Origin of the sequence: Nocardia gamkensis NBRC 108242 (assembly GCF_001612985.1) — a bacterium.
Classification (GTDB): domain Bacteria; phylum Actinomycetota; class Actinomycetes; order Mycobacteriales; family Mycobacteriaceae; genus Nocardia; species Nocardia gamkensis.
On the sequence record NZ_BDBM01000052.1, the window covers coordinates 1 to 56,800 of the forward strand.

The 56,800-nt window shown below is 69.2% G+C and carries 49 protein-coding genes, 4 tRNA genes and 1 pseudogene; 35 read left to right on the plus strand and 19 right to left on the minus strand.

The window, feature by feature from the left end; all coding sequences use genetic code 11:
• Positions 1 to 332, plus strand: a pseudogene (locus tag NG1_RS28885) (class I SAM-dependent RNA methyltransferase); the annotation flags it as partial.
• Between the two features lie 4 nt (positions 333 to 336).
• On the opposite strand, the gene NG1_RS28890 reads toward NG1_RS28885, so the two are convergent.
• Complete coding sequence (locus NG1_RS28890; RefSeq protein ID WP_062976040.1) at positions 337 to 1,140, minus strand: enoyl-CoA hydratase; 804 nt, start codon at positions 1,138 to 1,140, stop codon at positions 337 to 339.
• Between the two features lie 122 nt (positions 1,141 to 1,262).
• Between NG1_RS28890 and NG1_RS28895 the strand changes: the two genes are divergently transcribed.
• On the plus strand, positions 1,263 to 1,562 hold the full coding sequence (locus NG1_RS28895) for a DUF1330 domain-containing protein (protein ID WP_062976042.1): 300 nt from the start codon (positions 1,263 to 1,265) through the stop codon (positions 1,560 to 1,562).
• 24 nt (positions 1,563 to 1,586) lie between these two features.
• Here the strand turns inward: NG1_RS28895 and NG1_RS28900 are convergent, their stop codons facing one another.
• On the minus strand, positions 1,587 to 2,261 hold the full coding sequence (locus tag NG1_RS28900) for an SIMPL domain-containing protein (protein ID WP_062976044.1): 675 nt from the start codon (positions 2,259 to 2,261) through the stop codon (positions 1,587 to 1,589).
• Positions 2,262 to 2,588: 327 nt separating this feature from the next.
• On the opposite strand from NG1_RS28900, the gene dxs reads away from it, so the two are divergent.
• Positions 2,589 to 4,487 carry a 1-deoxy-D-xylulose-5-phosphate synthase gene (dxs, locus tag NG1_RS28905; protein ID WP_062976046.1) on the plus strand — a complete coding sequence of 633 codons (1,899 nt, stop codon included), beginning with the start codon at positions 2,589 to 2,591 and terminating at the stop codon, positions 4,485 to 4,487.
• Positions 4,488 to 4,506: 19 nt separating this feature from the next.
• On the opposite strand, the gene NG1_RS28910 is transcribed toward dxs, so the two are convergent.
• Positions 4,507 to 5,745, minus strand: coding sequence for an HRDC domain-containing protein (locus NG1_RS28910; RefSeq protein WP_062976048.1), 1,239 nt, complete (start codon positions 5,743 to 5,745; stop codon positions 4,507 to 4,509).
• Positions 5,746 to 5,884: 139 nt separating this feature from the next.
• Positions 5,885 to 6,523 (minus strand): DUF3000 domain-containing protein, encoded by a 639-nt coding sequence (locus NG1_RS28915; RefSeq protein ID WP_084499271.1) that lies wholly within the window; start codon positions 6,521 to 6,523, stop codon positions 5,885 to 5,887.
• 131 nt (positions 6,524 to 6,654) lie between these two features.
• On the opposite strand from NG1_RS28915, the gene hemE reads away from it, so the two are divergent.
• The 5 genes from hemE (at position 6,655) to hemQ (ending at position 11,850) form a co-directional block, all read left to right on the plus strand.
• Entirely contained in the window at positions 6,655 to 7,710 is a 1,056-nt protein-coding gene (hemE, locus tag NG1_RS28920; protein ID WP_062976050.1) for a uroporphyrinogen decarboxylase, read from the plus strand.
• 186 nt (positions 7,711 to 7,896) lie between these two features.
• The gene (locus NG1_RS28925; RefSeq protein WP_062976051.1) at positions 7,897 to 9,258 is read left to right on the plus strand and encodes a protoporphyrinogen oxidase; all 1,362 of its coding nucleotides are present in this window, start codon (positions 7,897 to 7,899) and stop codon (positions 9,256 to 9,258) included.
• Positions 9,259 to 9,435: 177 nt separating this feature from the next.
• A complete protein-coding gene (locus tag NG1_RS28930) occupies positions 9,436 to 9,909 on the plus strand; it encodes an RrF2 family transcriptional regulator (protein ID WP_062976130.1) in 474 nt (157 codons plus the stop codon).
• Complete coding sequence (locus NG1_RS28935) at positions 9,906 to 11,150, plus strand: globin domain-containing protein (RefSeq protein WP_062976053.1); 1,245 nt, start codon at positions 9,906 to 9,908, stop codon at positions 11,148 to 11,150. The genes NG1_RS28930 and NG1_RS28935 overlap by 4 nt, the downstream gene beginning before the upstream one ends.
• A 4-nt stretch (positions 11,151 to 11,154) precedes the next feature.
• Positions 11,155 to 11,850, plus strand: a complete 696-nt coding sequence (gene hemQ / locus NG1_RS28940; protein ID WP_062976055.1) for a hydrogen peroxide-dependent heme synthase — start codon at positions 11,155 to 11,157, stop codon at positions 11,848 to 11,850.
• An 85-nt stretch (positions 11,851 to 11,935) separates the two neighbouring features.
• On the opposite strand, the gene msrB is transcribed toward hemQ, so the two are convergent.
• The 4 genes from msrB to NG1_RS28960 all read right to left on the minus strand — a co-directional run bounded on the left by msrB (position 11,936) and on the right by NG1_RS28960 (position 16,141).
• On the minus strand, positions 11,936 to 12,379 hold the full coding sequence (msrB, locus tag NG1_RS28945; protein WP_062976057.1) for a peptide-methionine (R)-S-oxide reductase MsrB: 444 nt from the start codon (positions 12,377 to 12,379) through the stop codon (positions 11,936 to 11,938).
• Entirely contained in the window at positions 12,376 to 13,719 is a 1,344-nt protein-coding gene (locus NG1_RS28950) for a glycosyltransferase family 87 protein (protein ID WP_245660109.1), read from the minus strand. Before NG1_RS28950 ends, msrB begins: the two co-directional genes overlap by 4 nt.
• An 81-nt stretch (positions 13,720 to 13,800) precedes the next feature.
• On the minus strand, positions 13,801 to 15,348 hold the full coding sequence (locus tag NG1_RS28955) for an alpha/beta hydrolase (RefSeq protein ID WP_062976068.1): 1,548 nt from the start codon (positions 15,346 to 15,348) through the stop codon (positions 13,801 to 13,803).
• A gap of 31 nt (positions 15,349 to 15,379) precedes the next feature.
• A complete protein-coding gene (locus NG1_RS28960) occupies positions 15,380 to 16,141 on the minus strand; it encodes a pyrimidine reductase family protein (protein WP_062976070.1) in 762 nt (253 codons plus the stop codon).
• A 35-nt stretch (positions 16,142 to 16,176) separates the two neighbouring features.
• Between NG1_RS28960 and zapE the strand changes: the two genes are divergently transcribed.
• The 3 genes from zapE (at position 16,177) to NG1_RS28975 (ending at position 18,850) form a co-directional block, all read left to right on the plus strand.
• Positions 16,177 to 17,193 carry a cell division protein ZapE gene (gene zapE, locus NG1_RS28965; protein ID WP_062976072.1) on the plus strand — a complete coding sequence of 339 codons (1,017 nt, stop codon included), beginning with the start codon at positions 16,177 to 16,179 and terminating at the stop codon, positions 17,191 to 17,193.
• Between the two features lie 66 nt (positions 17,194 to 17,259).
• Positions 17,260 to 18,042, plus strand: a complete 783-nt coding sequence (locus tag NG1_RS28970) for a tyrosine-protein phosphatase (RefSeq protein ID WP_062976074.1) — start codon at positions 17,260 to 17,262, stop codon at positions 18,040 to 18,042.
• Between the two features lie 64 nt (positions 18,043 to 18,106).
• A complete protein-coding gene (locus NG1_RS28975; RefSeq protein WP_062976132.1) occupies positions 18,107 to 18,850 on the plus strand; it encodes an alpha/beta fold hydrolase in 744 nt (247 codons plus the stop codon).
• A gap of 7 nt (positions 18,851 to 18,857) precedes the next feature.
• Here the strand turns inward: NG1_RS28975 and NG1_RS28980 are convergent, their stop codons facing one another.
• Positions 18,858 to 19,397: a GNAT family N-acetyltransferase gene (locus tag NG1_RS28980; RefSeq protein WP_062976076.1), complete on the minus strand. Its 540-nt coding sequence runs from the start codon at positions 19,395 to 19,397 to the stop codon at positions 18,858 to 18,860.
• A 212-nt stretch (positions 19,398 to 19,609) separates the two neighbouring features.
• On the opposite strand from NG1_RS28980, the gene NG1_RS28985 reads away from it, so the two are divergent.
• Positions 19,610 to 20,707: a CE1 family esterase gene (locus tag NG1_RS28985; protein ID WP_157114289.1), complete on the plus strand. Its 1,098-nt coding sequence runs from the start codon at positions 19,610 to 19,612 to the stop codon at positions 20,705 to 20,707.
• Positions 20,708 to 20,752: 45 nt separating this feature from the next.
• Here NG1_RS28985 and NG1_RS28990 read toward each other — a convergent pair whose 3' ends face one another.
• Positions 20,753 to 21,982, minus strand: a complete 1,230-nt coding sequence (locus NG1_RS28990; protein WP_062976080.1) for an MFS transporter — start codon at positions 21,980 to 21,982, stop codon at positions 20,753 to 20,755.
• A gap of 168 nt (positions 21,983 to 22,150) precedes the next feature.
• Between NG1_RS28990 and NG1_RS28995 the strand changes: the two genes are divergently transcribed.
• The 3 genes from NG1_RS28995 (at position 22,151) to NG1_RS29005 (ending at position 26,453) form a co-directional block, all read left to right on the plus strand.
• Positions 22,151 to 23,383 (plus strand): cytochrome P450 family protein, encoded by a 1,233-nt coding sequence (locus NG1_RS28995; RefSeq protein WP_062976082.1) that lies wholly within the window; start codon positions 22,151 to 22,153, stop codon positions 23,381 to 23,383.
• Positions 23,384 to 23,441: 58 nt separating this feature from the next.
• Positions 23,442 to 25,001: a flavin-containing monooxygenase gene (locus tag NG1_RS29000; protein WP_084499272.1), complete on the plus strand. Its 1,560-nt coding sequence runs from the start codon at positions 23,442 to 23,444 to the stop codon at positions 24,999 to 25,001.
• Between the two features lie 480 nt (positions 25,002 to 25,481).
• Positions 25,482 to 26,453: a LysR family transcriptional regulator gene (locus NG1_RS29005; protein WP_174315513.1), complete on the plus strand. Its 972-nt coding sequence runs from the start codon at positions 25,482 to 25,484 to the stop codon at positions 26,451 to 26,453.
• On the opposite strand, the gene NG1_RS29010 is transcribed toward NG1_RS29005, so the two are convergent.
• Positions 26,420 to 27,448 (minus strand): hypothetical protein, encoded by a 1,029-nt coding sequence (locus NG1_RS29010; protein ID WP_062976084.1) that lies wholly within the window; start codon positions 27,446 to 27,448, stop codon positions 26,420 to 26,422. The two genes, NG1_RS29005 and NG1_RS29010, sit on opposite strands and share 34 nt — an antisense overlap.
• A gap of 547 nt (positions 27,449 to 27,995) precedes the next feature.
• Here NG1_RS29010 and NG1_RS29015 point away from each other — a divergent pair.
• On the plus strand, positions 27,996 to 28,940 hold the full coding sequence (locus NG1_RS29015) for a hypothetical protein (protein ID WP_245660110.1): 945 nt from the start codon (positions 27,996 to 27,998) through the stop codon (positions 28,938 to 28,940).
• Here NG1_RS29015 and NG1_RS29020 read toward each other — a convergent pair.
• Positions 28,906 to 30,135, minus strand: coding sequence for a sigma factor-like helix-turn-helix DNA-binding protein (locus NG1_RS29020; RefSeq protein WP_084499273.1), 1,230 nt, complete (start codon positions 30,133 to 30,135; stop codon positions 28,906 to 28,908). The two genes, NG1_RS29015 and NG1_RS29020, sit on opposite strands and share 35 nt — an antisense overlap.
• Positions 30,136 to 30,323: 188 nt before the next feature.
• On the minus strand, positions 30,324 to 31,301 hold the full coding sequence (locus NG1_RS29025) for a hypothetical protein (protein WP_062976089.1): 978 nt from the start codon (positions 31,299 to 31,301) through the stop codon (positions 30,324 to 30,326).
• Between the two features lie 998 nt (positions 31,302 to 32,299).
• Between NG1_RS29025 and NG1_RS29030 the strand changes: the two genes are divergently transcribed.
• Positions 32,300 to 33,460, plus strand: coding sequence for a helix-turn-helix domain-containing protein (locus NG1_RS29030; RefSeq protein ID WP_062976091.1), 1,161 nt, complete (start codon positions 32,300 to 32,302; stop codon positions 33,458 to 33,460).
• A 1,022-nt stretch (positions 33,461 to 34,482) separates the two neighbouring features.
• On the opposite strand, the gene NG1_RS29035 is transcribed toward NG1_RS29030, so the two are convergent.
• The 4 genes from NG1_RS29035 to NG1_RS29050 form a co-directional block, all read right to left on the minus strand.
• Positions 34,483 to 35,418 (minus strand): aminoglycoside phosphotransferase family protein, encoded by a 936-nt coding sequence (locus NG1_RS29035; protein ID WP_245660111.1) that lies wholly within the window; start codon positions 35,416 to 35,418, stop codon positions 34,483 to 34,485.
• Between the two features lie 292 nt (positions 35,419 to 35,710).
• A tRNA-Val gene (locus tag NG1_RS29040) sits at positions 35,711 to 35,785 on the minus strand.
• A gap of 1 nt (position 35,786) precedes the next feature.
• Positions 35,787 to 35,857: transfer RNA gene (locus NG1_RS29045), tRNA-Cys, on the minus strand.
• Between the two features lie 43 nt (positions 35,858 to 35,900).
• A tRNA-Gly gene (locus tag NG1_RS29050) sits at positions 35,901 to 35,973 on the minus strand.
• 371 nt (positions 35,974 to 36,344) lie between these two features.
• Between NG1_RS29050 and NG1_RS29055 the strand changes: the two genes are divergently transcribed.
• From NG1_RS29055 to NG1_RS29125, 15 genes are all read left to right on the plus strand, one after another.
• Positions 36,345 to 36,416: transfer RNA gene (locus NG1_RS29055), tRNA-Val, on the plus strand.
• A gap of 344 nt (positions 36,417 to 36,760) precedes the next feature.
• On the plus strand, positions 36,761 to 38,989 hold the full coding sequence (locus NG1_RS29060; RefSeq protein ID WP_062976093.1) for a SulP family inorganic anion transporter: 2,229 nt from the start codon (positions 36,761 to 36,763) through the stop codon (positions 38,987 to 38,989).
• A gap of 243 nt (positions 38,990 to 39,232) precedes the next feature.
• Positions 39,233 to 41,482: a solute carrier family 23 protein gene (locus NG1_RS29065; RefSeq protein ID WP_062976095.1), complete on the plus strand. Its 2,250-nt coding sequence runs from the start codon at positions 39,233 to 39,235 to the stop codon at positions 41,480 to 41,482.
• A gap of 108 nt (positions 41,483 to 41,590) precedes the next feature.
• Complete coding sequence (locus NG1_RS29070) at positions 41,591 to 42,013, plus strand: TIGR02611 family protein (RefSeq protein ID WP_062976097.1); 423 nt, start codon at positions 41,591 to 41,593, stop codon at positions 42,011 to 42,013.
• A 2-nt stretch (positions 42,014 to 42,015) separates the two neighbouring features.
• Positions 42,016 to 42,630, plus strand: coding sequence for a (2Fe-2S)-binding protein (locus tag NG1_RS29075; protein ID WP_245660112.1), 615 nt, complete (start codon positions 42,016 to 42,018; stop codon positions 42,628 to 42,630).
• Positions 42,631 to 42,807: 177 nt separating this feature from the next.
• Positions 42,808 to 44,859, plus strand: a complete 2,052-nt coding sequence (thrS, locus tag NG1_RS29080) for a threonine--tRNA ligase (RefSeq protein ID WP_062976101.1) — start codon at positions 42,808 to 42,810, stop codon at positions 44,857 to 44,859.
• Positions 44,856 to 45,455: an ATP adenylyltransferase gene (locus tag NG1_RS29085; protein WP_062976104.1), complete on the plus strand. Its 600-nt coding sequence runs from the start codon at positions 44,856 to 44,858 to the stop codon at positions 45,453 to 45,455. Before thrS ends, NG1_RS29085 begins: the two co-directional genes overlap by 4 nt.
• Positions 45,456 to 45,480: 25 nt before the next feature.
• A complete protein-coding gene (pgsA, locus tag NG1_RS29090) occupies positions 45,481 to 46,176 on the plus strand; it encodes a phosphatidylinositol phosphate synthase (RefSeq protein ID WP_062976106.1) in 696 nt (231 codons plus the stop codon).
• Positions 46,177 to 46,267: 91 nt separating this feature from the next.
• Complete coding sequence (locus NG1_RS29095; RefSeq protein WP_062976108.1) at positions 46,268 to 47,236, plus strand: phosphatidylinositol mannoside acyltransferase; 969 nt, start codon at positions 46,268 to 46,270, stop codon at positions 47,234 to 47,236.
• Positions 47,233 to 48,357, plus strand: a complete 1,125-nt coding sequence (locus NG1_RS29100; RefSeq protein ID WP_062976110.1) for a glycosyltransferase family 4 protein — start codon at positions 47,233 to 47,235, stop codon at positions 48,355 to 48,357. The genes NG1_RS29095 and NG1_RS29100 overlap by 4 nt, the downstream gene beginning before the upstream one ends.
• Positions 48,357 to 49,400, plus strand: coding sequence for an NUDIX hydrolase (locus NG1_RS29105; RefSeq protein ID WP_062976138.1), 1,044 nt, complete (start codon positions 48,357 to 48,359; stop codon positions 49,398 to 49,400). Before NG1_RS29100 ends, NG1_RS29105 begins: the two co-directional genes overlap by 1 nt.
• A gap of 422 nt (positions 49,401 to 49,822) precedes the next feature.
• Complete coding sequence (gene pdxS / locus NG1_RS29110) at positions 49,823 to 50,743, plus strand: pyridoxal 5'-phosphate synthase lyase subunit PdxS (protein WP_062976112.1); 921 nt, start codon at positions 49,823 to 49,825, stop codon at positions 50,741 to 50,743.
• 24 nt (positions 50,744 to 50,767) lie between these two features.
• A complete protein-coding gene (locus NG1_RS29115) occupies positions 50,768 to 51,652 on the plus strand; it encodes a LysR family transcriptional regulator (RefSeq protein ID WP_062976114.1) in 885 nt (294 codons plus the stop codon).
• A 160-nt stretch (positions 51,653 to 51,812) separates the two neighbouring features.
• The gene (locus tag NG1_RS29120; RefSeq protein ID WP_062976116.1) at positions 51,813 to 52,307 is read left to right on the plus strand and encodes a WKL family lipoprotein; all 495 of its coding nucleotides are present in this window, start codon (positions 51,813 to 51,815) and stop codon (positions 52,305 to 52,307) included.
• A 144-nt stretch (positions 52,308 to 52,451) separates the two neighbouring features.
• Complete coding sequence (locus tag NG1_RS29125; protein WP_062976118.1) at positions 52,452 to 53,186, plus strand: SDR family oxidoreductase; 735 nt, start codon at positions 52,452 to 52,454, stop codon at positions 53,184 to 53,186.
• Positions 53,187 to 53,399: 213 nt separating this feature from the next.
• On the opposite strand, the gene NG1_RS29130 is transcribed toward NG1_RS29125, so the two are convergent.
• Positions 53,400 to 54,026, minus strand: a complete 627-nt coding sequence (locus NG1_RS29130) for a nucleoside/nucleotide kinase family protein (RefSeq protein WP_062976120.1) — start codon at positions 54,024 to 54,026, stop codon at positions 53,400 to 53,402.
• A gap of 106 nt (positions 54,027 to 54,132) precedes the next feature.
• Here NG1_RS29130 and NG1_RS29135 point away from each other — a divergent pair, with 106 nt between their 5' ends.
• From NG1_RS29135 to NG1_RS29145, 3 genes are all read left to right on the plus strand, one after another.
• Positions 54,133 to 54,954, plus strand: a complete 822-nt coding sequence (locus tag NG1_RS29135; protein WP_062976122.1) for an acyl-CoA thioesterase — start codon at positions 54,133 to 54,135, stop codon at positions 54,952 to 54,954.
• A 79-nt stretch (positions 54,955 to 55,033) separates the two neighbouring features.
• The gene (gene pdxT, locus NG1_RS29140; RefSeq protein ID WP_062976124.1) at positions 55,034 to 55,684 is read left to right on the plus strand and encodes a pyridoxal 5'-phosphate synthase glutaminase subunit PdxT; all 651 of its coding nucleotides are present in this window, start codon (positions 55,034 to 55,036) and stop codon (positions 55,682 to 55,684) included.
• Positions 55,685 to 55,846: 162 nt separating this feature from the next.
• Positions 55,847 to 56,599: a YebC/PmpR family DNA-binding transcriptional regulator gene (locus tag NG1_RS29145; RefSeq protein ID WP_062976126.1), complete on the plus strand. Its 753-nt coding sequence runs from the start codon at positions 55,847 to 55,849 to the stop codon at positions 56,597 to 56,599.
• A gap of 6 nt (positions 56,600 to 56,605) precedes the next feature.
• On the opposite strand, the gene NG1_RS37920 is transcribed toward NG1_RS29145, so the two are convergent.
• On the minus strand, positions 56,606 to 56,800 hold a 195-nt coding region (locus NG1_RS37920), incomplete at its 5' end, for a hypothetical protein (RefSeq protein ID WP_218019012.1).

The window sequence follows — 56,800 nt, forward strand, 5'->3', positions numbered from 1 at the left end:
CGGTGGCCGACGGCGCCGCCGCCTTGCGCGACCTGCCCTGGGTGGAGCTGCGGGCCCAGCGGGTGGAGCGCTGGGTGTTCGAGCACATCGGCGGGGCCGCCCCGGATGTCGTCGTGCTCGACCCGCCGCGCGCCGGCGCGGGCAAAGAGGTGATCGGCGCCGTCACCGCCAGTGGGCCCGCGCGGATCGTCCACGTCGGCTGCGATCCCGCCGCGTTCGCGCGCGACCTCGGCTTGTATCAGGCCGCGGGCTACCGGCTGACCGATCTGCGTGCCTTCGACGCCTTCCCCGCGACGCACCACGTGGAATGCCTGGCGCTGCTGCGGCGCTGAGCGGTCAGTCCTCGTAGACCGGTGGCCTGCGGTCCCGGCGGGCGCGCATCGCCTCGTCGAAATTGCCGGTGGTGAGGCGCACGTAGAGCTGAGCCGTGCCTTCGTGCTGCATGTGTGACTCGAAGCCGGCCGCCTCCATACCGCTCCACAGCATGCGCTTGGTGAGCTCGGTGCCGACCCGGCTGTAGCCGATGATGCGTTCGGCCAGGTCGTAGCACGTGCCCAGCAGTTCAGGACCCGGAACCGCGCGCGAGACCAGACCGATGCGCTCGGCTTCGGTCGCGTCGACGTCGCGGCCGGACAGCATGATCTCGAACGCGCGCGACGCGCCCACGGCGCGGGGCAGTAGATAGCTGAGCCCCAGTTCGGCCGAGGTCAGGCCGTTGTTGATGCCCGCGGCGCGGAAATACGCGTCCTCGGCGGCGAGCCGGATGTCGGCGCCGACGGCCAGGCACAGCCCGCCGCCGATGGCCGCGCCGTTGACCGCGGCGATCACCGGCTGGTGCATCCGCCGCAGCGTGATCAACACGTCGTTGAGCAGATCCATCGAACGCCGCGCTACGCTGGTGACGGTCAGCCCGGCGACGTTCGGCACCTTTCCCGCGCCGGTCAGGTCGGCTCCCGAGCAGAAACCGTGTCCCGCGCCGGTCAGCACGACGACCCGCACGTCGTTGTCGGCGCGCACCTGCTCCAGCGCCTCGCGCAGCGGAATCATCACGTCGAACGCCATCGCGTTCATCCGTTCGGGCCGATTGAGCGTCACCAGGGCGATGTGCGGCCGCGGTGTGTCGATGAGCACGAATGACATGCGACCTCCCGATCGGTGACGACCTCAATATAGGCACGGTGGGACCCGCGCGACGACGAAATCGAGCGCGCCGCCGCGGGATCCGAGCCGGGGCGCCGGATCGGCCAATTAGAGTCACCGCCATGACCGTGTACGCAATTGCCCAACTGAAGTTCACCGATCGCGCCGCCTACGATCGCTACCAGGCGCGCTTCCTGGACGTCTTCCTCCGCTACTCCGGCACGCTGCTGGCCGCCGACGAGTCCCCGCAGACCATCGAGGGCGTCACCGACCGCGAGAAGGTGGTCCTGATGTCCTTCCCCGACGAACCGTCCTTCCGCGCCTGGGCCGAATCGCCGGAATATCAAGAGATCTCGAAGGATCGGCACGCCGGAGCGGATACGGTCAGCCTGCTGGTGCGCGGTCTCGGTCACGGTTCGTGAACGCGGACCCCGCGGGACCCGCCGTCAGTCCAACTGCCAGGTGATGCGGATGCCCGCGGAAATCTCGCTCTCGCCGAGCTCGACCGGGATCGCGGCGGCGCGGTAGGCCTCCATCGGAGCCGACATGGACTGCGCGCGCGGCACCGGCGGCGCGGAGGCGGTGTTCTCGGTGATCTCCACGACCTTGCCGAGCGTTCGCTGCGCGCGCCGCGCGTACTGCTCGGCCTTGGCGAGGGCGTTCTCCCATGCGGCGTCGCGGGCGCGGGTGAGCAGGGCCTCCTGGTCGGCGAAGGTGAGGACGAGTCCACCGAGGCGGACGTCGTCACCGCCCGCCTCGACGCAGTTGGCGACGACGGTGCCGGGCGCGGGATCGGCGTCCTCGCCGACCTCGCGCAACGCGATCGTCAGCGATGTGCTCGCGAGGTATCCCGTGATGCGGTTGCCCTGCCCCTCGGTCCACACGGTCTCGGTCTGCACCGACAGTCCGCTGGTGGCGATGTCCGAGCCGTCCACGCCGTCGGAGCGCAGCGACCGCGCGACCGCGGCGACACGCTCACCGGCCCGGCTGTAGGCGAGCGCGACCTTGCTCGCCCGCGATTCGACCGAGATGGTCACCCGCATCAGGTCGGGGGTGGCGCGGGCGGTGCCGTGCCCGTAGGTCGTGACGGTGCCCGCGCGCGAATCGGTCTTCTTGCCCACAACGTCTCCTCGTCGCTCGCTGTCGATGCGTACCGCACCATCGTGCCTGCTTCGAGGGGTGGCGCGGCGGTCCTCGCTCGGCGTCAGGCTCCGGGGCGAGTCGCTCCGGGTGGACGCCGCCGCCGATCCGCGCCACCACCCGGATTCGCTTCCCGGCGAGGCCACTTGCTCGGCCCGGTCCACCTTGTCACTCCGTCCGGGTACCGTATGTCGAGGCTCACATTTCGACGCCAGGTCGGTTGGTGTGATCGTTCTCGTGCGGGAGCATCAGCCGCCGCTCCGTAGACTGATCGGATCAGATGCGCTATCCGGAGGGAGCTAGTTCAGGTGGGAGTGCTTTCCCGGGTCGACACGCCCGATGATCTGCGCCGGCTGACCGTGCCGCAAGTGCGCGAGCTGGCGGAGGAGATCCGCGAGTTCCTGGTGCGCAAAGTCGCCGCGACCGGCGGGCACCTCGGTCCGAACCTCGGTGTGGTCGAACTCACCATCGCGCTGCATCGGATCTTCGACTCACCGGCCGACCCGTTGATCTTCGACACCGGGCACCAGGCCTACGTGCACAAGATCCTGACCGGGCGCAAGGATCAGTTCGACTCGCTGCGCAAGCAGGGCGGCCTGTCCGGCTACCCCAGCAGAGCGGAGAGCGCCCACGACTGGGTGGAGTCCTCGCACGCCTCCGCTGCGTTGTCCTACGCCGACGGTCTGGCGAAGGCGTTCGCGCTGAGCGGGCAGGACCGGCACGTGGTGGCGGTCGTCGGCGACGGCGCGCTCACCGGCGGCATGTGCTGGGAGGCGCTCAACAACATCGCCGCCGCCCCGGACCGCCCGGTGGTCGTCGTGGTCAACGACAACGGCCGCTCCTACGCGCCCACCATCGGCGGCCTGGCCGAACGGCTGACGGCGCTGCGCACCCAGCCCGCCTACGAGCACGCCCTCGACGCGGGCAAGCGCATCCTGAAGAGCATTCCGCGGGTGGGGGAATCGGCGTACTCGATGGTGCACGCGGTGAAGGCGGGCATCAAGGACGCGGTGAGCCCGCAGGAACTGTTCAGCGACCTCGGCCTCAAGTACGTAGGGCCGGTGGACGGCCACGACGTCGTCGCCCTGGAGTCCGCGCTGCGCCGGGCCAAGGACTTCGGCGGACCCGTCGTGGTGCACGCGGTGACGCAGAAGGGCCGCGGCTACGCGCCCGCCGAGAACCATGTCGCCGACCAGATGCACGCCTGCGACCCCATTGATCCGCTGACCGGCGTCCCCGTCGGCGGTCCGAAGGCGCGCGGCTGGACCTCGGTGTTCTCCGAGGAGCTGATCGAGCAGGCCGAGCGCCGCGCCGACATCGTCGCCATCACCGCGGCGATGCCGGGCCCGACCGGACTGGCCCCGTTCGGCGAGCGCTTCCCCGACCGGATGTTCGACGTCGGCATCGCCGAACAGCACGCCATGGCCTCCGCCGCGGGGCTCGCGCTCGGCGGCATGCATCCGGTGGTGGCGATCTACTCGACGTTCCTCAACCGCGCCTTCGACCAGTTGCTGATGGACGTGGCACTGCTGAAGCAGCCGGTCACCGTGGTGCTGGACCGCGCGGGCATCACCGGTTCCGACGGCGCCAGCCACAACGGCATGTGGGACCTTTCGGTCCTCGGGATCATCCCCGGCATCCGGGTCGCCGCTCCGCGCGACGCCGCGACACTGCGGGAGGAACTGGCCGAGGCGCTGGCCGTCAACGACGGGCCGACCGCGCTGCGTTTCCCGAAAGGGAGCGTGGCCGAGGACATCTCGGCGGTCGAGCGACTCGACGGCATCGACGTGCTGCGGATGGCGGAGCCGGAGGGCGGCTCGGTGCAGGCGGTGCGCGGCGATGTCCTGCTCGTCGCGGTGGGGTCCTTCGCCGGTGCGGCCCTGGAAGCGGCGAACCTGCTCGATTCCGAAGGGATCTCGGTCACCGTGCTCGACCCGCGCTGGGTACTGCCGGTCTCCGACACCCTGCTGAAGCTCGCGGAGAACTACCGGATGGTGGTCACGCTGGAGGACGGTGGTCTGCACGGCGGCATCGGCTCCACGGTGTCGGCTCGCCTGCGCAATTCGGGGCTGGACATCCCGGCCCGCGACCTCGGTGTTCCGCAGCAGTTCCTCGACCATGCCGCACGCGGCGAAGTGCACGCCGAACTCGGCCTCACCGGTCCGGATATCGCCCGGCGGATCAGCGGGTGGCTCGCCGCTCGCTGACGCCGGAGGCGAGCGGGGGCTAGTCCGACGGCGGCAGCGCCGCGGCCAGCCGCGCGACGGCCAGCTCTCGTTGCCATGGCCGGGCGCCGCCGGACTTCAGGAATCCGTCGACGGCGGAGGGTTCGACCGCGGCGTAGTCGGGCAGCCCGTCCCAGCACAGGCGGCGCACCAGGTCCGGCGCGAGCAAGTTCTCCACCGGGATCGAGTGCTCGGTCGACAGGTCACCCATGGCGGCTCGTGCCCGGGTCAGGCGCGCCGCCGCGGCAGGATCACGGCGCTCCCAGCGGTTGACCGGCGGCGGGCCGTCGAACGGCTGGGTGAGCGGGGGCAGGTCGCTGTCCGGCAAGGTGCGGCCGCGTTCGATCGCGGCGAGCCATTCGCGGGAGTACCGGCGCTGACGTGGCCCGCCGAATACCGGCAGGGTGCGCAACTGCGCGATGTTTCTGGGCTCCGCGGTGGCCGCGGCGATGATCGCGGCATCCGGCAGGATGCGAGCGGGCGCCACATCGCGGGCGCGGGCCAGCGCGTCCCGGGCGGTCCACAACTCGCGCACCACCGCGAGCTGCCTGGTGCGGCGCAGCGTGTGGATGCCCGAGGTGCGCCGCCAGCGCTCTGCCTTCGGCGCGGGCGGGTCCAAGGTGCGAATGTGCTCGAATTCCTGTGCCGCCCAATCCATTTTGCCCTGCTCGTCGAGAGCTTCGGCCACGGCGTCGCGCAGTTCCAGCAACAGTTCGACATCCAGGGCGGCGTAGTTCAGCCATTCGGCGGGCAGCGGGCGGGTGGACCAGTCGGCCGCCCCGTGCCCCTTGCGCAGCGCCCTGCCCAGCAGCCGTTCCACCATCGCGGCGAGCCCGACGCGCTCGAAACCCGCGAGGCGTCCGCCCAACTCGGTGTCGAAGAGCCGGGCCGGGCGCAAGCCGAGTTCGGCCAGCCCCGGCAGATCCTGGTCGGCGGAGTGCAGTACCCACTCCAGGCCGTTGATCGCGTCGGCCAGCGGGCCGAGTGCGTCGGTGACCGGGATGGGGTCGATGAGGAACGTGCCCGCGCCCGCGCGGCGCAATTGGATCAGATACGCGCGCGCCGAATAGCGGAATCCGGAGGCGCGCTCTGCGTCCACGGCGAGCGGGCCGGTGCCCGCCACCAGCCGGGCGGCGGCTGCGCTGATCTCGGCGGCGGTGTCCAGTACCGGTGGCACGCCCTCCACCGGCGCGAGCAGCGGCGTCGCGGCCGAGGGTTCGGATTGGTCTGGTACGGACATGGTGTTGAACTCTACGTGCCGACTCTACGGCGCCGCCGTCCTATCGGGGCATAAGTGTGTCGACGGATCGGGCGCGATGTGCCGGGTGGAGCGCGTGACGGTGATTCCGGCGCAGGTCACGCCACACCGGCGGGCGTGCTCAGGGACGATCGCCGGACAAGCCGGGTGGTACCCGCAGCTGGGTCACCCCGGCCGGGGGTAGTCCCGCCGCGTAGGCCAGCACCTCGCAGAACGCCTCCAGGTGCGGGCGCAGATCGGTGGTGACGGGCGTCCACGAGGCGCGTAGTTCCAGCTGATGGGCGCGCGGCGGCCCGGCGATGTCTCCATAGCGCACCGAACTGGTCGAGGTCACCGTGCCGCCCAGCGCGGTGAACGGCTCGGTGCGTGACTCCAGCGCGTCCACCAGCCAGCTCCACGCCACCTCTGGCAGGAGGGGGTCGGTGGCGAGCGCGGCGTCGATGTCGGCCTGGATGTAGGCGACCAAGCGGAGGGTGCCGTGCCAGGTGTCGTCGCCGTCCGGATCGTGCAGCAGGATCAATCTGCCGAACGCGTCGCCTTCGGAATCGATCGGCACGACAGGGGTTTCCGGATGGGCGACCTCGGCGCCGATGGCGTAGGAGTACGGTGCGAGCCGTTGCGGCGGCCGGATGGGCGCGAGCTCGATCCGAGGGTGCACGGTTGCGGTGCCCATCGCCTCGACCGCGGCGCGAAATTGAGCTGGCTCGCCATGAGGTCCCTCGGTCGGTGCGGCGCCGTCGCGGAAGTCGAGCGGTGTCACGACTGCTGACGGTAGACCTTGTGCCCCCCGCGCAGTCGGAGGCGCGCCGCTACGGGCCGGGCGGCGTCTGCGCTGTCATCGCTGCCGCCTCCGCGTCCGCCCTCCTGCCGGGCCCGCATACGATAGCCGTGATGAGCACTCATACCCGCCGCCGGTTGACCGATGCCCCGTTCCTGGCCGCCGCTACCGGCACGACGCCGAGCAGGCGTCCGGTGTGGTTCATGCGCCAGGCCGGACGCTCGCTGCCCGAGTACCGCGAGGTGCGCGCGGGCGTCGGGATGCTCGAGTCCTGCTTCGACCCGGAGCTGGTGTGCGAGATCACCCTCCAGCCGATTCGCAGGCACCAGGTCGACGCGGCGATCTTGTTCTCCGACATCGTCGTTCCGCTCAAAGCGGCGGGGATCGATCTGGACATCGTGCCCGGCGTCGGCCCGGTGGTCGCCGCGCCCGTGCGGACGGTCGACGACGTGCGCGCACTGCCCCGGTTGCGGCCCGAGGAGGTCGGGGCGGTCACCGACGGCGTGCGACTGCTGGTCGACGCGCTGGGGGAGACGCCGCTGATCGGGTTCGCGGGCGCGCCGTTCACCCTGGCCTCCTACCTGGTCGAGGGCGGTCCGAGCAAGAACCACGAGCGCACCAAGGCGATGATGTACGCCGACCCGCAGACCTGGCACGCGCTGCTCGGCGCGCTCACCGACATCACCATCGCGTTCCTGCAAGCCCAGTTGGCGGCCGGTGTGGACGCGGTGCAATTGTTCGATTCCTGGGCGGGTGCGCTCTCGCTGGCCGACTACCGCGATTTCGTGCTCCCGCATTCGGAGCGGGTGTTCGCCGAGATCGCCGAGGCAGGGGTGCCGCGCATCCACTTCGGGGTAGGAACCGGCGAGCTGCTCGGCGCCATGGGCGAGGCGGGCGCCGACGTGGTCGGTGTCGATTGGCGGGTGCCGCTGACCGAGGCCGTCCGCCGCGTCGGGCCCGGAAAGGCGTTGCAGGGCAACCTCGATCCCGCCGTGCTGTTCGCGGGCCCCGCCGCCGTCGAGGCGCATGCCCGGCGGATCGCGCGCGAAGCGGACGAGGCGATCACGCTCGGCGCCACCGGGCACATCTTCAACCTGGGCCACGGGGTGCTCCCGGAGACCGATCCGGGCGTGCTGACCGCCTTGGTGGAACTCGTGCACGAGCTGTAGGGCAACGCGCGGCGGGGAGGCGCGTCCGATCGAGCAGGGTTCCGGGTTCGCAGTGGCCGGTTGCGTCCGGCCCAGGTGGTAGCCGCGTGCGGCGCGGCTGCTGTCGCCGTGGACGCGATGTGTGCCGGGTCATCGGGCGGCCGGCCGTCGGACGGTCGCCGTGGCGGGACACGATACGGTCGAGGCATGCGTATCGCGGTGGTCGGCGGTGGGATCAGCGGACTGGTGGCCGCGTATCGGTTGCGGACGTTGCTCGGCCCGGATGCCGACGTGGTCGTACTCGATCGCGCCGAACGGGTCGGTGGCATCCTCTACACCGGTGAACTGGCCGGAGAGCCATTGGATCTCGGCGCGGAAGCGTTCGTCGGCCGACGGCCGGAGGTACCCGCGGTGCTGCGGGAACTCGGGCTCGAATCGCAGTTGGTGACGCCTGCCGGTCTGCGGCCGCTGCTGTGGTCCTCCGGAGCCGCCCATCCGCTTCCGGAGGGCACGTTGATGGGTATTCCGTCGAACGCCGAGTCGATGCGCGATCTGGTCGACGCCGAGACGCTGCGGCGGATCGCCGCCGAACCCGACCGGCCGCTGAGCTGGGAGCCGGGCTCCGATATCGACGTCTACCAGCTGGTCGCCGACCGCTTCGGCACGCAAGTCGCCGAGCGCAGCGTGGACCCCCTGCTCGGTGGCGTGTACGCGGGAAGCTCCCGATCCATCGGTGTCCGTGCCGCGCTGCCCACCCTCGCCGCCGCGCTGGACAATGGCGCGAGCAGCCTCACCGCCGCCGTCGGCGCCGCGCTGCCACCGCCTTCGAGCGCACCGGTCTTCGGGGCCCTCCGCGACGGGTACCGGGTGCTGCTCGAGGCACTCGCCGAACGCTCCGAGGCGAGGTTTGTCACCGCTACCCCGGTGACGCGTCTGGCCAGGGGACTGCGCGGTTGGGTGGTCGACCCGGTCGGCGCCGTCGACGCGGTGGTGCTCGCTACCCCTGCCCCGGTGACCGCGCGACTGCTGAAGACCGTCGCTCCCGCCGCCGCGGCGGAACTGGCGGGTGTCGAACTCTCCTCGTCGGCGGTGGTCGCGCTGGCGCTGCCCCGCCAGACCGCGCTGCCGCGGAACTCCGGCATCCTGGTCGCCACCGGAGAGCCGCTGCGCGCGAAGGCGTTCACGCTGTCCAGCCGCAAATGGACGCATCTCGCGCGACGCGAAACGGCCCTCGTCCGCGTCTCGTTCGGCAAGTTCGGGGACGACTCGCCGCTGTCGTGGCCCGATGCGGAACTCGTCGCGGCCGCCACCGAAGACCTGGCTGCCGTCACCGGGGCAGCCATCGAGCCGATCGAGGCTGTCGTGCGGCGCTGGCCGGGCGGTCTCGCCCAGTACGCGCCCGGCCATCCGGCCCGCATCGCGGCCGTCGAAGCCGAGGTCGCGGCGCTCGACGGGCTGGCGGTCGCGGGCGCGTACCTGCACGGCGTCGGGGTGCCCGCGTGCGTCGCCTCCGGCACGGCCGCCGCGCAGCGGATCGCGGCGACGGTCGGTGCGGGCAGCGCACGCTGAGTGGACACCGGGTCGCGCCCGCTCGTGCACGCCGGGGCGGTGCGATACCGCCGGTGTGATTTTCCGCTTTTCCCGGGCCTGCTCGGCAATTCCGCTGAAAATGCGCACGAATCGGCGTAATTAAGAACACTTCGCTGGTATGCGGAATCGGGGGAATTCGCCGGTAGCGTGATCGGCATGCAGCTCTCGCACTTCACCGATATCGGTTTGCGCACCATCATGCGGCTGGCGGTCGAGGACGAGAAGAATTCCAGGGTGACCACCAAGCTCATCGCGCGGCAGGTGGGCGCGTCGGAAAAGCATGTGGCCAAAGCGGTTTCCCGGCTGGTCGAGCTGGGCCTGGTGCAGGCACACCGCGGACGATCCGGCGGGCTCTTCATCACCGCGGCCGGGCGCGGCGCGTCGGTCGGTGAGCTGATCCGGGAATTGGAAGGCGACCGCGACGTAGTGCAGTGCGGCGAACCGAATCCGTATCCGTTACTCGGCGCGTGCCGGTTGCGTCGAATTCTCGGTGACGCGAAGAAAGCTTTCTATGCCGAACTGGACCGCTATTCGATAGAGGAATTGGTCACCTCGTCGACCACCGGGTTGCTGCATTTACTCGTCCGACCGACGGCGGATGTTTCCCCTGAGATGAAGGAAGTGTCATGAACCTCGACAGCGTTGTCCGTGCCGAACCGGAACTCGAACCGCGGCACGCCGAGGTCGTCCGCGCGACCCTGCCGCTCGTGGCGGCGAACATCGACCGCATCACGGCGGTGTTCTACCGCACCATGTTCGACGCCCACCCGCAGCTGCTGCGCGACACGTTCAACCGGGGCAATCAGGCACAGGGCAGTCAGCAGCGGGCATTGGCCGCCTCCATCGCCACCTTCGCCACATACCTGGTGGACCCCGCGCTGCCGCACCCGGCCACCATGCTGTCGCGGATCGCGCACAAGCACGCGTCACTCGGGGTGACTGCGGAGCAGTACCGGATCGTGCACGACAACCTGTTCGCCGCCATTGTGGAAGTGCTCGGCGCCGACGTGGTCGACGAGACCGTCGCGGCGGCCTGGGATCGGGTCTACTGGCTGATGGCCGACACCCTGATCGACCAGGAGAAGGGGCTCTACGCCGAGGCGGGCGTGGATTCCGGCGACGTCTTCCGGGATGTGCGCGTCCTGGCGCGTGACGAGGACCCCTCCGGTGTCGCCGTCTTCACCGTCGAGTCGGCGGACCCGGCCACCGAGCTGCCGGGCTTCGTTCCGGGACAGTACGTTTCGGTCGGCGTGCGCCTTCCCGACGGCGCGCGCCAGCTGCGTCAGTACAGCCTGGTCGGGCGGCCGCGCGATGGCGCGCTGTCGTTCGCCGTCAAACGGGTCGAGGCGGCCGATGGCTGCCCGGCGGGCGAGGTGTCCTCGTGGCTGCACCAGCATCTGCGCCCCGGCGACCCGTTGCAGATCACTCTCCCGTTCGGCGATGTCGTCATCGATACCGCCGCGACGACCCCCCTGGTGCTGATCTCCGGCGGAATCGGCGTGACCCCGACGGTCGGCATCCTGGAATACCTCGCCGCTCACGCCCCGTGGCGGCGCACCCTGATCGTGCACGCGGATCGTGGACCGGGGACCCATCCGCTGCGCCATCGGCTCCGGCAACTCGCTACCCGGCTCGAACAGGCCGACGTCGAAATCTGGTACGAGGAACCGGCTCCCGGCGCGCGGCACGGCAGGGTCGATCTCTCGGCACTGAGCCTGCCCGGCGACGCCGACGTCTATGTCTGCGGTCCGCCCATGTTCCTGCGCGATATCCGGCGTCAGCTGCGCGCCGCCGGGATCCCGGACGCCCGGGTGCACATCGAGCAGTTCACGCCCGGCGACGCGGGCGCTCCGGAGCGAGTGGCACGATAGTGCTATGGCGCGACTCGACTATCAAGCTCTCAACTCCACCATCCGCTACCTGATGTTCTCGGTCTTCCAGGTGCAGCCCGGAGTGCTGGGCGAGGACCGGGACGCCGCGACCAAGGAGGCCAAGGCGTTCTTCGACGGTCTCGCGGACCGCGATGTGGTGGTCCGCGGCATCTACGACGTGGCAGGGATGCGCGCCGACGCCGACTTCATGATCTGGACGCACGCCGAGCGGATCGAGGACCTGCAGGCCGTTTACGCCGACTTCCGCCGCACCACCGAGCTGGGCCGGGCCAGCGCGCCGGTCTGGAGCAACGCGGCGCTGCACCGGCCCGCCGAGTTCAACAAGAGCCACATCCCGGCGTTCCTGGCCGGCGAGGAGCCGGGCGCCTACATCTGCGTGTACCCGTTCGTCCGGTCCTACGAGTGGTATCTACTGCCCGACGAGGAACGCCGCCGGATGCTGGCCGAACACGGCAAGGCCGCGCGTGACTACCCGGACGTGCGGGCCAACACCGTCAGCTCGTTCGCGCTCGGCGACTACGAGTGGATCCTGGCGTTCGAGGCGCCCGAACTGCACCGCATCGTCGATTTGATGCGCGATCTGCGGGCCACCGACGCCCGGCGGCACGTGCGCGAGGAGATCCCGTTCTTCACCGGCCCCCGCGTCGAGGTCGAGGAACTGATCGCCGCTCTGCCCTGATGCCGCACCGGACCGCTTGCCCAGAGTTTTCGGGGCATGCGCCGAGCGGCGGGAAGTCCGTACGCTGCCGGTGAGCGTCGGGCTGTTACTCCGCTGCGCTGTCCGAGGGGTGCAGTCGCAGGGCGATGGAGTTGATGCAGTAGCGCTTGTCGGTGGGCGTGCTGTATCCCTCGCCCTCGAACACGTGGCCGAGGTGGCTGTGGCAGTTCGCGCACAGCACTTCGACCCGGTGCATGCCGAGCGAGTCGTCCGACCGGAGAATCACCGCGTCGGACGCCGCCGGATCGAAGAAGGACGGCCAGCCGCAGTGCGAGTCGAACTTCTCGGTGCTGCGGAACAACTCGGCGCCGCAGGCCCGGCACACGTAGACGCCCTCGGTCTTGGTGTCGGTGTACTCGCCGACGAACGGCCGCTCGGTGGCGGCCTCGCGTAGCACCGCGTATTCCTCGGGGTCCAGTTTCACTCGCCATTCCTGCGGCGTGAGCTGAATGCGCGGCGCGGGCAGGGACGTCTCGGCTTCGGAACTCATGGTTCCACGCTAATACGATTCTGCTCCACCGGCGCCGAGCCGTTGTGTGGCCTGGGGGTTTCCGCGGCCGGGGTCGAGTCGGCCGCCGGGACGGGACGCTGCGGCGCCTCGCCGCGCGGGTCCGGCGCGGACCTCATCCACGCGGGATCGATGCCGAACGGCAGCCTGCCTTCCCGCCGCGCGGCCAGATAGCGGTCGCCGAGCACACAGAACACCACGATGAGCAGCAGACCCCAGCCGAAGGTGATGCGCAGGTACTCCAGGTTGCGGCCGATGTGCTGCCAGCGGTCCGACAGCCACTTGTCGTAGCTCATGAACCCGAAGATCGCCAGCCAGGCCGGCCAGTTGCGCAGCACCGAGTTGCGCAGCACCACCGTCATCAGGAACGGGAACAGCATCATCGAGTAGTACATCTGCCCCAGCGAGCTGAGCAGGAACGAGGCGGTCAGCAGCACGCCGGAGGCGGTGCAGACGAAGAACAGCTCGTCCTCGCGGTAGTAGCGGTACAGCAGCCACAGCGAGATCAGCACGAGCACACCGAGCACCACGCGCATACCCCAGGTCAGCCACGGCGGCAGCCCGTAGTACTCGCCGTTGCCGACGATCGCGCTGTTGAAGTAGTCGCGCGATTCGAAGATGTAGGGCGCGGTGCGGGTGAGGAACTTCTCCGGATCCTTCGACAGCGGCCAGGCGATCGCGGTCAACCCCAGCGGCACGCCGAGCGCGGTGACGAACACCTTCCACTGCCCGCGCACGAGCGCGATCAAAAGCAACGGAGCGAGGGTCGGTTTGACCGCGATACTCAATCCGAGCGCGGCGCCCGCCCACAGGTCTCGCCGTTTCAGCAGCAGGTGGATGAAGATCAGCTCCGCCAACAGCACACAGCCGTTGACGTTGGTGAACACGAGTGTGTTGATCACGGTCTCGGACGTGAACATCGCCAGCAGCAGCGCGGGCGCGGCGACCGAGTTCAGCGTGTAGCGGAACAGCCGCAGCAGCAGGTACCAGGCGAGGAGAATCGCGATCGCGTTCAGGGCGATGAACAGCCAGCGCGACTTCTCGTAGTCGATGGCCGCGATCGGCGCGATCAGCAGGGTGCCGCTGGGCGGGTACAGATAATGCGGGTCCACCGAGTCGAAGTTCGCGGTGTACACCGGACGCCCGTTCAAGAAGTCGAGCGATGCCTGGTAGACCGGCCGGTAGTCGTCGGTGATGAAGCCGTTGACAGCCTTGATGAAAACCCGGTTCAGCACGGTCATGACCGCCAGGGGCCAGAGTGCGAACTTGATCACCTCGGCGGTGGTGCGAGCGGTCCGGGGCTCGAGCGGTCGAAGGAACACTGGGGCACGGTACACCGGATCGGTTACCGGCGGTTGGCCGGACCTGCCCGACTCGCCGCTCGTTCGGCCGCTCGAGCGGCGCTAGGCCGGGCAGGCGGTACCGTCTGCGGGGAGTTTGCCGTCCTTCAGATAGTCGACGACCGCCCGCTGCGCGCAGCCCGAGTGCGTGGCCACCGGATGACCGAAGCCCTGCCAGGACAGCGCCGCGTGACGGGCGCCGGCGGAACCGAGCGCGCCGGTCACCGACGACTGACCACCGTTGCCGACCACCGGGTCGGCGACCCCGCCGAGTACGAGCACCGGGATGTCCAGCTTCTCCGGCATCGGTGGGGCGGTCGACACCGGCCAGGCGGCGCACTCCATCAGTCCGATGGCCGCCGCTTTGCCGAAGACGGGATACTTGCCCGCCCAGGTGCCTGCGAGCTCGGTGGCCTTGTCCGGCGTCGGCGGCAACTGCGTGTCGGTGCACCGGTTGACGAACTGGCCGTCGCTCGCGATGGCCGCGCTTTCACGGGTGATCAGAGCGTCCAGCGAGTCCCGGTCGCCGCGGCCGGCCGCGGCGAGCGCGTCGGACAGCTCGGCGACCCGAGCGGCCTGATCGGCACGCGGGCTGCCGAGAAAGCCCGACACCGCGGTGAGCAGGGCGTTCGCCGAGATGTCGCCGAGGCCACCGCTCCCGGCCCGGTTCACCAGATCGATGACCGCGGCGCGCGGGTCGGCGCCGAGCGAGCAGCCGACGCCGACGCAGCGCTGCGCGAACGCCGTCAGCGCCGCCTCGGCGCCCTGCACGGCTTGTTCGGCACGGGTCACGGAGTCGGTCCCGACCGGCTCGGGGGAGTCGAGCGTCAGCCGGGCGAGATGGTCACCGTATTTGCGGGCATAGCTGAGCGCGACCTTCGCGCCGTTGCCCGTGCCCAGTAGCGCGATGTGCTCCACCTGCCACTGCCTGCGCAATTGTTCGATGTCGTCGGCGGCGTGCGGAGCGTCGAAGGCGCCCTCGTAGGGCTGCAGGAAGTCGCGGCAGGCGATGGTGCCGTCCTGGCTCAGCTTCGTCATCCGCGCCACCGGGTCGCCCGCGGACTGGGCGTTCTCGGCCAGGCCACGGCGGATGTCCGCAGGCAGGCAGTCGATCGGCTGTGAGGTGCCGATACCGCGCCGGTCCACCGCGACGATCGGGCGGGCGGCCAGCAGCGCGGAGGCCGGGCCCGCGGCCAATCCGGCCAGGGTGGCGGAGGAGGAACGATCCGAACCGGAGGTGAGCACCAGCGGCGGCGCGTCGGCGGGGGTCTGCGCCAGCCTGGCCCGCAACGCGCCGGCGCGGAAGCTGCCCAGTACCGCGCCGGTCGAGTCGATCGGGGTGGAGTACTCGGCGCAGTCGAGCACCAGCCCCGCGGGCGCGGGACCGAGCCCGAGCTGATCCAAGGTCGGCTGGGTGCATTCCCGCCAGCCGAGGTCGGTCTTGGGCAGCTCGGCGCTCGGCGGCGGCGCGGGTGCGGCGGAGGTCGTCGCGGTGCCCGCGACGGGCGGGCGCTGCACCGCGACACCGGGACGATCCGACGGTCCCGCGCCGCAACCGGCGGTCACGATCGAGAGGGTGGCGGCAAGCACGGCGGCCCGAGTCCAGCGCATTGCTACAGCCTGCCAGGTTCGGGTGGTTCTTTCATCGACGGGCCCACCGGGTGAGCATCGTGCCGTCGTCGTCCAGCAGCACGTGCGCGCGCGTCATGCGGACGCGGAACTCGTGGGCGGACAGCGAGATTCGCCGCGCCGCGCCGCCGACCAGCAGCGGCGCGGTGGTCAGGCAGAGTTCGTCGACCACGTCGGCCTCCAGCAGCTCGCCGAACAGGTGCGGGCCGCCCTCGGTGAGTACCCGCAGCAGGCCGCGCTCGGTGAGTACCCGCAGCAGGCCGGCCGGCGTCACCGCGATGTCACCCGCTTCGATCACCTCGGCGCCCGCGTCCGCCAAGCGCTGTTTGCGGTCGTCGGGTGCGGTGACCGTCGTGATGATCAGCGGCGGCACTTGGGTATCGGTGAACAGGCGCGCGCCCGGGTCGAGCGCCGCGCTCGCCGTGACCACCGCGATCGGCGGCGGGGCGCCGTCGGGATGGCCCCCGATGCCGCGCTCGTGGAACGCGCGCCTGCGCGCCGGGTCGGTGCGCGCCCCGCCGTAGTTCTCCGCGCGCGCCGTGCCCGCGCCGACCACGATCACCTCGGCCAGTTCCCGCAGCAACATGAACACCGTCCGGTCGGCCGGCGTGCCCAGTCCTTCGGTGAGGTTCCCGCTGGTCGCGGCGCCGTCGATGCTGGAGACGAAATTGGCCCTGATCAAAGGCGCGTCGAGCGCGGTGGGGAAGGCGTACAACTGCGCGAGGTCGTCGGGGCTTAGTCCTGTGAGCTGGATCGCATTCTGGCTACGCTGCATGAGACCAGATCACACCACGTCTCTAGGCTTCGTTCATGCAAGAACGCCTCGTCGATCGGCACCCGGAGGTCCCGGCCGATCAGCTCGTCGCCCAGATGGTGCCTCCGCCCATGTTCGACGAGGTGAGCTTCGCCTCCTACATCCCCGACCCGAAGGAGCCGAGTCAGGCGGCCGCGGTCGGCAAGGCCGCGGAGTTCGCCGGACAGGTCGCCAAGATCAGCAAGGCCGCCGGCAAGAAGAGCTTCTTCGGTAAGAAGAAGCAGGTCAGCGGCGCGGGCCTGTATCTGGACGGTGGGTTCGGTGTCGGCAAGACCCACCTGCTCGCCTCGATCTTCCACAGCTCGCCCGCTCCCAAGTCGTTCGGCACGTTCGGTGAGCTGACAAATCTGGTCGGCGCGCTCGGTTTCGCCAACGCTCTCGAGCGCCTGTCGGGCAACAGCGTGCTGTGCATCGACGAATTCGAACTCGACGATCCCGGCGACACCATGCTGGTATCCCGGTTGCTCACCGAACTGTCCGCCGCCGGTGTCTCGATCGCGGCCACGTCGAACACGTTGCCGGGTCAGCTCGGCGAAGGGCGTTTCGCCGCACAGGATTTCCTGCGCGAGATCAAGAAGCTCGGCGCCATCTTCGAGGCGGTGCGCGTCGACGGGCCGGACTACCGCCACCGCGACCTGCCGCCCGCCCCGGCGCCCACCGCGCCGGAGGTGCTCGCCGAGCGGGCCGCGAGCACACCGGGCGCCACCCTCGACGAGTTCGACGCGCTGCTGAAGCACCTCAGCACGCTGCATCCGTCGAAGTACGGCGCGCTGATCTCCGGAGTGTCGTCGGTGTTCGTCTCGAACGTGCATCCGGTCACCGATCAGGCCGTGGCGCTGCGCATCGTGGTGCTGGCCGACCGGCTCTACGACGCGAGCATCCCGGTGACGGTGTCGGGTGCGAAACTCGACGAGATCTTCTCCGCGGAGATGCTCGAGGGCGGTTACCGCAAGAAGTACCTGCGTGCCATCTCGCGTCTTCTCGCGCTGTCGCGGTTCGAAGTCGCGGCCTGACGCGACCTCGACCCTCCGGCGAGACCGACGGGTGCGAGCCCGAGAACCGATGATTGGAGCAGCCGAATGGCCCCTGGTTTCCGTGCCCCGGTCGCGATGGCAGCCGGTCTGGCGGTTGCCTTCGGACCGGTAGCAGGCATCGCGCAGGCCGATCCGCCCGCGGCCGTCGTAGCCGATCCCGCTCTGCACCTGCGGGGGGTGCAGAACGCCCGCGACATCGGTGGGTACCGCACGGCCGACGGCCGGATCGTGCGCACCGGTCTGGTGTTTCGCACCGGGCAGCTGAACAACGCGACGCCGGAGGATTTGGCCGCGCTGAGCGATCGCCGTGTGCGCTCCGTCCACGACCTGCGCACGGTCTACGAGCGGACGCTCGGGCCCGACCGGCTGCCCGCCGGCGCGACAGCGCACTGGGCCGACGTGATCGGCCAGGCTCCACCGGAGGTCATCGCCACCACGCTCACCGGTGGCGATGGGCTGTATCGCGCGTTCATCACAGCGCCGGGCGCGAACGAGGCTTTCGCCTCGGTGCTGCGCGACATCACCGGCGCCGACGGGGCGGTGCTGTTCCACTGCACCGCGGGCAAGGATCGCACCGGCTGGACGGCGGCGGTGCTGCTCACCCTGCTCGGGGTGGATCGGGCCACCGTCACCGAGGACTACCTGCTGTCCAACCGGTTCCGCAACGCGAGCCAGGACGATCCGCTCAACGGTGTCCAGGCGTCCTGGCTCGACGCCGCCTTCGACCAGGCGAACCTGACCTATGGCAGTTTCGACGCCTACGTCCGGGACGGACTGAGGCTCACCGACGGCGATATCGCCGCCCTGCGGGCCCGGCTGCTGGGCTGAGCGGCGTCTCGGCCGAACATCCACTTCGGGGGTCCCGGGCCGGGGCGTGCACTACGATCCCGGCATGGCGAAGTTTGAGACATGGGACGGCCTGGAACTCAATTACCGGGTCTGGGAGGGCGAGGGCGTCCCGGTCGTCCTTCAGCACGGGGTGGTCGCGGACACCAACGCGAACTGGATGAGCACCGGCGTGGTCGGGGCTCTGCAAGCCGCCGGGCACACCGTGGTCTCCCTGGACGCTCGGGGCCACGGTCGTTCCGGCAAGCCGCACGAGGCGGCGCGGTACTCGTGGCAGGCCATGGCGCGTGACGTGCGCGCGCTCTACGACGAGCTGGGCTTCGACGAAGTCGCGCAGGTCGGATACTCGATGGGCGGAGTGATCTCGCTGATGGTGGCCGCGACGGTGCGGCGGCTGGCCGTCGGTGGCATCGGTTCGGGTGTGCTGGACTGCGGCGGCGTCGACCGCCGCGTGATCGACCTGCCCGACCTGCAAGCAGCGATGACCGGCGACGGCGCGGGCGCGTCACCGACCGCGAAGATGTTCCGGGTGCTGGCCGACGCGGTGGGAGCCGACGTGGACGCCATCCACGCGGTGGCGACGGGTCTCGACGACCGTCCCATCGAGACTCTGGCGGACATCACCGTGCCCGCGCTGGTGCTGGCGGGCGCCGACGACCCGTTCGCCGCCGAACCCGAGCGCCTCGCCACGGCGCTGCCGAACGGCGCGCTCGCCGTGGTGCCCGGCGATCACCTGATGGCGGTGGTGAACCCCGTGTTCCACACCGCGCTCGTGGATTTCCTGCGCTGAGCCGGAACTAGAAGACCAGCCGCAGTACATAGTCGCGATGCATCTGGTTGCCGACGGTGAATGTCCTGGTGCCCACCTCGGCGAAGCCGTGCTTCGCGTAGAAGCGCCGTGCGCGCGCGTTCTCCTGGTTGACGCCGAGCCAGACGCCGGGATGCCCCTCGGCACGCGCCCAGTCCAGCGCGGCCTTCATCAGCGCGGTGGAGACCCCGGTGCCGTGGTGGCCGGGTAGCACGTACATCTTGCTGATCTCCACCATCGGGTGCGGCCCGACCGACTCCACCACCGCTGGGTCGGCCGGGCCGCCCGTCACCAGCATCGCGTACCCGACGATCTCGTCGTCCGCGACGGCTTTGAGCACGATCCTGGCCGGGTCGTTGAGGTATTCGCCGAAGCGTTCGCCCGACAGCGCTTCGCCGACGAAGACATCGATGTCGTCGGGCGTCGCCTCGGGCGGACACGCGAGCGGAAAGGTCGCCGCCGCGACGTCGCTGAGCGCTTCCGCGTCCCACAGCCCGGCCCGGTCGACGATGACTGGGAGGTTGCTCATACCTCCATCAGAGCACATACCCAGCGCCGGAGGTGGCGGCCCACACCTTGGATGAGACACCCATAGCGCCGGCCCGAGGGACGATGGCGGCCATCGACAATGAACACGGCATGGGCCGGACTCCTGCTGAGCGGCCCAGCGACCGTCACGGCGTGAATAGGAGAGTCCGGCGTGACTGTCGCTTCTCGCGCGCAGATGTAAACATACTTCTCATGTTCAAGAGCATGATTTTCAGTGCTGCCCGACCTGGCCGCGTCGCCCGCGAACCGCGGCGGATGACCGGGCGATTCCGGGTGGCGTGCGCGGTGGTGACGGCCGCCGCTCTCGCGGCGGGCGCCGGTGCGGCGGGGGCCGACGGATCGGCGTCATCACCTGATCCGGTCGCTTCCGCGGGGTGTGCTGCGCCTGCGGCGGCGCCGGGGCGATCGACGCCGAGATTCGTCGCGGGCGACAGGGCCGGTACCTACATCCAGGACGTTCCCCGCACCGAGCAGGGGCGACCGGCACCTGTCGTGTTCGACCTGCACGGCTATCTCGAATCGGCGGAACTCGAGCACGTCGGCAGCGGTATCAGTGCGCTGGGGGCCGCCGAGGGGTTCGTGACCGTCACCCCGCAACTCGAGCAACCGGGCCTACCCCGCTGGGACTTCGGTGAGGGCAGCGGGGACATCGCCTACCTGTCCGATCTGATGTCACACATCGAGTCGTCGCTGTGCGTCGACCGCCGCCGGATCTACGTCACCGGCTTGTCGATGGGCGCCTTCACCACCTCGTCGCTGGCATGTCAGCTCTCGGACCGGATCGCGGCGATCGCGCCGGTGGCCGGACTGCAGGACTTCGCGTGGTGCCGCACCGAGCGTCCGGTGCCCGTGGTCGCTTTCCACGGCACCGCGGATCCGATCGTCGCCTATACCGGCGGCACGGGTCCCAACGCCCGGTTCCTGCCTGCCCCGGACGGCTCGGGTTCGGTCGTGCGGCCGGACGCCGGAACGGGCCGCCCGGTGATCACCGGGCCGGGCCCGGAGAGCATTCCGGCGCAGGCGGCGGCATGGGCGCGCCGGAACGGCTGCGGACTCGACCCCATCGGGCGGCAGATCGCTTCCGACGTCACGCTGTCGAGCTATCCGTGCCCCGCTGGAAGCGCCGTCGAGTTCTACTCGATCATCGAGGGCGGCCACACGTGGCCGGGCAATCCGTCCGTGGTGTCGCCCGTGCCGTTGGTCGGCGCCACCACCGCGTCGATCAGCGCCGACGAGATCATGTGGGATTTCTTCCTGGCTCATCCGCTGGAAGGTCCCCTGCACCGCTGAGGGTCACGCGGAACCCACCGGCGGCCACCCGACCAGCACCCCGGCCTACCCCGCGCCGGACTCGGTGGGCTGGTCCAGCGTCTCCGGGCGGGGAGCGGTAGGCGCGCTCGCGACGCGCTGGGAGTGGAAGACGCGGGACAGGGCGATCAAAGCCACGGCGAACAGCAGCGGGATCACGAAGCCCGCGCGGTGCCCGGCACTCGCCGCCACCGCACCGACCACGCCGCCGCCCAGCAGGGTCCCCGCATAGTTGAACAGATTGAGACGCGCGATCAGCGCGTCGAGTTCCCGCCCCGTCGCCAGTTGCCCGGCCGCGCTGAAGCACAACGGCGCGATCACGGGCAGTCCGGCGCCCGCCACGAGGAAGCCCGCGATCGCGACGGCCGGACTCGGCGCGGCCACCACGAGCGCCAGGCCGAAACCCCCCATGCATGCCGCGGTACGCACCACCTTGCGCGGGCCGAAACGGCGCACCAGCGCATCGCCTGCGACCCTGGCGACCAGCGCCGTCCCCTGATACGCCGCGAAGGCGAGTGCCGCGGTCGCCGAACCGGCGAGCAGGTCGTCGGTGAGGTACAGGGCCGACCAGTTGCCCACCGCCAGGTCGACGGCGAAGACGAACGCCGCCGCGATCCCGAGTGCGAGATACGCGCGCAACGCGACGGCCGGCCCGGGTGCGGCGGTCTCGATGGGACTGGTCTCGGCGTCCCGCGCGCCGAGCAGCCCCGGCCCGAGCGCCCAGCCGAGCAGCAGCACGATCGCCGCGGCCACCAGCAGCGATTCCCGCAGCGTCACCCCCAGCGCCTCGCACCCCGAGACGAACAGCGCCCCGGCAATGGTTCCGGCGCTCCACGCGGCGTAGAACGACGACAGGATGAACGTCCCGTAGCCGTGCTGGATGAACACCGCCTGCATGTTGGTGCCCGCGTCGACGATCCCCACCGCGGTCCCGTAGCAGCCGAGCGCTGCCACCAGCAGGGCCGTGTTCGGGGCGAACGCCGCCGCCGAGCCGGTGACGGCCACGAGCAGCAGCCCGATCCGCACCGCCGCGCGGCTGGACCAGCGCAGCGCCAGCCGCTCCGCCAGCACGCTGCCGCCGCCCGCCAGCAACGAGATCAGCACCACCGAGACGGCGATCACCCCGTCCGAAAGGCCGAAATGCTCCTTCTGCTGCGGCAATTCGGTCAGCACGACGGCGAGGAAGAAGCCCTGCGAACCGAACGCGAACGAGTTCGCGATCCGGGCGCGCCGCAGGACGGGCGCGATCGAACTCATGGGCGCAGGGTAGCCGGGCAGTGGCGACGGCGCGCGGCGACCCCGGCCGGGGCGATCGGCCACGGTGATCGGACGGCACGTCCGGGCGCGCGGCCTGGCCGACACCGGTGATCGGTGTCACTATCGAAGGGCCGCAACAACACTCGCGAACCGAGGGGAACCGACCGGATGAGAGAGCTGCCCGCGGACTTCTTTCACACCCCGCATGCCTTCTACCAGCAGTTGCGCGCCGAGGGGCCGGTGCACCGGATCCGCTTGCGTACCGGCGTTCGCGCCTGGCTGGTGGTCGACTACGACACCGCCAAGCAGGTGCTGCGCCATCCCGACGTCCGCAAGGACCCGCGCACTCCGGTGGGCGCCCACGCACGGCGATCAGCCTCGGGCGACAGCGGCGTCACCGCGGTCAACCAGCGCCTGAGCCATCATCTGCTCAACGCCGACCCGCCGCGGCACTCGCGGCTGCGCAAACTCGTCGCCCCTGCGTTCGCACCCGCGCGAACAGAGGCACTCGCGGCACGGATCGTGGCGATCGCGGAGGATTTGCTCGATGCGATGGATCGCACCGCGGGCGCAGGGCCCGTCGACCTGCTCGCTGAGTACGCCTTCCCGCTGCCCATCACCGTGATCTGCGAACTGCTCGGCGTGCCGGTCGAGGACCGCGCGCGGTTCCGGGAGTGGTCGGCGGCCGTGGTGGACAGTCCCATGTCCACCCCGGAGAGTATGCGCACCGCGACCGACGCCATCGTCGACTACTTCGATGGGCTGATCGCCCGACGGCGCGCGCAGGGTCCGGGCGAGGATCTGATCTCGCAACTGCTGCTCGTCACCGAGGAGGGGGACCGGCTCAGCCACGACGAGCTGATCTCCATGGCCTTCCTGATCCTGGTGGCCGGTCACGAGACCACGGTGAACCTGATCGGCAACAGCGTGCTGGAACTTCTGGCCGATCCGTCCCGCTATCAGGCCCTGCGCGAGGACCCGGCGGGCGTCGCACCGCTGGTGGAGGAGATGCTGCGCTACAACGGACCGGTCAATGTGGCCACCCTGCGGTACACCGCCGCGCCGGTGCGGCTGGGCGACAGCGTCATCCCGGCGGGTGAGCTGGTGCTGGTCTCGGTGGCCTCGGCCAATCACGACGAACAGCACTTCACCGCGCCCGGGGCATTCGACCCGGATCGCGGCGCGAACGGTCACCTGGCCTTCGGCCACGGCATCCACTACTGCCTCGGGGCGGGTCTGGCCCGGCTCGAGGCCCGCGTCGCGCTGACCAGTCTGGTGCGGCGCTATCCGCTGCTGCGGCCCGCCTTCGACGACGTGGACCTGCGGTGGCGGGAGAGCATCCTGATCCGCGGGCTGCTCGAGCTTCCCGTCGTTGCGGCGAGTGCGCCCGCAGTACGCTGAAGAGCGGATTCGGTCGACCGACTTTGCTGCGCGCCGCAGGCGACGTAGTCTCCTGCGCATGACAAGCGGAAGCCGCATCGGGATCGTCGGTGCGGGTATCGCAGGTCTCGCCTGCGCGAAAGTGCTGAAACAGGAGGGTTTTCCGGTCGAGATTTTCGACCGCGCACCCGATATCGGTGGCGTGTGGAGCGCGACCCGGCGATACCCGGGACTGCAAACGCAGAACTCCAAGGACACGTATCACTTCTCCGACTTCCCCATGCCCGCCGACTACCCGCGCGTCCTCGACGGGCCGCAGATGCAGGCCTATCTGGCCGCCTACGCCGAGCACTTCGGGCTGACCGAGCACCTGCGGTTGCGCACCGAGGTGGTGGCCGCCGATCCGGTGGACAGCGGCTGGTTGCTGGAAATTCGCGACGAGAGCGGAATTCATCGGGCCTCGTGCGACCACCTGGTGATCGCCAACGGCATCTTCAGCGACCCGGCGATGCCGGAGTATCGCGGCGCGGACTGGTTCCGCGCGGCGGGCGGGCGCCTGTGCCACTCCTCGGAGTTCACCGATCTGGAGTCGGTGCGCGGCAAGTCGGTCGTCGTGGTGGGTTACGGCAAGTCCGCCTGCGACATCGCCACCGCGGTCAGCGAGGTCGCGGCCTCCACCTCGGTGGTGGCCCGGCGGCTGCTGTGGAAGATGCCGCGCAAGCTGGCCCGGGTGATCGACTACGAACGGCTGATGCTGACTCGCTTCGGTGAGGCGCACTTCCATTACCTGCGGCCGCGTTGGATGGACCGGTTCCTGGACGGACCGGGGGAATCGGTGCGGATCAGCAACTTCGACCTGATCCAGGAGCTGGTCACCAAGCACTCCCACCTGCGCGAACTCGGTCTGGTGCCCGGCGGGCGGTTCGAGGAGATCGCCGACAGCACCGTCGGCCTGGTCAGCGAGGGCTTCTACGAGCAGGTGGCCAACGGACGCATCACGGTGCACCGGGACACGACGATCACCGAGATGGGCGGCGGTCCGAAGGCGGCGCCCGGGATCCGGCTGTCCAACGGGCAGGTGCTGCAGGCCGACGTCGTGATCTGCGCGACCGGATTCCAGCAGCGCGTGCCCTTCCTCACGCCGTACATCCAGCGCAGGCTCACCGACGAGCACGGCAACTTCCGCCTGCACCGCCAGATCCTGCCGCTCGAGGTCCCGAACCTGACCTTCGCCGGCTACAACTCGTCGGTCATCAGCACGCTGAACGCCGAGGTAGCCGCGCACTGGACCGCAGCGCTGCTCACCGGAAGGCTCGATCTGCCGCCCGCCGAGAATCTCGACGAGCAGATCGACGCCCGCCTGCGCTGGATGGAGGAACGCACGCCCGGCCACCACGCACACGGCACGGCGGTCGTCCCGTTCTCCATCCAGAACATCGACGAGATGCTCGGCGACCTGAAGTTCCGCCTGCCCCTGCACACGCGTCTGGCGCAGGTGTTCCGCCGGATCAAGCCGGAGTCCTACCGGGGACTGGCCACCCGCCGCAAGCCGGGGCGGGGACCGGCGGCACCGCCGACCACCCCGATCGAGGCGGAACTGCTTCCCTACGAGGGCGGCGGCGGCCGGGTCAACCACTAGGCCTCCGTTGCCGCCCCGGCCAGGCGGCGATCCGCCCTGTGGTGGGGTATGTAGCGCGCAGGTGATCCGGCGCGCCGGTTCCGGTTCCATCGTGCGACGCGGTAGGCGGCGGGCAGATCGCCGCCCCGCGCGCAGCGACTCCTCCGGTCGCCGGTCAGCGGAGGGGTGTGTGCGCACAATTGCATCGACTGCCGAACTCGGGCGTCGTCCGACGAAATCGTGCCGGGGTGTCGGGCAAGTCGCGGGGCTCGGTGCGAATAGCCGTTTCCGACGTCGTCGCCCGAGCGGCCCATGGCCGACGTGCGTGGTGCATATCCGGAGGTCATCGGGCACATGAACACGAGGGACGGCGTTATGGCGTGCTCGATCGTGGACGATTTGGTCGACGACTGTCCGGAGTTGCCGCCCGGGTGCGACTCGCCCCCGCTTGTCGCCCGCGCAATACCGGGGCCCGCTGTTTGCGTTGGCGATAATCCAAGGGTGGAAGCGCTGGACATGAATCTCCTCGTGGCCCTCGACGCACTGCTGGACACCCATAGCGTCACCCTGGCCGCGCAGCGCCTACACACCTCGCCGCCCGCGATGAGCCGGACGCTGGCCAGATTGCGCGGCGTGCTCGGCGACCCGTTGCTCGTGCGCGCGGGTCGCAACCTGGTGCCGACACCACGGGCACTGGAATTGCGCTACGAGGTCAGCACACTGGTCGAGCAGGGACGCGCGCTGCTGACACCGCGCGACGACCTCGACCCCGCGGCGCTGCGCCGGACGTTCGGCGTGCAGGCGGGCGACATGGTGCTCACCGAACTGGCCGGGCCCCTGCTGTCGGCCGTACGCGCCCAGGCGCCGGGCGTCACGCTGCGCTTCCTGTCCGACTCCCTGGAGGGCACCGCCGCGTTGCGCGACGGACGTGTCGATCTCGAAGTGGGAGTGATCGACCACACCGACCCGGAGACCACCGTGCGCAGAGTGCTCACCGACCGCGTGATCGGCGTCGCCGCCGCAGACCACCCCCTGGTCACCGATCGCGTCACCGTCGCCGCGTACGCCGCCGCACCGCATCTGAGCATTTCGCGCAACGGCCGTTCGCACGGCCCTATCGACGACCGTCTCGCCCTGCACGGCCGCACCCGGCGAGTGGTCGCCACCGTGCCGACACTGACCAGCGCGCTGTTCGCGGTGCGCGGCACCGACCTGGTCTGCTCCGCGCCCGCCATGCTGAGCGCCGCCACGCTACCGGCGATCGGATTGGGCGCCTTCGAGATACCGCTGCCGCTGCCGGAGGCCGCGATCGGGATGGCGTGGCATCCGCGCAACACCGCCGACGGAGGGCATCGCTGGCTGCGCGACCTCGTCCAGGAGATCCTGCTGCGTTCGGCGGGCGCGGCGCGTCCGCCGAAGCGGCGGCGCGTCAGAGTGGCTCAGGACACCGGCGGCGGGCTGGAGAGCCGGTAGTCGGCCGGCCTGCGCTGCGCTTCGGTGCGCTCGGAGGGATAGCCGTTCGAGGTCGAGTCGAACAGGTCGGAGCGTCCCAGCGGTGCCGCGGCCGTGCGCTTGAGCTCGTCCAGCATGGCTTGCAGCTTGTCCACGTGGGTGTTCTCGACCGCTGTCCGGTCGTCCTCACCGGCGCGGTGCGCACCGGTGAGTCCGGTGCCCGGTGTCGCCCCGTTCTCCGATCCGCTGTGCTGCGTGCTCGGGGTGGACGCGACGATGCTCTCGTACGCGGCGTTCTCGGTGGGGGAGTAGGAGGCCGTCGAGGGGGCGGGTTCGCGCGTCTCCCGCCGACCGGTACTCGGATCGCGCGGTGCCGGCGGGGTGAAAGGCGATACGGGCTCCCGCGGTGTCGGCGTGGTGAAAGCGGGCTCACGCGAGGGTGGGGCGGTGAAGTTCGACGCCGGTTCGCGGGGTGCGGTGAAGCTCTGGCCGGAGGAGACGTTCGAATCCAGTGCGGTGAGCGTGGGCTCGCGCGGCGGTGTGAAACCCGTCTGCGCGGCGGAATTCGGTTCGGCCGCCGCGTGCACCGGCTCCCTGGGTGTGCTCTGCGGTCGCGCGCCGTTGCGGGAAACGGCCGCTTCGCCGGCATCGCTCTTTCGCGCCGCGGGTTCGGCGCCGCCGTGCTCCGCCGTACGTGCGTTCGCCCGTCCCGCGGCCGCCCGGGGAAGCGAGCCTGCCGGGCGCTGCGCCGCCGTCCGATCCTCCGGAGCCGGGTCGTCGCCGGATTCCAGGAGCTGCACCCGGGTGTCGAGACCCGAGATATCCTGTGCGGCACGGAAAGCCCATGCCTCGAGTTTGGCCAACCGCCCCTCGGCGGTCGGTTCGCTCACCACGGTCTGCGCGCCATCGATCCGGGCCGCCACCGCGTCCAGCTTCTCGCTGACCTCTCGGAGAGCCGACGCGATACTCGACAACATCGCGCCGATCGACTCGCCGGTCTGCTGACCGTGCTCCATCCAGTACCTACTTCCCCGTATCGGCCCAGCTCGCACTCGGCCGGACGATTCTATCCACCCAGTCGGACATCCGCGGCTCGCGAAGTATCGGCGGCGCACCGATCCATGACCTGATCGAAGCAGCCTAGGCCCCCGGAATTACCCCCCTGCAGGCGGATTACGCGGCGACCCGGTTTGTCCGGAAACCGGCCGACGCATCTGATCGGTCATTATCCGCCTGATTCGCGCCCTCCGCGACTCCGCGCTCGGGGCCGCCGCCGTGAGCTGCGTTACGCAGGCCGCGAGTTCGCCCGGATGGCGGGCGGCCGGCGCGTCATGGATGGCGGCAACTGTCAATTCGCCGATACCGAACTGCCCGGTGCCGACCGCGTGGCATGATGAAAAGCCTTGTGCCACAGAGAACAACGCCAATTCCGCTGATCGGTCACCTGCGCGGCACACCCGAGCGCGGGGTGAACGGGGCTGGCGAGGTAGCCGAGTCTGACGCACTCTTGATCTATGGCGTAGGTCGCCGGGCCTGCGGTGGTTTGTGCAGGGGAGTGGTCGCGTGAGAACGAAGCAGCGGGCGGAGATCGCCTGCGGGCGCCGGGCGATGCTCGCCGAGTTGGGTATCGGAGAGGCTTCCGGCCGTACGCGTGGGTCGAAAGCCGGTTATGCCTGCGGGTGCCCGGAATGCGCCGCCGCCCAGTGGGATATGCGGCGGCTCAAGTATTGGTTGTGCGGCAGGCTGCTCGCCTACGGGGCCGACGAAGCCGAAGTGGATCGGCGCATCGGCACATTGCCGGTGGACGTGTACTGGCGCATGGGCGACCGGGTGTACGCGATCGAGGTGCGCAGCGGCCCGCTGGAGCGGGGCCTCGCCCAGGAGCGCACCGAGCGGCTGCGCGCCGCGGGCTGCACGGATGTGCTGTGGCTTTGCCCGCCCGGCTACTGGGTGCCGTATCTGCACGCTCTCGGCATCGCCGACTTCGCACCCGCCGCCTGTGATTACCGCGCGGTCACCGGTGTGCTGGACACCGAGCACGCGATGGCGGCGCCGCGGCGGGAGCCGGTCGAACTGCGCGAGTTCATCGCGGGCTGGGTACGCGGCGAGTACGTCTGGGGTAATCGGGACGAGAGGACAGGAGGCTGGGCCACCGTGACCGACTGGGAATACCACACGAAGACGCAGGCCATGGTCATCGCCCGGCAGCGCCAGGAACTGGTCAACCAGCGCACGGCGCTGGCGGTGACTCGCAAATCATTGCGCGACAGGCAGAAACACCTGCTGAAGCTGACCACGCGACTGGAACGCGCGGAGCTGGCCGCCCAGAAACAGGCCGACGCCCTCGCCACCGCTCAGCGCACGATCGCCGATCACGATCGACTCGACAAGGCGTTGCGCAACACGATCGCCAATCTCGAGGTGACCATCGGCCGCTGGCAGCTGATCACGATCTGCGCGATGCTGCTGATCGTCACGTTCCTGGCGGCGGCGATGGTGGTGCGCTGAGCCGGAAGGGCGCCCGTTCCCACCGCCATTCGTGGCGCAGCACCAGCGCGAGGAAGTCCAGCAGTTCCAGGCCGGTCTTCGCGCGCACCTCGCGGAGCGCGGCCCAGTGCACGGTACCGCGCTCGACCAGGTCGCGCAGCATCCGCTCGCTGGTGGCGTCGACGGGGCGTGCGCGCAGATCGGGAACGCCGATGCGGCTGCCGGTCCAGACCAGCCAGCCCCAGCCGTTGGCGTGCGCGTGTGCTCGACCGGCCGCGGCCTTCACCCGGTTGACGTGGAAGCCGACGTGCCCGAGCGCGGTGACATCGATCAAGACCGTGCGGCCGTCGGTGAGCCGGGCGACGATGCTGGGATAGTGCACCCGTTCCGCGCCGTCGAGGTCGTAGACGACCGCCGCGGGGTGCTCCTGAAAAGTCTCGACCAGATCGCTGGCGTTGAGGATCCAGAGCAGCCTGGCCTCCAAACCGGAGTCGAACGGCACGTCGCGACCGACCTTGTCCAGGTAGAAGCGCCCGCGGCCGTCGTCGTCGCTGTCCACGGTGCGCGCGGAGACGGTGGGGACCGCGGCCGCGGCGCCCGCCCGAGGCCAATCGACCTGGCTCAGCCAAGGATTCAGTTGACTCGTCGCCCGTGGCTCGGCATCGTGCAGCTTCGCCAGGCGCCGGTTGGTCTTCTTCTGCCAGGCGGCGATGCGCTGAGTGACGAACCCGGCGATCCGCTTGGCGTCCTCGGCCGCGTGCCCGGCCAGCCGCAGCTTCAGGTACGACAGCTCGGTCGCGGCGATGTCGGTGTCGGTCGCGTAGGTCTCCACCAGGAGCGCGCGCACCAGTTGCCGGTCCCTCGCGTCGAGCGGATAGCGCGCGGACAGGACCGCGGCGGCGTGATGGCCGGACAGTTGCGCCATCCGGATCATCTGCCCGACCGCTTTGGTGTGCAGTTGCCGCACCCGGTCACGGGAAAGGTCGTAGCGAGCGCCGATCCGGGCCAGCGTCTCCGGTTTCTCCCCGCCCACCCCGAGCCGAGCCGTCAGCAGGTCGCCGTCCTTGGCCTTGTGGTCGGCGCGCAAAGCGATCAACTCGCCGAGCACCTCGTTGACCTCTTCGAGTTCGAACGAGATGTCATCCCGCAGATCGAGCGATTCGGGATCGTCGTCGTCCGGCGCCGCCCCTTGCGCGACCTCCGCACTGATCGTCACGCGACAACCCCCTGACTCGGCTCCGGCATTGTGCGCCACAGCGTATCTCCACCCACCGACACCGGACCCCTGCCGCGACCACCCGCGAACATCACGCCACAACGATAGAAGCCCGTCTTCCAGCGCCCCGCGCAGAGGACCCGCCCGGATGGCGCAGCGACGTAGCGGCGCGTAGTAAGCCGGCTGGTTCAGGGGTTCGGCGCCCGCTCGGGGCATTGCCATGTCACGCCGTCGATTCGGGGGTTCTCCTCGGCGACCTTTCTGAAGGCACTCGATCGTGAGACGCTGACGAGAGAGGAGTCGGCGGGAACGATGACAGCGAATCCGTTGTCGCGGGACCATTTCGCGGGAACGAGCACCCATACGTCGCCTCGTGCGACGAGGGCGCGGAAACATTGGTAGCGGAATCTCGGAGGCCGTTGGGGTTGGGCCTCGACCAGTGTCTCCGCGATCATGTTGGTCGGCACGTCAAAGCGTTCATCCGTCACGACGGAGACGACGGATTCCTTCGTCCAGAGATCGTGCGCAGCGGTTTGAGCGGCGTTGTCGCCGAGCCGGGTGGCGAAGGAATTCATCACGGCGAAGAGAGCCAGAAGGCTGATCGCGATCGCCACGGTTCGGCTTACTCGTGTGGTCGGTCCCGGTTCGTGTGTTCCGGTATCGCTCATCGAGGTGGACAGGACCCAGTAGCCGGCCACGACCAGAAGACCGCCCGAACCCAGCGTGATAGGCGCGAATGCCCAGGAGACGACGGCCCACCCGGGCGTGAGCCACGGCACCACGACGCCGGTGACGCCGGTGACGACGAAAATCGCTCCGAGCGCCAGCATGACGCGGCCGACGGTGCGAATCAGGCGCGGTCGCCGGCCGCTCCGGATGAAGCGGCCTGCGTAGGCGCCTACCCACACAGCGGCGAACCACCCGACGATCAGCAGCAACAGCGGGGCGTACAGCACGCCGACACTTCCCACGACATAGTCGCTGGTCGTGAAGCCGAGAGCGTCGCAATCCACACCGAAGAAGGCGAGCTTCTTGCGCGTGTACACGTAGCCGAAGTAGTAGCACAGCGCCGTGATGATCGTGGTCGGCGCGACGACCGCCCCGATCACACCTACCCATCGTTGGAGTATCGCCGGAGACGCCGGCGCGGCCGACTGCTCGGTCATCTCACGGTCCCGTCGGCGTGCCGCTGGGAGCGGGTGCTTGTCCGCCCGGTGCGCGTGGAGGTGGTGGCAGGGTGCCGCCGGGCGCTCCCGGCGGTGGCGGGGGCGGGGTCGTGAAACCCGGCAGTGGCGGGGCGGAAGGGCGAATGTTGCCTTCCGCTCCGGATGGTCGTCCACCTGGTGCGCGGGTTCGGAATTGTTCCGCGGTCGGGAACGAATTGCCCTCCGGTATCGGCGCCTGAGGCGGCGTTGCCGCCGGTCGAGACGCCGAGGGCGAATTCGCGGGGGAAACCGGCGACCCGGGTAGTGACGCACTCGGCGTAGAAAGTGGAGATGAGGCGGTCACGGCAGGTGATGCCGACCCGGGCGGTGTTGCCGGGTCTGTGGCGCTGCCCTCGCAAGCCGTGAACACGGCTACCGAAATTGCCAGTGCCGAGATGGTAGCGGCGAGTCGAGCGACTCGCGTGCGTGGTGAGCGATTACTTCGTGGTGACCGCATCGGAACTCCCTAATCCGACTACTCGAAATCAGGGAAGAGACTGCCAGGGCGTCGATGGTTGCTCACGGGTAGCCGACTACTTGTCTTTCGACTCGTGGAGCCCTCGCGGCGGTACGTCGGACTGCGGCCGACTACCCGGGAAGGTGGCGTTCGTGGGCCACAACAGAAACAGGCCCGGTGACCACCGGGCCTGACCTCGTGAGACGGTGGTGCACGATACTGGAATTGAGCCCGTGACCTCTTCCGTGTCAGTTATGGTATCGCGCTCCACCTGAGGAAATCCGAACAACTCCGATCAACTAGAATCGCACTCTATCAGCGCAAATGGAAGATTCGAGCCACTCCGGGCTACTGGGGAAGAACTCCGGCGGAACTCTGCGTGTGTGCCGTGGGTATTCACGCGGGCACCACCCTTACCCGCTGCGTGACCTGCCGAGGGGCGCTGGTAGTGAGGTCGCGGCGCGCGATGCGCGGCGACAGACGTGCCCCGTAGCCTTGTGGCATGGACCTCGGGGAACGGTTCCAATCCGTTCGGAAGCGTCGCGGGCTGACCCAGCGCGAGGTCGCGGAGTCCTCCGGAGTGTCCCTGTCGCTGATTCGCAAGATCGAACAGGGCGAACGCGACGACACCCGCATAGACACGCTGCGCCGGTTCGCGGTAGCGCTGGGTTGCCCGTTGACGGCCCTACTCGGCCCTGATCCCACACCGCCGCACGGCAATGGCGGGGGTGAGCTGTGGACGCCGACACGCGAAGCTCTGGCGTCGATGCGCGACGCGCCGACGGCGGCGGAACCGGTATCGGCGCGCAGCCTGGAAGCGGCCCTGTCACACGCCACGCGGTTGTATCACGACAACGAATACGAACGCCTGGCCCGTGTCTTGCCGCGTCTGCTAGACGAGGCCAATTCGGCCCCGGCGCTGTTGCGGTCGCGCACGCTGCAACTGGCCGGTTCGGTGATGGTGCAGACCCGCCAGCCCGATTCGGCGCGCATCGCGCTGAACCAGTCCCTGACCGACGCCGAGTCGACGGGCAACGTCCTGGACGCAGCGTCGGCGGTGATCACGCTGTGCTGGCTGTTGATTGTCGAACGGCAATTCGAGGCGGTGCGGCATCTCGCTACTCGGTGGGCCGACCGGGTGGAACCCCGGCTGTCCGTCGCGACGACGCGCGAGCTTTCGACCTGGGGATGGTTGTTGCTCCGGGCATCGGCGGCAGCGGTACGCGATAACCGGCCCGACGAGGCCGACGAGATGATGAGGCTTGCCGCCGCCGGTGCGGTCGCGGTGCGGCCGGAATCCGGCCCTTATCACCAGTACTGGACAACTTTCGACCAAGCCACGGTAGCTATGAAGCGGGTAGAGAACGCCGTGGTGGACGACCGCCCGGACGTCGCCTTGCGCCTGGCCCGCGATATCCCGCCGGACCAGCGGCCGACGTCGGACAACCGGAACCGACACCTGATCGACGTATCGGCGGCGCACGTGGAACTACGCCACTACGACGCCGCTTTCGAAGTGCTGGTGTCGCTGTCGCGTGATGCGCGGCCATGGTTGGTCGAACAGCGTTCGGCACGTGATCTGCTGGGCCGCATCATCTCCAAGCGTCGCACGCTCACGCCGGAAATGCGCGAACTCGCCGACTTGGTGCAGCTCGAATATTAACGGTCACAACCGATATCGGATGTGGCACTTCCCCGGCCACGTCCGGAAAGTGCCATTGTCGGCGGCCACTGTCCGCTGTGACGCTCGGCACAGCCGCGCCGTCGGGCCGAACTCGATTCCTCGCCGGCGGGGCTTACCAACGGCATCAGGGGGAAGGTGGGAATGGACGCGCTCGGATGGATAGACCCGTATTCACCGACACCGGAATGGGACACGGCGCAGGTTCGCAGATCGGCGCGGCGCTTGGGGTACCCCCTGCGGTTTGCCGATCCGACTTCCGTGCTCGGTCCTGTCGAACAACTCGAGTCCTCGGGGGCCGAGGTGGTATTGCTAGCGTCCTCGGCGCACGTGGACGCGGTCACGCTGGACCGGTTGATGTCGGTTGCCGACGTTGAATGCGCCACGCCGCGTGCGTCATTCGGGCGCTGGCCCGCACTCGGCGGGGTGCGCCGATGAGCGCGACGCAAGCTGCTCTCGTGTTCGTGATCGCGCTACCGCTGGCGGTCATCGTCGCAATGATCTTTTCGCCGTCCGACTACGACGACTGAAGTAGCGATGGCGGCAAATGAACGGAACTCTTATGCGTTGGCGCGCTTCTGTCCGAGAATCAGTCGAGTCGCATTCGTCGTAGAAACGGCGCCAGCAATCTCGACCGAGCGGGCCGCTGCGCGTCACCGGCCCTGTCCACTGTGTTGGCCGAAGAGCTCGAATCACGTTGATCAATAGTGGAAGCATCATTCGATTCGGTGCATCTAAGGCCATCAACAGCTCGATGACCTCGCCAGTGGAGTGCACATCGACCATGTCTTCCCATTCGCATGGATGAACACCGGCAGCTGGCGCGGACCGAATCTCAACCACGTCTGGAATTTCATCCTCGCTTGCGCGCCATGCAATCTGGCGAAGAACGCCAGGCAGCCGACGTCCGCCGAGATGGCTCCATAGCGAGAACGGATGGAAGCTGTACTTCCACCAGGGAACCGCGCAAACGCAAGACATCGACACAGCAGACCCGGCGCTGCCTACAGATCGTCGGCCAGGACCTCGTTGATCACCCGAAAACTGGCGATCTCGCGGTCGGGATCGTGGTCTGAGGCCTCGATCAGGGTGAGCAAGGCTTTCCACAGCGCCCAGCCCCGCGCCCGTGCCCACGTGGCATCATCGTGAGCGAGTACTCGGCGAAACGTCGCGCGGCTGTCCGCGGACAGCAAGGTCCAGGCAAGGACTAGATCGCAGGCAGGGTCCCCGACACCGCAAGTCCCGAAGTCGATGACAGCCGTCAACTTCCCGTCGGCTACCAAGAGATTGCCAGCAGCGATGTCACCATGGAACCACACCGGAGTCCCGTTCCACTCTGCCACCAGAGCGGACTCCCAAACTTCGGTAGCCCGCCGAACGTCGACACGTCCGGACAACACCTGTAGGCAGCGCCGGGTCTGCTCGTCGTAATACGCCGGGTGACTCCCGCGGTAGAAGCTGTGCGCGCCGGCGAAAGGGGCGCCGCTGGCATCGCATCGCTGCAACGCACCAATGAACTGCGCAACGTCGGCAGCAAACTCGGTCATGTCACCGATAACGGCCCTGTCGGCCGTGTCACCGGGCAGCCAATCACGCACCGACCACGAGTACGCATATCCGTAGCCCGCAACTCCGACCGCTAGCACCGTGGGGATCGCGACCGGCAGCATCGGCGCCAGCCGAGGCAACCAGATGCTCTCCTTCGCTACCGCCGGCGCATAGGCAGCCGCGGTCGGCAGCCGCACCGACATGTCCGAGCCCAACCGGTAGGTGCGGTTGTCCCAGCCGTCGACGGCCACCGGCGCAACCAGCAGATCGCCCCACTGCGGAAACTGCGTCCTGATCAGGCGCTCAACCAGTGCCGCGTCGATCCCGGCACGACCATCGACGGGAGCATCACCCACCACGTCATCCTGGACCTGGACCAGCAGTCCCGACAACCCGATTTCCATCGCAGACCAAGCGCTCGCCGCCACGACTCAACCGCCCGCACCGCGATCAACACGCTGGCTAGGATCCTGCGCGACACCGTCGACGAATAGCGCAGCGATCGAATACATGCACTCCACCGGTGAAACGGCCTCACCGAGATCACCCTGCGGCAGTGGGTGCCCTGGAACACCGTCCGTCCCGGATCGTAGTCAGAGGTGCCGCTGAGTGGGTGGGTTGGGCACGCGTTGGGCACAAACAAAATCAGACCCGGTGGAAACCGGGTCTGACCTGGTACTACGGTGGTGCGCGATACTGGGATTGAACCAGTGACCTCTTCCGTGTCAGGGAAGCGCTCTCCCGCTGAGCTAATCGCGCGAGGTGGAGACGGGAATCGAACCCGTGTGCACGGCTTTGCAGGCCGTTGCCTCACCACTCGGCCACTCCACCGCGCAAAGGGGGACGGCGTTATGTTGCCTGGCCCTACCTCTCGAGCGGATGACGGGATTCGAACCCGCGACCCTCACCTTGGCAAGGTGATGCGCTACCAGCTGCGCTACATCCGCATTCTGCCTCCCCGGGGCTCGTTTCCGGCCTCCGTGGTGCGAGACAGAACATTAGCGGACGCTCGGTGAAAGGCACAAATCCGCTGGTAGAACGGCGGAAATCCGCAAGTTGAATGGTGTGACGCCGGTGGCGCGTGTGGTGGATGGGGGAGGGGAGGCTCCGGTCGCCGCTTCCGGCGGTGCGGACGTCGAGCCGGCGACCGGTCGCGACGGCATAGAGGCGAGCGTGCGGCTGGGCGGAAAAGGGCTGCCAGGTGAGTGGAGGTTCCGCCGAACCGTTCCTGTCTGATGGCGATTTGGTGAACCGCCGGTGGCGCGTGCTAATGTTTCCTCTCGTCCGGAGGGCACCCCGAGTCGCCGGAAAAATATCAGGTCTCATAGCTCAGCGGGAGAGCGTCCGCCTCACACGCGGAAGGTCGCTGGTTCGATCCCAGCTGGGACCACTCCCATATGCGAGACCGGTGCACTTGGTTGCCCGGTCTTCTTTCTTCTCCCCGCCAGGTGTGCCCACTGGGTCGGCGCGCGGGCATCTCCCCTCGAACATTCGGCCTCGGAACCGGCACTCTGTTGCGCTGTGACCTGAGTCACATTATGGTAGCGGTTGCCGTCATCGCGACCGGAAACCTTTTCACAGGCTTTGGGAAGTCTTTACTATTGTCGCGACCGCCGTGTCAGGGGTCGTGCTCCACCGATGGGGGACGGCCCGAGCTTCGCCCGCCGCTCGCCTTCGATGCCAAGAACATGTTTGACCGATGAACCGGGACCACCACCCGGCGAAGGAGAAAATATGTCCACCGACACCGATTCCGCACCCCGGACGTCGCCGCACGCGCACATGGCCGATCGGCTGACCCGGATCGCCCGTAACGATCTACCCGCGTCGATCGTGGTTTTCCTTGTCGCCCTTCCCCTTTCGATCGGCGTGGCGGTGGCTGCCGGCGCGCCGGTCGCCGCGGGCCTGATCGCGGCCGTGGTCGGCGGCGTGGTGGCGGGGCTCCTCGGCGGTTCCTCGATCCAGGTCAGCGGGCCCACCGCGAGCCTCACCGTGGTCGTCGCCGAGAGCGTGCACCATTTCGGCTGGGCCGCAACGTGCTTCATCACCGTCGGCGCGGGCGTGCTGCAGATACTCTTCGGGCTGAGCCGGGTCGCGCGCGCCGCGCTTGCCATCGCCCCGGTGGTCGTGCACGGCATGCTGGCGGGCATCGGTGTGGTGATCGCGCTGCAACAGGTGCACGTGCTGCTCGGCGGGAACTCGCTGAGTTCGTCGTTCGCCGCGCTGGCCGCCCTGCCGCAACAGCTGACGTCGGTGCGCACGGGTGACCTGTGCGTCGGGCTCGTCGTGATCGTCATCCTGATCGCCTGGCGATTCGTGCCGCCGCGGGTGCGCATGATCCCCGGACCGCTCGTCGCCGTGGTCACCGCCACGCTGCTGGCGCTCGTCCTGCCCACCCACGTCGAGCGGATCGTGCTGAACGGCTCGTTGCTGGACTCCCTGGGCCTGCCCGCCGTCCCCTCCGGCGGCACGACCGCCGTCATCACGACGATGGTGACGATCGCGCTCATCGCCAGCGTCGAGAGCCTGCTGTCGGCCGTCGCGGTGGACAAGATGCGGCCGGGCCACCGCACCGACTTCGACCGGGAGCTGATCGGGCAGGGGTCGGCCAACGTCGTGTCCGGCCTGCTCGGCGGCCTGCCGATCGCGGCCGTCATCGTGCGCAGCATCACCAACGCGAACGCGGGCGCGCGCAGCCGGGCGTCGACCGTGCTGCACGGAGTCTGGATCCTGCTGTTCGCGGTGGCGCTGGCCGGGCTCGTACGGCAGATCCCGACCGCCGCGCTGGCCGGACTGCTCATCTTCGTGGGCGCGCAACTGATCAAACTCGCGCATATCCGGCTGGCCAGACGAGCGGGTGAGATGTACGTCTACCTGGCGACGGTGCTGGGCGTGGTGTTCCTGAATCTGTTGCAGGGCATGGTGCTCGGTCTGGTTCTCGCGTTCGCGCTGCTGCTGTGGCGGGTGGTGCGCGTGACGATCGTGGCGGCCCCCGTCCCCGGCTCGCGACGGTGGGTGGTCGGCATCGATGGCACGTGCACCTTCTTGGCCTTGCCGAAGCTGACCGCGGAACTGGCGAAGGTTCCGGCGGGCGCGGATGTGACCGTCGAGATGACCGTCGATTTCCTGGACCATGCCACGCACGAGTTCCTCACCGAATGGGCTCGTGAGCGTGAATCTGTCTCCGCGACCGTGGAATTCGCCGAACTGGGCAGCGCGCGGATGGCCACCGCCTTGGCCGGGCCGCCCGAGCGCAGGCATGTGCGCCAGGTCATCGACCAGGTGATCGGGCCGTGGCGGCGCTCGGGCAACGGGGAGGACCGCATCGCGGCGGGCATCGCCGCCTATCACCGCGGCCACGCCCACGTGCTGCGCCCGCACCTGGACAAGCTGCGCCATCGGCACGACGCCGACTCGTTCTTCCTGACCTGCGCGGACGCGCGGATCGTGCCGAACGTCATCACCAACAGCGGACCGGGCGACCTGTTCACCGTGCGCAACGTGGGCAACCTGGTGCCGGTGCGCGGTGGGGACGTCTCGGTGGAGGCGGCCCTGATCTACGCGTTGGAGCGGCTGGACGTGCGCGCGGTCGTGGTATGCGGTCATTCCGGCTGCGGTGCGATGGAGGCGCTGCACCGCGAGGTGCGTGCCGGGACCGGTCTCGGCGACTGGCTGGCGCATGCGCGCCCGAGCCTGGAGCGCTATCGGCTGGGGCATCCGGTAGCCGCCGCTGCGGCCGTCGCGGGGTTCGGCGAGGTGGACCAGCTGGGCATGGTGAACGTCGCGGTGCAGCTGGAGACGCTGCACGCGCACCCGGTCGTGCGCCGGGGGATCGAGGAGCGGGGTGTGGCGGTCTCGGGGTTGTTCTTCGATCTCGCCACGGCTCGCGTGATCGAGGTCATGGTCGACGGCATCGCGGAGTTCGGCGACCAGGAGAGGCGGATCGCCCCGGAGCCGGTCTGACCAGGCGATGTGCGGTGCGTCACGGTGATAACGACGAGAGGACAGTGGGGAGCTACACACAATCGGCGAACTTCTCAGGCTTTGCTAAGTCTTTACCAATACACTTGTCCGTGTTTACATCTCGACTCATCGCTGTGTCGGGACTGCTTCACCGCGAGATGCCGGTTCGCGGTCTTGTGCCCTGCTGGACATGTTGATCGTCAACCGACCTCGGCGAATCAGCCGAGTCGGCGAAGGAGAGTCATGGCTATCGATCACGATTTAGCCCCGCCACCGTCCGTACCCGCACCGGCGGACCCGGGCCGCAGTTCCGGACCACTGTCCGACCGCTTCACCGAGATCCTCCGCCACGATGTACCCGCCTCGATCGTGGTTTTCCTTGTCGCGCTACCACTTTCGCTGGGCATCGCGATCGCCTCCGGAGCCCCCGTCGCCGCCGGGCTCATCGCCGCCGTGATCGGCGGTATCGTCGCAGGAACGCTCGGCGGGTCGGTCCTCCAGGTGAGCGGCCCCGCCGCGGGCCTCACCGTGGTCGTCGCCGAGACGATCAATCAATTCGGCTGGCGCACTACCTGTTTCATCGTCTTCGCAGCCGGTGTGTTGCAGATCCTGCTCGGGCTCAGCCGAGTGGCCAGAGCGGCGCTCGCCGTGGCGCCCGTGGTGGTGCACGCGATGCTCGCCGGTATCGGCATCACGATCGCGCTGCAGCAGATCCATGTGCTGCTCGGCGGTTCCTCGCACAGCTCGGCTTGGCGCAACATCACCGAGCTGCCCGGGCAGCTGTTGTCCCTGCACGGCGGCGGCACGCTGATCGGCGCGGTCGTGATCGCCATCATGCTCGGCTGGAAATACCTGCCCGCCAGGGTGCGCGCGGTGCCGGGCCCATTGGTCGCGGTGCTCGTGGGCACGGTGTTGTCGCTGGTGTTGCCGCTGAATGCCGAGCGCATCGTGCTCAACGGCTCGCTGTTCGACGCCATCGGCCTGCCCGCGCTGCCCAGCGGCGATTGGTCGGGTCTGGCTCTGGCCGTCCTCACCATCGCCCTGATCGCCAGCGTGGAGAGCCTGCTGTCCGCGGTGGCCGTGGACAAGATGCACTCGCGCAAGCGCACCGACTTCGATCGCGAGCTGATCGGCCAGGGTTCGGCGAACGTGCTGTCCGGCCTGCTCGGCGGACTGCCGGTCACCGGCGTGATCGTGCGGAGCGCCACCAACGTGCAGGCGGGAGCACACAGCCGCGCCTCCGCGATCCTGCACGGCGTCTGGCTGCTGGTGTTCTCCGTGGCGCTGGTATCCGTGGTGGAGCAGATCCCGAAAGCCGCGCTGGCCGGTCTGCTCATCGTGATCGGCACCCAGCTGGTCAAGCTGGCCCACATCAAACTGGCCCGGCGCACCGGTGACCTGCTGGTCTACGCCGTGACAGTGCTCGGTGTGGTGTTCCTGAACCTGCTCGAGGGCGTGCTGATCGGCCTCGGCCTGGCCTTCGGGCTGCTGCTGTGGCGGGTCGTCCGGGTGACGGTCAGGGCCGAGCAGGTCCCCGGTACGCAGCGCTGGCTGTTCGCCATCGACGGCTCGGCCACCTTCCTCGCACTGCCGAAGCTGTCGGCGCAGTTCGCGAAGATCCCCCCGGGAGCCGACGTCACGGTGGAGATGACCGTCGACTTCCTCGATCACGCGGCGTTCGAGGCCATCGAGGAGTTCGCCCGCCAGCAGGTGAACAGCGGAGGCAGCGTCGATTTCGTGGAGATCGGCGGAGCCAGGATGGCCCACGCAGGCGCGCAACCGCCCGCGCGGAGCTTCGCGCGCTCGGTCTGGGACGACATCCTCGGCCCCTGGCGACGCGACGAGCGGCACGAGAACCCGGTCGCGGCCGGCGTAGCGGCCTATCACCGCAGCCACGCGCACGTGGTCCGGCCGCACCTGGACGAGCTGCGCGACCAGCAGGACCCGGATTCGTTCTTCCTGACCTGCTCGGACTCGAGGATCGTGCCGAACGTCATCACCAACAGCGGACCGGGCGACCTGTTCACCGTGCGCAACGTGGGCAACCTCGCGCCCGCCGAGGGTGACGCGTCGGTCGAGGCGGCACTGGTGTTCGCGCTCGAGCAGTTGAACGTCCGCTCGATCGTGGTCTGCGGGCATTCCTCCTGCGGCGCGATGAAGGCGCTGCACACCGGCGCCGAGGTACCCGGTGTGGACGCCTGGCTCGCGCATGCCCGCCCGAGCCTGGAGCGATACCGCGCGGGCCATCCGGTTGCGGCCGCGGCGCAGGAGGCCGGTTTCGGCGAGGTCGATCAGCTGGCCATGGTGAACGTCGCGGTGCAGCTGGAGTTGCTGCACCGGCACCCGGCGGTGCGCAAGGCGATCGCCGAGCGTGGCGTCACGGTGTCGGGCCTGTTCTTCGACATCGCCAGTGCCCGGGTCGTCGAGGTGACCGAGAACGGTATCGCGCACATCGATGACGCGGGCCATCAGCACACTCCCGAACTCGTGTGATCGACGGGGATGGGTGATCCCGCCCGGGCGCGCCGCCCGGGCGGGATCGCTTTATCCGGACGGTCGAGAGCGAGATTCGGTCTGCCGGATTGCTCGTACCCTGGGAACGTGACCGCAGACCTGGAAACGAGCTCCGACGATCCGACCCGCTGGCGCGCCTTCCGCGCCGGCCTCGAACGACGGCCTAAGCTCTACCTCGTCTACCGGATCGTCGTCGCGGTCGTCGGTGTCGCCGTGCTCGCGGTCGGCGTGCTCGCGATCCCCTATCCCGGTCCCGGCTGGGCGATCGTGTTCGCCGGTCTCGGCATTCTCGCCACCGAATTCGCTTGGGCGCGTAACGCATTGGCCTGGTTACGGGACCGGTACCGGCAACTGATGGACTGGTATCGCAGGCAGGGCAGGCCCGTGCAGGCCGTCGGGGCGATCGGCACCGCCGCGTTGGTCGTGGCGACGCTGTGGATATTGGGAACCTTCGGGCTCGTGGGTAGTTGGATCGGAGTCGAATGGGAATGGCTGCGCAGCCCCCTGTAACGGTGACCACCGTTCCGGGGCGCGTGCTCACCGAACCGGAATGGCTGGCCGCGCGCATCGCGGAGATGGGCCATTCCTGGGGGACCACGTCGCCGCGCATCGCGGGCACGCTCTGGTGGTGCATGGTCGCCTCCGCTCTGGTGGAGCAGCTCGCGCGGGCCTACGCGGACGACCAGGACGCCCCCGTCCCCGCGCTGGACCGGCTGGAGTGCGAGGTGCGCCCGGACGGTGGCGTCGAGCGCGTACGCGTGCCTGCGCACGATGTTCCCTCCGTCAGCGGCGCTACGGCGCTGCGCGACACTCTCGGCGTCGTGATCCCGCCGGTCGCCGAGGTGTCCGGCGCGGGAGTCCCCGCGCTGTGGGCGATCGCCGCCGACGCGATCGGCAACCGCGCGCTCGACGCCGGTTCGCCGGAAGCGGGGGCGCGGCTGGCGGCCGACATCGCGGGCAAACTCCCGGTGCCGCGGTTCGTGGAGATCGGCGGACGCACCTTCGTCCGGCGCATCTCCTGCTGCCTGGTGTTCGAGGTGCCCGGTTGCCAGATGTGCACCAGCTGCCCGAAGCGGCCCGCAGCCGAACGGACCGCAATGCTCGCGGACCTGGCCGCCGAAAACTGAGCAGAGCAACCTGCGCGAGGCGCAAGTGGTTTCCCGCGCCACCCGACCGGTACGGCCAAAGGCCCGAAGCGGCAGGACAGCGGCGGGACAGTAGCATGGTCGCGCCGGACGAACTCGCGATCGGCCACCATCCAGCGGGCCCCGCCCGCACACGAGAACGCCAAGGAGAGCGCAGCCGTGACCACCTCAGCCCCCATCAGCCCAGTCACCCTCGTCCGGGTGCCGGGCGGGACGACGGCGGGCGCCGCGGTGCGCGAGGCGGGCCTGCCGACCAAGGGACCGGAGACCGTCGTGGTCGTCCGGGTGGACGGTGAGCTCAAGGACCTCTCCTGGACCCCGGCCGACGACGTGGACGTGGAGCCGGTCGCGGCGAACACCGCCGAGGGCCGCAACGTCATCCGGCACTCCGCCGCGCATGTGCTCGCCCAAGCCGTGCAGCAGGAGTTCCCCGAGGCCAAGCTGGGCATCGGTCCCTACATCAAGGACGGGTTCTACTACGACTTCCGTGTCGAACGGCCGTTCACCCCGGAGGATCTGGCCAAGCTGGAATCCCGGATGAAGAAGATCGTCAAAGGCGCGCAGCGGTTCTCCCGCCGGGTGGTCGAGATCGAGGACGCCAGGGTGGAACTGGCCGGGGAGCCGTTCAAACTGGAGCTGATCAGCGACAAGTCCGGCATCGACGATCCGGAGGTCATGGAGGTCGGCGGCAAAGAGCTGACCATCTACGACAACCTGGATCCGCGCACCGGCGAGCGGATCTGGGGCGACCTGTGCCGCGGCCCGCACATTCCGACCACGAAGTTCATCCCGGCCTTCAAGCTGACCCGCAGCTCGGCCGCCTACTGGCGCGGCGACCAGAGCCGCGAGGACCTGCAGCGCATCTACGGCACCGCGTGGGAATCGCAGGAGGCGCTCGACGAGCATCTGCACCTGCTCGCCGAGGCCGAGCGCCGCGACCACCGCAAGCTCGGCCTGGAGCTGGACCTGTTCAGCTTTCCCGACGAACTCGGCTCCGGCCTGCCGGTGTTCCACCCGAAGGGCGGGATCATCCGCAAGGAGCTGGAGGAGTACTCGCGCCGCAGGCATGTCGCGGCGGGCTACGAGTTCGTCAACACCCCGCACATCACCAAGGGCCACCTGTTCGAGGTCTCCGGCCACCTGGACTGGTACCGCGACGGCATGTTCCCGGCCATGCACCTGGACGCCGAGCTCAACGAGGACGGCACCGTCCGCAAGCCCGGCCAGGACTACTACGTCAAGCCGATGAACTGCCCGATGCACAACCTGATCTTCCGCGCCCGCGGCCGGTCGTACCGGGAGCTGCCGCTGCGCCTGTTCGAGTTCGGCTCGGTCTACCGCTACGAGAAGTCCGGCGTGGTGCACGGCCTGACCAGGGTGCGCGGCATGACGCAGGACGACGCGCACATCTACTGCACCAAAGAGCAGATGCACAGCGAACTGACCGACACGCTGCGGTTCGTGCTGGATCTGCTGAAGGACTACGGCCTCGACGACTTCTACCTCGAGCTGTCCACCAAGGACCCGAAGAAGTTCGTCGGTTCCGACGAGATCTGGGAGGAGGCCACCGAGACCTTGTCCAAGGTCGCCTCCGCCTCCGGCCTGGAGTTGGTGCCCGATCCGGGTGGCGCCGCCTTCTACGGCCCCAAGATCTCGGTGCAGGCCAAGGACGCGCTGGGCCGCACCTGGCAGATGTCGACCATCCAGCTGGACTTCAACCTGCCCGAGCGCTTCGACCTGGAATACACCGCCTCCGACGGCACCAAGCAGCGGCCGGTCATGATCCACCGCGCGCTGTTCGGCTCGATCGAGCGATTCTTCGGTGTGCTCACCGAGCACTACGCGGGCGCGTTCCCGGCTTGGCTCTCGCCGGTGCAGGTCGTCGGCATCCCGGTCGCCGAAACCTTTGCCCCGCATCTGGATCGGGTGATCGAACGGTTGCAGGACGAGGGCATCCGGGCACTGGTGGATCGCAGCGACGACCGGATGCAGAAGAAGATCTTCAACAACACCGCGCAGAAGGTGCCGTTCATGCTGCTGGCCGGTGAGCGCGACGTGACCGCGAACGCCGTGAGCTTCCGCTTCCGCGACGGCACCCAGGTCAACGGCGTACCGGTCGACGACGCGGTGGCCACCATCGTCGCGTGGATCGCCCACCGGGAGAACGCGTCGCCGACGGCCGAGGGTTTCGAGATCAAGGGCACGGCATGACCGAGCGGACGGTGCCGGACGGGCTCGCGGATCTGGACGGAACCGCGACCCCGGAGGAGCCGGGCAGCATCGTCGACAGCGGCGCGGGCGAACCGGATCGGCTGCTGCGGCTGTGGACGCCGTATCGCATGTCCTACATCGCGGAGGCGGCCACCGGACCCAAGGATTCGACCGGCCATCCCTTCACCGACATCCCGAAGATGTCCGATGAGGACGGCTTGGTCGTCGCGCGGGGTGAGCTGGTGTACGCCGTGCTCAACCTGTACCCGTACAACCCGGGGCACATGATGGTCGTGCCGTACCGCAAGGTGGCCAACCTGGAGGACCTCACCGACGCGGAGAGCGCCGAACTGATGGCCTTCACCCAGCAGGCGATCCGGGTGATGAAGAAGGTGTCCCGGCCGCACGGATTCAATGTCGGGCTGAATCTCGGCGGGGTGGCCGGTGGGTCGCTGGCCGATCACCTGCACCAGCACATCGTGCCGCGCTGGGGCGGAGACGCGAACTTCATCACCGTCATCGGCGGGGCGAAGGTGATGCCGCAACTGCTGCGGGAGACCAGGGCGCTGCTGTCGGCGGCCTGGAAGGAGGCCTAGAGATGAGCGACCGGGTGGATCGGCCGTGCTGAGCTTCTTCGGCCGCGAGACGTTCGCCAAGGCGACGGCTCCGCTGGGCCGGGCGCTGGTCGGCACGGGACTCACGCCCGATGCCGTGACGCTGATCGGCACCACCGCCTCCATCGTCGCCGCGGTCACGCTGTTCCCCACCGGACATCTGTTCTGGGGAACCATGGTGATCTGGTTGTTCGTCATGTTCGACATGCTCGACGGGGCGATGGCCCGGGCGCGCGGCGGCGGGACGAAATACGGCGCGGTGCTGGACGCCACCTGTGACCGGCTGGCCGACGGCGCCATCTTCGCCGGGCTGGCGTGGTGGGCGGTCTTCCACGAACAGCACAGGCCGCTGTTCGCCGCGACGCTGGTCGTTCTGGTGACCTCGCAGGTGATTTCCTATGCCAAGGCGCGCGCGGAGGCCAGCGGGCTGTCCGCGGACGGCGGCATCATCGAGCGGCCGGATCGGCTGATCATCGTGCTGGTGGGCGCCGGATTCACCGGCATCGCCGGCTACTGGGGGATCGAGTGGCTCACCTACGCCGTGCACGCGGCCATGTGGATTCTCGCCGTGCTCAGTATCGTCACCGTCGTTCAGCGGGTGCTGGCCGTGCGCAACTCGCCGGGGGCGCGCACCGTGATCCCGGCCGCGCGGCCGCAGAGCCCGAGCGCGGGAACCGCCGACACCTCGGGACTTCCGTCGTGATCTCACGCCGTGCGGGGCGCCGGCCGATCGACGGCGGCGTCCGGGTATTCGCGACGACGATGGACAGCGGACCTGCGGTGCGGGAGTGCGGATGACGATAGGGGAGCAGCTCGGCGCCGCCGGATACGCGGCGGGCTGGCGGCTGGTGCGCGCATTGCCGGAGTCGACTGCCCGGCGACTGTTCGAGTGGGGCGGGGACCGGGTCGCCCGCCGCGCCAATCGGGAGTTCCACGCGGGCGGCGCGCCGAACCAGTTGCGGCGCAACCTGGCGCGCGTGCTCGGCGTACTGCCCGCCGACGTGCCGGACGAGCTGATCAGCGCCAGCATGCGGTCGTACGCGCGATACTGGCGGGAAGCGTTCCGGCTGCCCGGGATGGACCATGCGGCGATCGACTACTTCGTCGCGGGGCTGCAATACCTCGACGCCGCACTCGCACAGGGCCGAGGCGTGATCTTCGTGCTGCCGCACTCCGGCAATTGGGACATGGCGGGCGTCTGGCTGGTGCAGCACTACGGCAGCCTTTCCACCGTGGCCGAGCGGTTGAAGCCGGAATCGCTGTTCGAGCGGTTCGTCGCCTACCGGGAGAGCCTCGGCTTCGAAGTCTTCCCGCTCACCGGTGGCGAGCAACCGCCGTTCGACCAGTTGGCGGCCCGCCTGCGGCAGAACAGGATCGTGTGCCTGTTGGGCGAACGCGACCTCACCGGCAAGGGCGTTCCGGTCCAGTTCTTCGGTGAGCGCACCTGGATGCCCGCGGGCTCGGCGAAACTGGCCATCGAGACCGGCGCGGCGCTGCTGCCGGTGCACGCGTGGTTCGAGGTCGAGGCCGACGGCCGCGAGAACTGGGGCCTGAAGGTCGAGGCGCCGGTGGACGTTTCCGGTGGCGTAGCCGCGGCCACGCAGGCGCTGGCGGATCGCTTCGCGGCGAATATCGCCGAGCATCCCGCGGACTGGCACATGCTGCAACCATTGTGGGAGAGCGATCTCTCGCTCCGGCGGCGCGCGATGATCGACACCGCACAGGCGAGCCTCGGGGCCGAGCAGGGAGACGTATCGCCATGAAGATCGGCATGGTCTGCCCCTATTCGTTCGACGTCCCCGGTGGGGTGCAGGCACATGTAGTCGAGCTGGCGCGGGTGTTCATCGAGCGGGGGCACAAGGTGAGCGTGCTCGCGCCCGCGTCGGAGGACACTCCGCTTCCGGAGTTCGTGGTGTCGGCGGGCCGGGCGGTGGCCATCCCGTACAACGGGTCGGTGGCCAGGCTGTCGTTCGGGCCCATGGCCTACACCAGGATTCGCCGGTGGATCGACGGCAACGACTTCGACGTCCTGCACATCCACGAACCGAACGCGCCGAGCCTGTCCATGCTCGCGTTGAAGATCGCCGAGGGGCCGATCGTCGCGACCTTCCACACCTCGACGACGAAGTCCTTGGTGCTGAGCACTTTCCAGGGTGTGCTGCGGCCGTATCACGAGAAGATCTCCGGCCGTATCGCGGTCTCCGAGCTGGCGCGCCGCTGGCAGGTCGAGGCGCTGGGCTCGGACGCGGTGGAGATCCCCAACGGGGTCGACGTCCCGGCGTTCGCCCGCGCGCCGATGCTGCCCGGCTATCCGCGCTCCGGCGGCACGGTGCTGTTCCTGGGACGCTACGACGAGCCACGTAAGGGCATGGATGTACTGCTCGGCGCGCTGCCCGATCTGGTGCGCAGGCATCCCGACGTCGAGATCCTGATCGTCGGCCGCGGCGACGAGGACCGGTTGCGCCGCGAAGCGGGCAAGCTGGCAGGCCACCTGCGCTTCCTCGGCCAGGTGTCCGACGAGGAGAAGGCTTCGGCGATGCGCAGCGCGGACGTGTACGTGGCGCCCAACCTGGGCGGGGAGAGCTTCGGCATCATCCTCATCGAGGCGATGGCGGCGGGCACCGCGGTGGTGGCCAGTGAGCTGGACGCCTTCCGCCGGGTACTGCGGGACGGTACGGCGGGCATGCTGGTCCCGATCGGGGATTCGGCGGCCCTGGCCGCCGCGCTGCACACCGTGCTCACCGACGAGGTGCGCAGAGAGGCCCTGGTTCGCACCGCGACGCAGGTGGTCGGCGAGTACGACTGGCCGGTGGTGGCCGAACAGATACTGCGCGTCTACGAGACGGTGACCGTCGGCGACACCCGGGTGCGGGCCGCCGGATGATCACGTTCTCCGCCACGACCGTTCTCGTCCTCGCGCTGATCGCGGCGATCGTCGTCGCGATCGGTCTGTGGGCGTACTCCACCGCCAACCGGCTCGACCGGCTGCACGTGCGCTCCGACCAGTCCTGGCAGGCGCTGGACGCGGCGCTGGCCCGGCGGGCTGTGGTGGCCCGGTCGGTCGCCATGGCGATCGCGGGTCCGGTGTCCGATCCGGCCATGGCGGAGCAGGCCAGACAACTCTCGGCCCTGGCCGACCGGGCCGAGCGCGCCGGGCGCGCCGAACGGGAGACGGTGGAGAACCGGCTGTCCTCCGCGTTGTCGGCGGTGGACATCGGCACGCTGCGCCCGCAACTGGTCGCCGAACTGGCCGACGCCGAGGCCCGGGTGCTGATCGCCCGCCGCTTCCACAACGACGCCGTGCGCGACACGCTGGCGCTGCGCACCCGCCGTCCGGTCCGGATCCTGCACCTCGGCGGTACCGCTCCGCTGCCTTCCTACTTCGAGATCACCGAGCGCGCCACTCCCGCGGCGTCCACCGGCCTGGCGGTCGACACCATCCGCACCACGGCGCGGGTCGTGCTGTTCGACGAGAACGACCGGACGTTGCTGATGCGCGGCAACGACCCGAAGACGCCGGAGGTGTCGTTCTGGTTCACCGTCGGCGGCGGCGTGGACCCGGGGGAGAGCCTGCGCGCGGCGGCCGTGCGGGAACTGTACGAGGAGACCGGCTACCGCGCGGATCCGGCCGACCTGCGCGGCCCGATCTGGCGGCGGGTCGCGGTGTTCCCCTTCGACGGTGAGCTGATCCGGTCGGAGGAACTGTTCTTCGCGCTGCGGGCGCGTGGATTCGAACCGCACGCGGCGAATCGGACTCTGATCGAACGTCGCTCGATCACCGGGCACAAATGGTGCACCGCGGCCGATATCGTCGCGCTGGACCGCTCCGGCGAAACCGTCTATCCGTACCACCTGGACGAATTGCTGGGCGAAGCCGCCGAGGCGGCATCGGGCACTGCCGACCCGGAGGTCCGCTCCATCCGCTGACCGCCCCGAACGCATGTGATGTGTTTCACGATCGTGATAGCGTCGCGATGATTCGGCGCGCCGGAGGGTACTGCTGTCAGGGACGCATGTCAGTTCGGTGTCGTGGTCCTGCCGTCGGCGGGGCCGTTCCAGCTCGGTTGTGGAGGTAGTTCGTTCATGTCGTACCTGCTGTTCGATTTCCTGTTGCCGCTGATCGGCCCCGCGGCCGCGGAGTACTGGGCGACGTTGCTGGTGGTCGGCCCGCTGTGAGCCGGCGCCCGGCAACGGCCGGGCAGCCGGGATGGCGCGCTCGCCGAGCCCTCCCGGCCCAGGGCGCATAACCGAGATCACACCAGGCCAGTGCCCTCCAACTGGCTATCAAGTGGCCTTCTGCCACCGGCTTAGAATCGTGGCGTTCGCATCCGAGCGACCGATTGGCGCACATGCTGGAGGAATTAGCCGTGACCACCCCTGAGACCACCCAGACCGTCGGCACCGCCCGCGTGAAGCGCGGCATGGCCGAGATGCTCAAGGGCGGGGTGATCATGGATGTCGTCACACCGGAGCAGGCCAAGATCGCCGAGGACGCAGGCGCGGTCGCGGTGATGGCGCTGGAGCGAGTGCCCGCGGACATTCGTGCCCAGGGCGGCGTGTCCCGGATGAGCGACCCGGACATGATCGACGGCATCATTTCCGCGGTCTCCATTCCGGTCATGGCGAAGGCCCGTATCGGCCACTTCGTGGAGGCACAGATCCTGCAGAGCCTCGGCGTCGACTACATCGATGAGTCCGAGGTGCTCACCCCGGCCGACTACGCCAACCACATCGACAAGTGGAACTTCACCGTGCCGTTCGTCTGTGGCGCCACCAACCTCGGCGAGGCTCTGCGCCGAATCACCGAGGGCGCGGCCATGATTCGCTCCAAGGGCGAGGCGGGCACCGGTGACGTGTCCAACGCGACCACGCACATGCGCGAGATCCGGCAGGAGATCCGCCGCCTGTCGTCGCTGCCCGAGGACGAGTTGTTCGTCGCGGCCAAGGAGCTGCAGGCGCCCTACGAGCTGGTCCGTGAGATCGCCGAGACCGGGAAGCTGCCGGTCGTGCTGTTCACCGCGGGCGGCATCGCCACTCCCGCCGACGCCGCGATGATGATGCAGCTCGGCGCCGAGGGCGTGTTCGTGGGTTCGGGCATCTTCAAATCCGGCAACCCGGCCCAGCGTGCCGCCGCCATCGTCAAAGCCACCACCTTCTACGACGACCCGGATGTGCTGGCCAAGGTGTCGCGCGGTCTCGGTGAGGCCATGGTGGGCATCAACGTCGAGGACATCGCCCAGCCGCACCGCTTGGCCGAGCGCGGCTGGTGATCCCGGGCCGGTAGCGTCTGCCGCGTGGAGTTGCGGCAGTTGCGGTACTTCGTGGTCCTGGCGGAGGAGTTGCACTTCCGCCGGGCCGCGGAGCGATTGTTCATCTCGACGCCCACGCTCAGCCAGCAGATCAAGGTGCTGGAGCGGGAGCTGGGCGGCCCACTGCTGATCCGTGCGCCGCGGGTGGAACTGACACCCGCGGGCGCGGTGCTGCTGCGCTCCGGCAAGACCGTGCTGCGCGCGATGGACGAAGCGGTCAGGCAGACCAGGCGCGCTGCCGTCTCCGGCGCCCCGGTGCTGCGCCTCGGGCTGCTCAACGGCGTTCCACCCTGGCTGCCGACGCGCATCGGGAGTCTGCTCACCGCCGCGTTGCCCGGCGCCCGGATGGTGCTCACCGGCGGGACCACCGCCGATCAGGTGCGTTTCCTCGATGACGACGAGGTCGACCTCGCGCTCGTCCGCACCCCGGTAGACCTGCCCGAACGCTTCGCGCAACGGGCCGTGGCCCGCGAGGAACTCGGCGTGCTGATGTCGCAGCGGCATCCGCTCGCCGGCGAGGCACTGCTCGATCCGGTCGAGCTCAGCGGCCAGGAGCTGATCTTGTTCGCGCGCGAATCCGCCGCGGGCTTGCACGATGCGCTGTTGCGCGCGCTCGCCGACCACGGCGCGCGGGTGCGGCTCAGTGCCAGCGCGATGGGGCACGCGCAGATGCTCGCCGTGCTGCCCGCCCGGCCCGACGTGATCGGGCTCAGCTCCTCGCGCGCGGACGGACTGCCCGGTCTGGTCTGGCGGCCGCTCCGTGGCGCGCCCCTGGTGGTGACTTACGCGGTCGCCTGGCGCGCGGCGGTGCGTGACCCGGCCGTCGCGGCTCTGATCGCCGCCCTCACCGCCGACCTGTCGGCGGAATGAGCCGCGCGGACCGCTTCCGGTGCTAGGTTCAACTCTTACGGCCGCCAGAAGGTCGTCTCATGGTTCCCACAATCACGCTCAGTAGCTTCGCCATTCGATGGCCGTCCAAGGCCATTTCGCGCCCTCTCACCGGATCGATCCGAGCGCAAAGGACGAACAGTTGAAGCTTCCCAAGACCGGACGCACCGCAGTAGCGGGTTTGGCCCTCGTGGCCGCCCTCGGCCTCGCCGCCTGCGGCAGTGACGACACGAGCGACTCACCCAAGTCGACCCGCACCACAGCGGCCGCCTCGGCGACCGTAACCACCCCCGCCGCGCCCACCGTCGACGAACTCAACGCCCTGTTGCAGAAGGCCCTCGATCCCGCGGTGCCGAACGAGGACAAACTCGATCTCGTGCAGGGCATCGAAGCCGACCCCGGCCTGCCCAACCGCCTGGCCGAGGCGTTCCGGCAGGCGAACGCCACGGCGGTGGTCACCGGAGTGACCGCCTTCGGTGACAGCGTGACCGCACAGGCGAAGTTCACCATCAACGGGCAGGAAAACCAGGTCGACGTCCCGTTCGTGCTGGACGGCGGCAAGTGGAAGGTCCAGAAGACGTGGGCGTGCCAGGCACTGGCCAATCTGAACCAGCAATCACCGGCCTGCACCCCCTGAGAGCCGGCCGGGCGCACGGGGCGGTGCAGTGCGTCGCCCTGTGCGGTCCCGGAACGGTCCTCGGCCTGCGGCGTTAGTCTCCGGCTAAAGCGTATTCGATAGCGCGACATGGACACTCGACCGCGACGATGGTCGGCTGGAGCCATGACAGCAAGCAGCACAACACCCGAACGTGTCGTCATCGTGGGCGGCAGCTCCGGCATGGGACTGGCGCTGGCGGCCGCGCTGGTCGCCGAGGGCGCGGAGGTCACCATCGCGGGCCGTTCCGCCGAACGGCTTGCCGCGGCGCAACGCGGCCTGCCCGCGGGGCCGGGCTCGGTGCGCTCGGTCGTCGCGGATATCACCCGCGAAGCCGATCTCGAGCGCCTGTTCGACGAATCGGAGCCGGTCGATCATGTCGTCACCACCGCGGCCGACATCACCGGCGCCTATCAGCCGCTGGCCGAGTTCGACGCCGGCCAGGCCCGGAATCTGTTCTCGTCCAAGCTGATCGGCCCCGCTCTGCTGGCCAAGCACGCCCGGGTGGTCCCGGGCGGTTCGGTGACCTTCACCTCCGGCGTGGCGGCCTATCGGCCCGCGCCGGGCGGCGCCATGGTGGCGGCGGTCAACGGCGCGCTCGCCTCACTGGCCTACGCCTTGGCCCTCGAACTCGGCCCGGTCCGCGTCAACGTGGTCTCACCAGGGTGGGTCGACACCCCGATCTGGGACACCATCGCGGGGCCCGCGAAGACCGAACGTCACCGGCAGCTCGCCGCGCGCCTGCCGGTCGGGCGCATCGGCCGTCCGTCCGATATCGCACAGGCGATGCTCGGTGTGATGCGCAATCCCTTCATCACCGGCACCGTCCTGCACGTGGACGGCGGGCACCGGTTGGTGTGAGTGGTGAGGGAGCGTTGGGCAAGTCCGGCCGTGCGACGGGATCGAGTCCGATCGTCATCACGAAACGTTGATCGGGCGAGCGCGCCGACATGAGGTCGGGGGACGTGGACCAGTGCACCGTCGAGAAGGGGACACATATGGATACGTTGTTATGCGCATCTGATTATTAGTTCCGGACGCTACCCAGCAGTCCGATATCGGCAGAGAAGGAGGCTAATTCGCCCGGTGCTCGTCGACTCGAAGCGCCGGACGCTCGGGATGATCCCACCGCACGAAGAAGGTTGGCGTGTAGGGGTTCTCGGCGTCGTGCCGCAGCAGAGCGGGGATGGTCCACTGCGCGTCGGCCGCGGTGCGGCGGCGGAGCGCGGGTTCGGACAGGTCCAGCCGGAGGCTCAGGTCGGCGTCGAGGTGGCGTCCGGCGAGCATCGGGCCCGCGAGGACGATCGTCGTCGCCGGCGGCGCCGTGCGGATCGCGGCGCGCGCGGAGCGGTCGGCGGCTTCGTCCCAGAGCGAGGGCAGCCACCGGCCGTGCCGGCGGAGCGCGTCGATCACTTCCCGGCGCAGCGCGGCGTAGTCGAACCACGCGGTGCGATAGGACATCTCGTCGGTGCGGCCGAACTCCATGCGCAGTGAGGCGGGACGTACGTAGTCGTGCAGGGAGACCACGTCGGCCGACCGGCCCGCCTCGCGCAGCGCCTCGACGATCCGCCGGGCGAGCGCCACCGGCTGGGCGGCGTCCGCGCCGTCGACCGCGATCACGGTGTGCGAGGCCGCGGTCAGGACGGGTTCGATCACCTGCTCGACGAGTCCGTCCGGAGTGATGGGCAGAAAGCGGGGCACCCGTCCATCTCAGCAAATCGCGACGGCCGGAGCAGGCGTGGGCGTTGCCGGACGTTCACCGGCAGCCGAGCGGCGACATCGTGAGCGGCCGGGATAATCTCTGCCCATGGCGACAATCGAAGAGGCGCTGGAGATAGAGCGGCTGGAGCGGGACATCTTCCGTGGCGCGTCCACCAAGACCCAGCTTCCGCGCACGTTCGGCGGCCAGGTTGCCGGCCAGGCGCTCGTGTCCGCGGTCCGGACGGTGGAACCGCGATTCCAAGTGCACTCGCTGCACGGCTACTTCCTGCGTCCGGGCAATCCGCAGGAACCCACGGTCTACCAGGTCGAGCGCATCCGGGACGGCCGGTCGTTCTGCACGCGGCGGGTGACCGGCATCCAGGACGGCGCGGCGATCTTCACCATGTCGGCGTCGTTCCATGTCGGTGACCAGGGCCCCGAGCATCAGGACGTCATGCCCGGCGTTCCGATGCCGGAGGATCTGCCCGACGCCAGCACCACGATGAGTCCGGAACGATTGTGGGCGATGCGCGAGTGGGAACACTGGGACATCCGCATGGTCCCGCCGGAGAACGTGTCCCGCCGCGACGGCGTGGTCTCCCAGCAACAGGTGTGGTTCCGCTACCGGCACCTGCTACCGGACGATCCGCTGGTGCACGTGTGCACCCTCGCCTACATGAGCGATATGACGCTGCTGGGTTCTTCGAAGGTCGTCCATCCCGACGAGCCGACCCAGAACGCCTCGCTCGATCACGCGATGTGGTTCCTGCGCCCGTTCCGGGCCGACGAATGGCTGCTCTACGACCAGTCCTCGCCGTCGGCGGCTTTCGGCCGGGGCCTGACCGGCGGCAAGATCTTCACCCGGGAGGGCACGCTGGTCGCGGCCGTGGTTCAGGAAGGCCTGATCCGCACGCTGCGCGAAGAGTGATCCGGGCGGTTGCGGCGATGCGCGTGTGGCAGCCGACCGTGAGCGCGCCCACATCGGCACGGCTCGTAAGCTTTCCGGCGTGAACGCTACCTCGGTCACCGCCCCCGCCGCCGACACCGGACAGACGCCGTCCCGTCCCGTGATCGGCGTGCTCGCGTTGCAAGGCGACGTCCGGGAGCACGTCGCCGCGCTCGCCAGCTGCGGCGCCGAGCCCGTGCTGGTCCGGCGCGAGTCGGAGCTCGCGGCGGTGGACGCGCTCGTGCTGCCCGGCGGCGAGTCGACCGCGATCAGCAAGCTGCTGGCGGCCTTCGAACTGCTGGAGCCGCTGCGCGCGCGGCTGCGCGACGGCCTGCCCGCGTTCGGTTCCTGCGCGGGCATGATCCTGCTCGCCTCGGAGGTGCTCGACACCCGCCCGGATGCCGAGCATCTGTCCGGCATCGATATGACGGTGCGGCGCAACGCGTTCGGCCGTCAGGTCGACTCGTTCGAAACCGATCTGCCGTTCGCGGGCCTGCCCGGTGGCCCCGTGCGAGCGGTGTTCATCCGAGCGCCCTGGGTCGAGCGGGCAGGCGAGGGCGTCGAGGTACTTGCCACCGTGCCGGACGGTCCCGCCGCAGGCCGGATCGTCGCGGTGCGGCAGGGAAATGTCCTGGCGACCTCGTTCCATCCCGAGGTGACCGGCGATCTGCGGGTGCACCGGATGTTCGTGGAGATGGTCCGCTCGGCTTGACGGGCGGGCTCGGACGGAACCCGCGAAGACGAGCGGGTGCCAAGCCGGGGCCGCTTTGCAGGGCCGTAGTGGACGCCCGAGTAGGCTGGGGAAGCTGTCCGCCCGGCCGTGCCGGTACCGTACACACGACCGAACGTGCCATCGACCTGAAGGAAGTAGGGAATGAGCGGCCACTCCAAATGGGCCACCACCAAGCACAAGAAGGCTGCGATCGACGCGAAGCGCGGCAAGCTGTTCGCGAAGTTGATCAAGAACATCGAGGTGGCGGCCCGTACCGGTGGCGGTGACCCGGATGGCAACCCGACGCTGTTCGACGCCATCCAGAAGGCGAAGAAGTCGTCGGTCCCCAACGACAACATCGAGCGCGCCCGCAAGCGCGGCGGCGGCGAGGAAGCCGGCGGCGCCGACTGGCAGACGATCATGTACGAGGGCTACGGACCCAACGGCGTCGCCGTGCTGATCGAGTGCCTCACCGACAACCGCAACCGGGCGGCGGGCGAGGTCCGGGTCGCGATGACGCGCAACGGCGGCAACATGGCCGACCCGGGTTCGGTGGCCTACCTCTTCCATCGCAAGGGCGTCGTCACCCTGGAGAAGAACGGCCTGTCCGAGGACGACGTGTTGATGGCGGTGCTGGACGCGGGCGCCGAGGAAGTCAACGACCTCGGTGAGTCGTTCGAGATCATCAGCGAGCCGGGCGATCTGATCGCGGTGCGCACCGCGCTGCAGGGCGCCGGTATCGACTACGACTCCGCCGAGTCCGGTTTCCAGCCCTCGGTGTCGGTTGCGGTGGACGCCGACGGCGCGCGCAAGGTGATCAAACTCGTGGACGCCCTCGAGGACAGCGACGACGTGCAGAACGTCTACACCAACGTCGACATCTCGGACGAGGTGCTCGCTCAGCTCGACGACTGAATCGAGCTACCGCGGGTAATACTGCGCGAAATCGGGGCGGCCGGTCTCCTGACGGCCGCCCCGAAGCACGTCCGGACAGTCCGCCCCTTCGCGGTCGATGTGCGGCACTCGGGTGATCTCCCCGAGTTCGCCGACGTCATGTGCCGCGCCCTGGTCGCCAGCACTGCGCGAGCCGGAGTCCGGTACATCCGGGTGCGCGCC

What these genes read in the sequence shown, in the direction of transcription:
- NG1_RS28960 (WP_062976070.1), bottom strand. Translation starts at nt 16,141, where the DNA reads ATGCAGCGTAGCCAGAATGCGATCCAGCTCACAGGACTAAGCCCCGAC.
- NG1_RS28930 (WP_062976130.1), top strand. Translation starts at nt 9,436, where the DNA reads ATGCAGCTCTCGCACTTCACCGATATCGGTTTGCGCACCATCATGCGG.
- NG1_RS29135 (WP_062976122.1), top strand. Translation starts at nt 54,133, where the DNA reads ATGGCGACAATCGAAGAGGCGCTGGAGATAGAGCGGCTGGAGCGGGAC.
- NG1_RS28910 (WP_062976048.1), bottom strand. Translation starts at nt 5,745, where the DNA reads ATGTCCGTACCAGACCAATCCGAACCCTCGGCCGCGACGCCGCTGCTC.
- NG1_RS29060 (WP_062976093.1), top strand. Translation starts at nt 36,761, where the DNA reads ATGTCCACCGACACCGATTCCGCACCCCGGACGTCGCCGCACGCGCAC.
- NG1_RS28975 (WP_062976132.1), top strand. Translation starts at nt 18,107, where the DNA reads ATGGCGAAGTTTGAGACATGGGACGGCCTGGAACTCAATTACCGGGTC.
- NG1_RS28990 (WP_062976080.1), bottom strand. Translation starts at nt 21,982, where the DNA reads ATGAGTTCGATCGCGCCCGTCCTGCGGCGCGCCCGGATCGCGAACTCG.
- hemE (WP_062976050.1), top strand. Translation starts at nt 6,655, where the DNA reads ATGAGCACTCATACCCGCCGCCGGTTGACCGATGCCCCGTTCCTGGCC.
- msrB (WP_062976057.1), bottom strand. Translation starts at nt 12,379, where the DNA reads ATGAGTTCCGAAGCCGAGACGTCCCTGCCCGCGCCGCGCATTCAGCTC.
- NG1_RS29000 (WP_084499272.1), top strand. Translation starts at nt 23,442, where the DNA reads ATGACAAGCGGAAGCCGCATCGGGATCGTCGGTGCGGGTATCGCAGGT.
- NG1_RS29095 (WP_062976108.1), top strand. Translation starts at nt 46,268, where the DNA reads ATGACGATAGGGGAGCAGCTCGGCGCCGCCGGATACGCGGCGGGCTGG.
- NG1_RS28995 (WP_062976082.1), top strand. Translation starts at nt 22,151, where the DNA reads ATGAGAGAGCTGCCCGCGGACTTCTTTCACACCCCGCATGCCTTCTAC.
- NG1_RS28935 (WP_062976053.1), top strand. Translation starts at nt 9,906, where the DNA reads ATGAACCTCGACAGCGTTGTCCGTGCCGAACCGGAACTCGAACCGCGG.
- zapE (WP_062976072.1), top strand. Translation starts at nt 16,177, where the DNA reads ATGCAAGAACGCCTCGTCGATCGGCACCCGGAGGTCCCGGCCGATCAG.
- NG1_RS28890 (WP_062976040.1), bottom strand. Translation starts at nt 1,140, where the DNA reads ATGTCATTCGTGCTCATCGACACACCGCGGCCGCACATCGCCCTGGTG.
- hemQ (WP_062976055.1), top strand. Translation starts at nt 11,155, where the DNA reads ATGGCGCGACTCGACTATCAAGCTCTCAACTCCACCATCCGCTACCTG.
- NG1_RS29145 (WP_062976126.1), top strand. Translation starts at nt 55,847, where the DNA reads ATGAGCGGCCACTCCAAATGGGCCACCACCAAGCACAAGAAGGCTGCG.
- NG1_RS29030 (WP_062976091.1), top strand. Translation starts at nt 32,300, where the DNA reads ATGGACCTCGGGGAACGGTTCCAATCCGTTCGGAAGCGTCGCGGGCTG.
- NG1_RS28895 (WP_062976042.1), top strand. Translation starts at nt 1,263, where the DNA reads ATGACCGTGTACGCAATTGCCCAACTGAAGTTCACCGATCGCGCCGCC.
- NG1_RS28925 (WP_062976051.1), top strand. Translation starts at nt 7,897, where the DNA reads ATGCGTATCGCGGTGGTCGGCGGTGGGATCAGCGGACTGGTGGCCGCG.
- pdxS (WP_062976112.1), top strand. Translation starts at nt 49,823, where the DNA reads ATGCTGGAGGAATTAGCCGTGACCACCCCTGAGACCACCCAGACCGTC.
- NG1_RS29065 (WP_062976095.1), top strand. Translation starts at nt 39,233, where the DNA reads ATGGCTATCGATCACGATTTAGCCCCGCCACCGTCCGTACCCGCACCG.
- NG1_RS29025 (WP_062976089.1), bottom strand. Translation starts at nt 31,301, where the DNA reads ATGACCGAGCAGTCGGCCGCGCCGGCGTCTCCGGCGATACTCCAACGA.
- NG1_RS28985 (WP_157114289.1), top strand. Translation starts at nt 19,610, where the DNA reads ATGTTCAAGAGCATGATTTTCAGTGCTGCCCGACCTGGCCGCGTCGCC.
- NG1_RS28980 (WP_062976076.1), bottom strand. Translation starts at nt 19,397, where the DNA reads ATGAGCAACCTCCCAGTCATCGTCGACCGGGCCGGGCTGTGGGACGCG.
- NG1_RS29010 (WP_062976084.1), bottom strand. Translation starts at nt 27,448, where the DNA reads ATGGAGCACGGTCAGCAGACCGGCGAGTCGATCGGCGCGATGTTGTCG.
- NG1_RS29085 (WP_062976104.1), top strand. Translation starts at nt 44,856, where the DNA reads ATGACCGAGCGGACGGTGCCGGACGGGCTCGCGGATCTGGACGGAACC.
- NG1_RS28970 (WP_062976074.1), top strand. Translation starts at nt 17,260, where the DNA reads ATGGCCCCTGGTTTCCGTGCCCCGGTCGCGATGGCAGCCGGTCTGGCG.
- NG1_RS29125 (WP_062976118.1), top strand. Translation starts at nt 52,452, where the DNA reads ATGACAGCAAGCAGCACAACACCCGAACGTGTCGTCATCGTGGGCGGC.
- NG1_RS29100 (WP_062976110.1), top strand. Translation starts at nt 47,233, where the DNA reads ATGAAGATCGGCATGGTCTGCCCCTATTCGTTCGACGTCCCCGGTGGG.
- NG1_RS28955 (WP_062976068.1), bottom strand. Translation starts at nt 15,348, where the DNA reads ATGCGCTGGACTCGGGCCGCCGTGCTTGCCGCCACCCTCTCGATCGTG.